Genomic DNA, 55127 nt, shown 5'->3' on the forward strand with positions numbered 1-55127 from the left:
AAGTACAGTGGGTCTAAATACGAAGGTAGTAGAAGAATATATCAGGAATCAAGAGAAGGAAGATATGATTTCAGATAGTTTATCGAAGAAAGAATATGTAGACCCCTTTAAGGGGTAATACATAGAGTTATTGTGCGGTTGTCAGTTTTTCACATGCCCTTTGAGGGGCATGTGAAGTCCTAGGCCCTTATAGGGTAGCCTAAAAACCGCACGTTTTACGTGCGGATTGTTATTTGCGGTAGTTAAACGTCCAAGCCCAGCACTTTTCGTCCGTTGATATTGGTGATGTTTACCATTGCGTCTAAATCAGGGAAACGGCTGCTTGTGGCGAATGTAGGTTAGCTAGAAAAATGGTTAAAAATCCCACCGCACTTTTGTTTATTATGGCTTTCAAATTCAGGGAGTTTGAGAAGGTGAAAAATCCTCCGTGTGTGGAGGATTTTTATTTGCGGTNGTTAAACGTCCAAGCCCAGCAGTTTTCGTCCGTTGATGCTGGCGATGTTTACCATTGCGTCTAAATCTGGGAAACGGCTGCTTGTAGCGAATGTAGGTTAGCTAGAAAAATTATCAAAAATCCCACCGCACTTTTGTTTATTATGGCTTTCAAATTCAGGGAGTTTGACAAGGTGAAAAATCCTCTGTGTGTGGAGGATTTTTATTTGCGGTAGTTAAACGTCCAAGCCCAGTACTTTTCGTCCGTTGATGCTGGCGATGTTTACCATTGCGTCTAAATCTGGGAAGCGGCAGCCTGCGGCGAGTAGGCTGAGTTCTTGCCACATATCCCCTTCACATAGTGGCACCATATAATCGCAGATGTTATCCGTGCCAATGGCAACGGTGATGCCTTCGGGGATCATTTCATCTACAGGGGTGAGTGCATTGTGGAACGGCATTAAATCTTCTTTACGATTACTGTCAATCCACGCCATTGGGCAGGCGATCATCATCATTTGCGCTTGGCGCATTTTTTCGTACAGTTTGTAGCGATATTCACGAGAATGTGCGCCGATGGAAATGCCGTGAATAGCCACTACGCGTCCTTCCATTCCGTGTTCAATGGTTTTATCGCACAGTTGTTCTGTTTCTTTTTCTTTTGGTGTGTTGAATTGATCAACGTGAACGTGGCACATAATGCCGAGGGATTTGGCTTTATCAAGCAGAATGTCCATCGCTTCCAAGCCACGTCCGTAATCCAGCTCATCACGATAAGGCAGCCCGCCGATCATATCCACCATTTCCGAGCCAATATCGAACCATTTTTTCGCAGTGGGTTCGATTACGCCTTTTAGGGTTTGATTGGCGAATTTAAGGGTGATGTCGTGTTTATACACGTCGCGGGCTTTGTGGGCGGCGATGATGGCGCGATCTTCACAAATGGGATCAATATCCACAAAAGTGCCAAAGGCGGTTACCCCTTGCGAGATCATCAATTCAATGGCTTGGCAAAAGCGTGCGTAATAGTCATCTACGGTGGAAGTGCGTTTGACTTCGTCCACTAAATCCCATTTTTGTTGTAAATTGCTGGTGTGATAGATGCCGATTTTCTCCGGCGTCATGGTGAACGCACGGTCAGCGTGAGCGTGTGAGTTTACCCAACCGCCTTTCTTGATAATTTCATCTCTGATATAGGTTTTAAAGCTACGAACGTGATTACGCATAATTTTCTCCGTAATAATGAAAGCGAGGCGGACAATAGGCTAGATATGAAAAAATCCCAATAAAGTGGGATCTTGTTATTAAGAGAAAATAGCTTTGCGCTCAAGCGGTGAGCGTCTTGATTGGTGTGTTGTGTAATGTTATGAAAAATTCGCAGATTTTTACTTAATAACATTCTATCTTGTCCAGATTGATTTGAATAATAAAACAGGCGAAATGCCTTTGCTGGGGCGATAGTATAAGCGGTTCAATAGTAAAAATATAATTGGTTTTAACTATTGGTTGCCTGATTTTTATTCGTTTTATTTTTCGAAAAAAGCACTATCTTGGTTAAACACTTCTAAGAACAAGCCAAGCGGTGGCGTGCGTGAAGAGGCTTTTTCATAAGTACGGTCATATTTTTGATAATTTCCGCGCCGATCAAGGTGATATTGCGTGCCGTTGGCGGTGATGATCACATTCCAGCGATAATTGCCTGCTTGCACCCAAGTGCGGCGTAAGGCAGGGTTAAATAAATCCACGCCTTGCGCATAATCAGAAGCGGGATTTTGCACGCCAAATAAATGTTTCATTAAGGCAGGCAAAATGTCTGTGTGGCTGGTGAGTTTTTCCACTTGACCTTGCGCTAGCCCTTGCCACGCAATAATCAGCGGAACCTGAATTTGTTCTGGCGCAAAATAGTTGCTTTGTTGTTTTTCACTTAATGGCTTGAAGTGATAGCCCTCTTCGGCGGTGATCAAAATTAACGTGTTTTGGCGATCCACTTGACTTAATACGCTATCTAGCAAACCGTCCAATTCATTCAGTTGAAGCGCATAGCCTGTTTCATTTAAGTCTTTTGGAATGGCTAAACTTAAATAGCTGAAATAAGGTTTTTCGCTATGGCGTTTCGCATACCAATTTTGCCATCGCTGCACGCTGGCTTGATTGCTGCGCACTTTGTGATCTAATTTTTGTTGATTAAACACATTCTGGCTTAATAAGCTGGCGTGAAATCCATCGCTGGCAAATAATCCCAGCTGATAAGCGGATTTCTCTTGTTTGAGTGCGTTAATGAGTACTGATGGCGTTTTGTTGCTTAATAGGCTATCCGTGTAGTTCGCCGTTAATCCGTAGAACAAGCCAGTTAAGGCGGTATTGTTGTTATTGCCTGTGCTGTAATGATTGAGATACTGCGTGGCTTGCTCGGCAAAGGCGCTGAGTTTTGGCATTTTGTCTGCACTGACAGCATCATAACGCAGCCCAGATACCGTAATCATCAGAATATTGCTCGGCTTAACTGGAGTAAAATGCAATGGCGATTTTGGATAATCAATCTTTAAGGCTTCAGGTCGCCCTTCTTGTTCTAGAGTTTGGCTATATTGATCCTTATCTAAGAAACCGTGCTTTTCCAAGAAAGAGCGCGCCGTCATTGGGTAAGACAGCGGAAAATTGGATTTTTGCATTGTGATCGGGCGATAGATAAAGGCATCTGCCCAAGCATAAATTAAATGAGTGGCAATAAAGGTGCAAACAAAGAAAATGCCCACGCCCTTGAGCCATTTTTGCCGTTCAAGGCTGCGCAATTTTTCCCACGACCAACGAGAAAACAGCATTTGAATGAGCAGAATAATCGGCATTGGCACGAAGAACAGTTGCCAGTTGCGCGAAAGTTCACCATTATCAGGATTCACCAATAAATTCCACACAAGGGAAGAAAGGTGAAAATTAAAGCGCGCGAAAACTTCGCTATCGACTAATAATAAGGTTGCACCAATGGTGGTGAGAATCACACTCAGCCCACGGAAAGTGCGGTTGTTTTTTACGATAAAACTGAGCGGAAAAATAATCAGTAAATATAGGGCAAAAACAATAAAACTAAAATGCCCGAGTAGGCTGATGAAAAAATAGAGCTTGCCAAACAGCGTGTCTGGCCAATCGATCAAAAAGGCGTAACGTGCGCCAATGACAATCGCCCAAAGGATATTAAAAAAAGCAAACCAATGTCCCCAAGCGATTTTTCGCGAGGTGTTTTCACGATATTGTTTGCTTGTTTTAATTCCAAACATTTGATTATTGTTTCTCTTTCAAAGAATTCATTAACGCATCGGAAAAGGCCTGAGCAAGGGCGATACGTTGCTGTTGGCCCATATTATTTTTGAGAACATTGGTAACCATATTGCCTAGCACCACTAAAGATAAATCCACCGGCGTTTGATGTTTTTCAAACACTGCGATCAGTTCATTTAATAAGGTATCGACTTGTTTATCTTGAAATTTTGATTGTTTCGCCATAATGAATATTGTTGTTAAATTTGAAGGCTGAGAATAATTTTGCGTATGCTAGCATATTTTCGCCTAAAGTGCGGTTATAATATCGCACAAATTTGTTTTTATAAATATGGATTAAAAAATGAGTATTACGGTTAAGCAAATTGTGTTACACCAATTGGTCAAACACCAGCAAGAAGAGGCCATTCAACTTGATGTACAGCTGCGCAATGAGCTGTTGCCCATTAGCCCTGAAGTCGAACAAATGATGTTGCACCTACACCAAGGTTATCAAAATAAAGCCAAAGCCTATGGTGTGTTTGAAGAAGCGTCAGAGTTTGCGCAAAATCTTAACCGTTTTCTCGAAAATGAATTAGATTTCCTGCCGTTTAGCCACCAATCAGCGCAAAAACTCGCCCAAGAGTTAGGTAAATATAGCTTCGCTGATAGCGGAACGTTCGTGCTGTGCCAATATAATTTTTTAGCCACCGATTATTTATTTATCGCCTTGCTTGATAGCCGAGCCAGTATGTTGGTGGACGAAAATTTAGAAATTCATCGTACGCAATATTTGGACCTCACCCAATTTGACATTGCCGCACGCATTAACCTGACCGATTTGCAAGTGGACGCCAATTCCAACCGCTATCTTACCTTTATTAAAGGAAAAGTGGGGCGTAAAATTGCCGACTTTTTTATGGATTTTCTACAAGCCGAAGAGGGCTTAAATCCGCAAGTACAAAACCAATGTTTATTGCAAGCGGTGAGCGATTATTGCGAACAAGGCGAATTAAACAATGAGCAATCGCAAGCGGTGAAAAAGCAAGTGTTTGAATATTGCAAAGGACAAATGAGCGCGGGGGAAGAAATTGAATTGCGGGAACTTTCCGATAGCTTGCCCACTCTAAACGAGCAGTCTTTTGCAGATTTTACCCAAACGCAAGATTATGGCTTGGAAGAACATATTCCGCCGGTGCGTTCAGCGTTGAAAGGCTTAACCAAGTTTTCGGGCTCTGGCAAAGGGGTAACCATCAGTTTTGATGCGGAGCTAATTAATCAACGTGTGATTTGGGACGAAATGGGCGATACGCTCACGATTAAAGGTTTACCACCAAATTTGCGTGATCAATTACAACGTTGGCTAAAAGGCTAGAATTAATTTGGCAATAGGGCGAAGTTTCGGTATTATCCCCTTCATTATTAAAGAATAAAAGGTAACCAATATGCAGTTAAAAACTCTTATTACAGCAGCAATGTTAGCGCTAAGTGTAACGGCTTGTTCAACCGTAAGCAAAGTGGTGTATCGTATTGATGTGCCGCAGGGTAACTATCTTGAAGCAGCCACGGTGGATCAAGTAAAAGTGGGAATGAATAAGCAGCAAGTGCAATATTTATTGGGGACACCTGTTTTAATTGACCCATTTAGCAATGACACTTGGTATTATGTTTTCCTTATCCAAAAGGCTTACCAAACGCCAGAACAACACACCTTTATCGTAAACTTTGATAAGCAAGGGGTGGTTACTCATCTTGATTTAGATAAGCCATTGCCAACAGCCGGTGAAAAAGAAATCAACAATGTGGTGATTGAGGCTTCAGAAAGTCAAAACAAACGTTGGTGGCAGTTCTGGAAATAAAAAATTCGGCAAAATTACACCGCACTTAATTATAAGGACCAATCATAATGGCTAAATTATTATTAGTGGACGATGATATTGAACTTGTGGAACTTCTGGCTGAATTACTTCAGTTAGAGGGCTTTGAGGTAGATACCGCAAACAATGGTAAAGAAGCCTTAGACAAATTGGATAACAGCTATCACCTCGTGTTATTGGATATAATGATGCCTGTATTAAATGGCATTGAAACCCTAAAACAAATTAGGCAACATTTCACCACACCGGTAATGATGCTCACGGCACGGGGCGATGAAATTGATCGCGTTATCGGCTTAGAATTGGGTGCGGACGATTATTTACCGAAGCCTTTCAATGATCGTGAATTGGTGGCAAGAATTAAAGCCATTTTACGCCGTACCGAACTAGCAAATTCAGTGAATGAAAACAAATCGGAAGAAAACCAGCAAATTGAATTTTGTGGCTTAACTCTCTATCCGGGGCGCCAGCAAGTGCTTTATGAAGATAAAAATCTCGAACTCACAGGCACTGAATTCGCCTTATTACAAATCCTTATTGCCAACCCGGGGCAAATTCTTTCTCGTGAGCACTTGAGTATGGAAATCCTTGGTAAACCGCTCACGCCTTTTGATCGTGCCATTGATATGCATATGTCAAATTTAAGGAAAAAACTTCCACCACGAAATGATGATTCCCCTTGGTTCAAAACATTACGAGGCAAAGGTTATCTGCTCGTTGCGTCTAAATAAACTCAATCAAAATGAAATTAACTTTTCTTAATACGCTCTCAATGCGAATTTTTGCCTTATTCTGGCTCGCCTTTGTTCTTCTCCTCGCATTAATTTTTTTACTACCTTATTTTGACGCACGTATTTACACCGAGCTAGGCAACGAAGAGGTTTCGGGGTATTACGGTGAAATATCCACCGCCATTCGTAATAAACAACTGGCACATATTATCTCGGGTGTGCCAGTTATCCCAGTTGATAAATTTGATGGCATTCACCCCGTTCTTGCCGATCAAAACGGCAATATTCTCGGCGCAAGAAAGGAAGAAATTGCCCCTATTCAGCAATTTATGTACCACACCAGCACCACATTAAAGCCGCTGAAAAAAAACTTTTATGATATTCAAATTGCAGGGCCTTTTACCGTACATCTCAATTTAGAAAATGATATGCCTTACACGCTCTATTTTGTCAGCCGTGTTAATCCACAAAAAGAAATTCTTTCCTACATTTTTGACCGCCCTTATATTCTCATATTATTTATTATGTTGATTTCCACTCCCTTACTGTGGTGGCTTTCACGCAGTATCGGACGACCATTACGGCATTTACAACAAGCCGCAAATGCCGTGGCGTTAGGAAATTTTAAAGTGGACAAATCCCTTGAAACCCAAGGGACTATTGAATTACGCCAAGTAGGACAAAGTTTCAACCGAATGACGATTGCCTTAGAAGATCTGCTTTCTAATCAGCAAACTTTGCTTTCCTCTATTTCACACGAGTTAAGAACACCGCTTACTCGCTTGCAATTGGCACTGGCATTATTACGCCGGCGTGTGAACAGCAGTTCAGAAATTGCACGCATCGAAAAAGAAGCGGTACGTCTTGATGAAATGATCAATGATCTGCTTTTGCTTTCGCGCCAGCAATTAAACAGCCACATTCTGCGAGAAATTTTCCCCATTACCGAAATTTGGCACGATATTATTAAAGATAGCCGCTTTGAGGCAGAACAGAAAAAATTATCCTTCAAAGTAAAACAGCTTATCCATAAACCAAGCCAATATTATCTCAATGGAAACAAAGGGCTAATTTGCAGTGCCATTGAAAATATTTTACGCAACGCGCTGAAATATACGCACTCTAAAATTGAAGTAACGATCTTCGTTGAAGATAATTCAATGGTCATTGCGATTGATGACAATGGGGCAGGCATTCCAACCAGTGAATATGAAAATATTTTCAAGCCTTTCTACCGTATTGACGAAGCAAGAACCCGCGAAACCGGCGGCACAGGGCTAGGGCTTGCGATTGTCGCCAATGTTATCCGTGAACATCAAGGAAAAGTTTGGGCAGCCTCAAGCCATCTTGGCGGGTTGCGTGTTGTGATCAAACTGCCGCTGTGGATTTCTGAGTAAAAATATTTTGAGCTTGTTGGATCATCTATTTTAGAAATAAAAACACCAAAATTTCCAACCGCACTTCTATTTTGCACGATTTTCCATTTATTGTAATAAAGTTAGTGCGGTGCTTTTTTGTTAAGTTTTTGTAGAGCGAGAAAGAAGTAGAGAGATAAGAAAAAAGAGCGGATTTTTCACCGCTCTTTTGTTTTGAAATGGTTAAGCACCTTTGTGTTGAAAATAAAGCACTGTGGCGGCAACACGAGAATGAACGTTTAGTTTACGCAGCAAATTGCGGATATGCACTTTTACCGTTTCTTCTGAAATGAAAAGCTGCGCTGCAATTTGTTTATTGGATAAACCTGTGGCGATAAGGCGTAATACGTCCATTTCGCGATCCGTTAAGGTGTAAATTGGATCTTGTTCTGGGCGCTGTTCTAATAGCAGATCTTTAATGGAATCACTTAAAATCACTTCGCCTTGTGCAATGCGTTTGATTTGCCCAAGTAGTAGATCTGGCTCGGTATCTTTTAATAGATAACCATCTGCGCCTGCGTCCACTAGGGTGAACACATCATTTTTCGCATCAGAAACGGTGAGAATAATAATGCGAGCGTCCACATTTTCTGCGCGCAATGCTTTAAGGGTGTCTAATCCTGATAACCCTTTCATATTCAAGTCAAGAATGATTAAATCTGGCGAAGTGCGTAACGCAAGATTAATGCCTTCCGTGCCGCTCCCTGCATCTCCAACGACTTCAAATGCTTCATCAAGTTCTAATAATTGTTTTATGCCACGACGCATCAATGGATGATCGTCAATGAGCAATATTTTCATTTTATCAAGCATAGTTTCCCCTATTATGATGACACCAAACGGCTATAAAACGGCACAATTTTGATCCCATTATCACTTGGTAATAATTGATAAAATTGTGGGTAGTTAAAATTTCGTTGCACAATTTTATACGGATTATTATCTCCCTCCAAGCCTGCCGACTGGTAAATATGATTTATCTCATAAATTTTCTGTTCTTTTTCGCCTTCACAGTTGCGATAAATCTCAATGCGGTTGGCTTCATCTAAAATATAGACGTTGAATGTGTGATCCAAGTTATTTTCAAAGAAAAATTGTAAAAAGCCTTCGCTAGCAAAGGCGTCAATTTCATAAGGATATTTTTTGCGTGCTTGTGGCTTTTCTTTATGTTCGATGAGCTCTTGCACTTCGACATTAAAATCATTATTATCAATCAATGGCGGATTGTGGATTTCTTGTAGGCTAATTCCACGCTCTTCAAAGAAAAATTGCCAGTTTTTCCCTGCCACACGCAATAAGTTATTTTGTGGTGCATCACTCACACCCACTTGAATGCTGATACATTTTTGAATTAAGGCGGTAACAATGTTGCGCAAGGTTTTTTGATAATATTTGCTGTAACAAAACACATTGACGCTTTGTGGCGAAGTTGCACCACGATAAATTTTGTTAGAAAGCACTTTTAATGCGAGCAAAATGGCATTTGGCCCTTCAAAGTGCAGGGTACGAATTTCATTCCATAAATTGCGGTAGGTAAGATCGATGCTGCCGACTAAACTTTCTTCATCAGGGCCAAAGCTAAATAAATCACTGGCGACAATGCTGGCTTTGGCTTCGGATAAGTGTGCAGTGGGATCTTTGGTAAGGTTGATCGACACCACTAAATTTTTGATTTCGCAGTTGTGGTTTAATTCTTCGTTACTTGCCACAGGCACGATGGCGGGCAAGGACAAGCGAAGATCCGCGACAAAGTGGCGTAATTTATGCAGATCAACATTGGGGCTGAAAATATGTAATTCGGTTTTTGGCGTAAGCAGGCGGTTAAAATATGCCCAAGCCACAAGTTTATTGAGGTTTTCGCTATATTCCACATAGCGCTGTTGTTGAAATCCGCGAATATCAGGCGTTTGATTAACCAAATACCAACCATCTTTGAAATTACGGTTATTTTTCACTTCAATAAAAGTGATGTTTTTTTCCGATAAATCAGAAGAAATCATCGCATTGAGCAAGGTGATTTTGCCCGGTAATTCTTCAAAAGCGGTGTAAAGTTTACGGGTTAAAATGCTAATATCTTGCGGCATTATGCTGGAATTTACCTTATATTTGCGGGCAAATTGCACCAAATGGCGATAGCTAAACATTAGGAATTTGATTAAATTATTATGACTTTCTCGCACCCGTTTGATTTTCCAGCACGCCCGTTGATTCAGCTCTTGCACTAATTCTTTCGGCCAGCCCCAAGTTCTGGCTAAATTCTGCAATTGAGAAAGTCGCCACGTATTTTTTTCTACATTGCTGTTATATTCATTGGCTTTAATGTAAAAACAACGGCGCACGAACTCTAAACGCTGCAAATCTTTTAAGCCAATCAAATAGTTAGTTACGCGATCAAGCATTGTGAGATAAGGATCAAAGTGATGTTTTTTGTCCCCATTAAGCAAGCGAGCTTTAAATTCTTGCGCGATAAGGTAAGTGTCGGGATAATCCGCCGAATAGGTTTCCAACAACAAAATTTTTAACACGGATTTATAAGGCGAATCGATCCCTTTGTAGAGTTGCCACAAACTGGCACCAAAATATTCATTAGCTGAAAATGCCCCTAAGCCGCCAAAATCCACCCAATCATCAGGATCGATCACCTTTTCTTCGATTAAACGAGCCACTTCATTTTCGTAATCTTTTTCGTTTTCTACTGCTAAATGTAGCCACAATAGGGGTTTACCCGCAAGGCGAATGGCGGAACGATAAAATTCATCAAGCAGCAACATATACTGTGCTGAACCGCAATTTTCCGCGGTTAAAGGATCGGCATAACGAAAGCAGCGGAAGCGATTTTGATCCATTGGGTAAAGATTAATTTCGATCCCTAAGGTTAAAGCCCATTGCTGCAAGGCGTCCATTTTTTTGTGCAATAAGTTGCGATCAGCTGCGCTGATATTTTCTAAATGACACACCCAAATATCCAAATCAGAAATGGACGTTTGGCTGATTGAGGCAATGCTTCCCATCACATACACACCTAAAATAGGCGCATAAGTGCGGTGCGAAAATAGCGAGTTTTTTATATCCTGTTCCGTGAAATCAAATTGTCTAATTAGGAAATTTTGTTGATAGTCTGACAATTTAAAATCAGCAATCCCTGCTGGCGCATTTTCAATATAACCTGGTAATTTTTCGTGATTGAGATGCAATAACAAGCTAATTGTTTGAAATACTTGCTTAAATTTCTGAGATGTCCCTGAAATTGCGCGTTCAAAACGCACTTTATCAAGATATTCCACTTGCTTTTTAGCACTATTAATATCGTAATTCAATTTATATCCTAGGAAAGAGGGATTGATAAATGAACAATTTCCTCGCATTTTTTGAAAAGAAATTGAAGTATTACTCTATCACTTGCCTCACAGGAAAGCAAAAAAATTAAATGGAAACTGACATTTTTCAGCAACAGTGATAGGATAAGGCAATTATTTCTAATCTTCTTTTTTGCACGATGACGACAAAAAAACTACTCAAAATCGCCACGCGCCGTAGCCCTTTGGCATTATGGCAAGCTAACTATATTAAAGATCGTTTAACTCAATTATATCCACAACTTACGGTGGAGCTTGTGCCAATGGTTACCAAAGGCGATGTGATTTTAGACACGCCTTTAGCCAAAATTGGCGGCAAAGGCTTATTCGTCAAAGAGTTAGAGAACGCCTTATTAAATGGCGAAGCGGATATTGCGGTGCATTCAATGAAAGATGTGCCAATGCAATTTCCTGCAGGATTAGGCTTGAACGTGATTTGTAAACGTGAAGATCCGCGCGATGCATTTGTGTCAAATTCTTACCGCACTTTAGATGAGCTACCTGAAGGCGCGGTGGTAGGAACATCAAGTTTACGCCGTCAATGTCAGCTGAAAGCCTTACGTCCAGATTTGAATATTCAATCCTTGCGCGGCAATGTGGGAACACGCTTGAGCAAATTAGATAACGGCGATTACGATGCCATTATTCTGGCTTCCGCAGGCTTAATTCGTTTGGGAATGGCCGATCGCATCGCTTCTTTCATTGATACGGAAACCTCTTTGCCAGCAGCAGGACAAGGTGCGGTGGGCATTGAATGTCGCACCGATGATCTAGAAACCCAACAATTATTAGCGCCATTGGCAGATGCCGAAACCACCGCCTGTGTGCTAGCAGAACGAGCAATGAATAACCACTTACAAGGTGGTTGCCAAGTACCCATCGCAGGCTATGCGGTAATTCGCGACAACCAGCTTTATCTCAAAGCCTTGGTAGGCAAAACAGACGGCAGCTTAATCATTCGTGCAGAAAATCAAAGTGCGGTGGAAAATTCGCAAGAATTAGGCGTGCAAGTGGCAGAAAGCCTGTTAAAACAAGGCGCTGATGAAATTTTGCAAGCCCTTGGCATTTAATCGTCTAGGCTTATAACAGCAAGGAAAAGAAAATGGCAGTGTTGGTTACGCGCCCTGATGAAAAGGGCAAACAACTGGTAGAAATGCTTGCAAAGGCAGGCATTGCGGCCATTCATTTTCCGCTCTTTTCCATTCAAGCGGGGCGTGAACTGAATGATTTACCCCGTCAGCTAAATCAACTCAACGCAGGTGATTATGTTTTTGTGGTATCGCAAAATGCGGTCTCTTACAGCGCAGAAAGCTTGAAGCAAGCCGGCTTTCAATGGCGAGCAGATTTACATTATTTTACGGTCGGACAGCGAACCGCGCTGCTCTTTTCCAGTCAAACAGAACAGAATATTCATTATCCTTTTCAACAAGAAACCAGTGAGGGCGTGCTTTCTTTATCGGCAATGAAAAATTTGCACGATAAAACCATTTTGATTTTACGCGGTAATGGTGGGAGAGCATTTTTTGCGGAACAAGCCAGTTTACGAGGGGCGACAATTCAAACCTTGGAATGCTACCGCCGTGAACCGTTAGTTTATGAGCCTGTTGAACAAACCAGTATGTTAAAGCGTGCGGGGATTACGACAATTCTTGCCACAAGCAAAGAAATTTTGTGTTTATTGCTAGATTTTGTGCCCAAAAATGAACATAATTGGCTGAAGTCTTGCCGTTTGATCACGGTTAGCGAACGAATTCAACGCTTTGCCTTCGCAATGGGCTGGGAAAAGGTGGACGTTTCACCACGAGCAGATAATGTAACATTGTGCGATACCTTATTACAATTTAACGAGTTTTAATAATCATAAGGAATAAATTATGGCTAAACATCACGCAAAAAAAACAGGTAAAAATCCTGCTGTGGAAAACACGGCACAATCTGTCGAACCTGTGGAAAATTCCCCCCAAACTGAAACTCCTGAACAAGAAACTGAAGTGGTGAAAAACGAGCAAGACACCCTTGAAACGACAAAGGAAGAACCGATGCAAACATCACAAGAGCAAGTTACAGCAAACAATGAACAACCTAAGCCTGAAACCGTCATCGTTAAAAAAGGCGGTACGGGTGTGGCGATTTTAGCCTTATTAGTGGCGTTAGGCCTAGGCGGCGCAGGGTATTATTTTGCAGAACAGCATTTAACCAAAGTGCAAGGCAGATTAACCGCCCTAGAACAACGCGCGGTGCCAACCAACGTACAGGGCTTAATGGATAGCGATTTAGCCGCATTAAAACAAGATCAAGCAAAAATTGCACAGCTTGCCCAAACCAGTCAATCCACCAACGACAAATTAACGGCGTTAGAAAAAATGGTGGAAATTAAGGATCAACAAATCACCTCATTACAAAATCAAGTTAAGAATCTAAGTAATGCACAGAAAACGGCGCAGCCAAATGATTGGTTGCTTTCTGAAGCAGATTTCTTATTAAACAATGCGTTACGCAAATTAGTGCTAGATAATGATGTGGATACCGCGGTTTCGCTATTAAAAGTGGCTGATGAAACCTTAAGTAAGGTGTCTGATCCGCGTGCGATGCAAGTGCGTAGTGCCATTAATGCAGATTTAAAACAGCTATTGTCGGTGAACAATATCGATCAAAATGCCATTATGCAACGCCTTTCTCAGCTGGCAAATAACGTGGACGAACTCACCGTGCTAAACATGAATTTTGATGATCCAAATTCCGCTAACGAAAAATTAAGTGGCTCTTGGGAAGATTGGAAAGAAAATGCTGAGAAAAGTGCGACCTCTTTCTTAAATCATTTTATTCGCGTTACACCAAAAAATGCTGAAAGCAAAGCCTTGCTTGCGCCAAACCAAGATATTTATTTGCGTGAAAACATTCGTTTACGCTTACAGTTAGCGATTATGGCGGTGCCACGTCAGCAAAATGATTTGTATAAACAGTCCTTGGAAACAGTGGCGTCTTGGGTGAGAAGTTATTTCGATACCAACACGGAAGTGGCAAAAACCTTCTTAGATGAAGTGGACGAACTGGCGGAACAATCTATTTATGTCGATGTGCCAACCCAACTGAGCAGCTTAAATATGCTAGATAAATTGCTTAATAAACCGTCACAAGAAGTGCAAAAAATTGAGATTTCCGTAGATAAAGATGTGGCTAAAGAAACAGCACAAGAAGCGAAAGCTGCACCCGTAGAACAAGCTGTAACAGACAAATCTGAAAACAACGCAGCGCAAAGTGATGCAAACCAAAGTGAAAAGCCGAGCGAAAATCAAGCTGATACAGAAAAACAAGCTGACGCAGAACATAAAAGTGCGGTAGAAAATTCTGACAAATCTGAGCAAACACAACAGTAGAGGAAATAGCAATGTTTAGAACCCTATTTTTAATGCTGGTGTTACTTGCCGGCTTAATCGCAGGCCCTTATTTATCGGGCAAACAAGGTTATGTGCTAATAGAAACCAGCACATACAGCATTGAAATGTCCATCACCACCCTTGTGATTTTCTTTGTAATCGCAATGGCGGTGGTATATGGTATTGAGTGGATCATTACCAAATTCTGCCGTTTAAGTAACAGCACTTACGGTTGGTTCTCCCGACGTAAACGTCTTAAAGCACAAAAACAGACCCTTGAAGGCTTAATGTTAATGGACGAAGGGCAATATTCTAAAGCCGAGAAATTGATTGGTAAAAACGCCAAACATTCTGATGAGCCAATCCTAAACTTTATTAAAGCGGCGGAAGCGGCACAACAGCGTGGTGATGAGTTTGGCGCAAATCACTATTTAATTAAAGCGACCGAATTGGCAGGCACGGATAATCTGCTTGTTGAGATTGCCCGCACGCGAATTTTGTTACAACAAAATAAATTACCTGCCGCACGCAGCGCCATTGATAGCTTGTTAGTAATGACCCACCGTAATAAAGAAGTGTTGAAACTCGCGGTTGAGATTTACTTAAAATCCCACGCCTTTGAAGCTTTGGACAAAATTCTTGATCAAGTGGAAAATTCAGGGCTATATTCCGATAAAGAATTTACCACCTTACAACATCGGGTTGAAGATGGCTTACTTGATGAGAAAATGAATGAAGAGGGTGTGGACGGCTTGCTTAAATGGTGGGACGATCAACCGCGTAAACGTCAAAATGATCTTTATGTGAAAGTGGGATTAATTCGCCGTTTAATTGACAGTGATGATCACGAAACCGCTTATAAATTGATCTTAGAAGCCTTGAAAAAAGTGGACGACAACAGCCCACTGGCACAACAACTTTGCACACAAATTACCCGTGTTCAACCAGTAGATAACAGCAAATTGCTGAAAATTATGGAAAAACGGGCGAAACAAAGTAAAGATCAAGGCTGTTGTTGCACAAACCGTGCTTTAGGTTACTTGTATGTGCGTAATGGTGAATTTGCCAAAGCAAGTGAAGCTTTCAAGAAAGTCATTGAAAATAAAGCACAGCTTGAGCCAAATGATATTACAATGGCGATCTATGTGTTTGAGCAAAACGGTGAAAATGAATTGGCTAAACAACTTCAGCAAGAAAGTTTGAAATCTGCTATGTCGGTGCAAAACTTAGCTCCTGAAGAAAAGGAAAAAACGCCAGAAAATTCCACCGCACTTGCACAAACCACAGAAGCCAAAAATCCTTAAGGTAAACCCAATGCCCTGTCTTTCGGGGCATTTTTCTTTATGATAAAACTTCCAGATAATATCCAACAATTTTTGCAACAACAAACCGTGATGAGCATTGCCGTACATAGCGTACAAGGCTTTTGGGCAGCCAACTGCTTTTATGTGCTTGATGACAGCAATGTCAGCCTGATTTTCTTTTCTTCCCTTTCCACCCAACACGCACAAATTATGCAACAAAGTGATCTAGTTGTTGGCACGATCGCCACCCAAACGGATAAAGTGAGTGAGATTGAAGGCGTGCAATTTAAAGGACGTGCCATTTTGCTTAATGAAGATACCCGAAAATCCGCCCTTAAACGCTATTATGAGCGTTACCCCTTTGCACGTTTAATGAACACGGATTTATGGAAAATTGAGCTTGATGAAATCAAACATACCAGCAATAAATTCGTTTTTGCCCAGAAAACTTACTGGAAAAGAGCAAGTGCGGTGTAATTTTTGATTATTTTCCCCAAACTCACAAAAATTGCTTTTCTTTCTAGCAAAAAAGGGTACTATATGCCGTCTTTTGTAGGGCTTCGGCTTTACGAAATCTCTGTTTTCCAAATTGGAAAAAATATGGAAAAAATAAAAAAGCTGAAACGCTTTTTTTAATAAGTAGCGAGTCAAATGCCCCATGGCATCTTATTTGGAAGAATAAGAAAGCTTAGGCTTATAACGCATATGACGTTATCCCGCAAGGCACCCGACTTATTTTTTTAACCTCTTATCGAAGGTATAGATTAAAAATGACAAACACTCCTGTAAATCCAATCAACAACGCAACCAACGAATACTACCTTACTCGTCAAAATGAAATGGAATCCAATGTGCGTAGTTATCCACGCAAATTGCCATTGGCGATCGCAAAAGCACAAGGCTGCTGGGTAACGGACGTAGAAGGTAATGAATATCTTGATTGCTTAGCTGGTGCAGGTACATTAGCCCTTGGACATAATCACCCAGCGGTGATCCAAGCTATTCAAGACGTATTAAGCAGTGGTTTACCACTTCATACATTAGATTTAACCACGCCATTAAAAGACGCATTTACCGAAGAACTGCTTTCTTTCTTCCCGAAAGATCAGTATCGCTTGCAATTCTGTGGCCCTTCTGGTGCTGATGGCACAGAAGCAGCGGTAAAACTTGCTAAAACCTACACGGGGCGTGGTAATGTTATCGCATTCTCTGGTGGTTACCACGGAATGACTCACGGTTCATTGGCGATGACAGGCAACTTAAACGCGAAAAACGCGGTACAAAACTTAATGGCAGGCGTGCAATTTATGCCTTATCCGCACGAATATCGTTGTCCATTAGGCTTAGGTGGTGAAGCAGGTGTTGATGCTTTAACCTATTATTTTGAAAACTTTATTGAAGATGTTGAAAGCGGTGTGGTAAAACCTGCAGCCGTGATCCTTGAAGCCATTCAAGGAGAAGGCGGTGTGGTTACTGCGCCAGTGAAATGGTTACAAAAAATCCGTGAAGTGACCCAAAAACACGGTATCGTGTTAATCCTTGATGAAGTACAAGCAGGCTTCTGCCGTTCAGGAAAAATGTTTGCCTTTGAATATGCAGGCATCGAGCCAGACATCGTTGTCATGTCAAAAGCGGTAGGCGGAAGTTTACCATTAGCGGTGCTAGCCATTCGCAAAGAATTTGATGCGTGGCAACCAGCAGGACACACAGGCACATTCCGCGGCAACCAAATGGCAATGGCGACAGGTTATGCGTCATTAAAAGTAATGCGTGAGCAAAACTTGGCACAAAATGCCTTAGAACGCGGTGATTTCTTACAAACTGAATTAAAGAAATTAGCCCAGCAGTATCCTTGTATCGGTAACGTGCGTGGACGTGGTTTAATGATCGGTATTGAGATTGTTGATGAGCGTAAACCACAAGATCGCATCGGTGCTTATCCAGCAGATGGTGAACTTGCCGCGGCAATTCAAAAAGCCTGCTTTAACAATAAGTTATTGTTAGAACGTGGCGGACGTGGTGGTAACGTGGTGCGTATTCTTTGCCCACTCATCATCACGCAAGCGGAAAGCGAAGAGTTAATCAAACGCTTTGCTCAATCTGTCGCAGACGCATTAAAAGCCGTGCGTGGCTAATTATTAATCTAGCTAAATGGGGTGTGTAACGCCCCTTTTAGCTATTTTTATCTCAATCATCTTTCAGGAAATTCTCAATGGTCGATTTCGCAAAACACAAACAATCCCTTCTTTGCAATGATCCACAATCTATCGCTGATTATGAAAAAAATATGGCAACAGCAATAAGTGCGGTAGGAAATTGGCTCAAAAATAACAAAATGTACACTGGCGGCAGCATTAAACAGCTACGCGAAGAAATTGCTTTTCAACCCTCTCAAGCTGGTTTTGGCTTAGAAAAATCCTTAGATCGCTTAACGGAATTATTCTTAAATAAAAGCCTAAAAGTGCATCACCCTCATTCTTTAGCACACTTACATTGCCCAACCATGGTGGCAAGCCAAGTGGCAGAAGTGTTTATTAACGCCACCAACCAATCAATGGATTCTTGGGATCAAAGCCCAGCAGGTTCATTAATGGAAGTGCAACTGATCGAATGGTTGCGTGAAAAAGTGGGTTATGCGGCAGGTGATGCGGGCGTGTTTACCTCTGGCGGTACGCAATCTAACTTAATGGGCGTGCTATTGGCGCGTGATGCTTGTGTAGCAAAACACTGGAAAAATGCGGAAGGCAAAGAATGGTCTGTGCAGCAAGATGGCTTGCCAGCAGAAGCCTTGCAACGTGTAAAAGTGCTATGTTCAGAAAATGCGCACTTTTCCGTGCAAAAAAATATGGCAATGATGGGAATGGGATTCCAATCCGTGGTGAGCGTGCCTTGTAATGAAAATGCACAAATGGACGTTAATGCCTTGGCAGAAATTTTGGCAAATCTTAAAGCGGAAGGAAAATTGGTGGCGTGCATTGTGGCAACCGCAGGCACAACTGACGCAGGGGCAATCGATCCACTCAAAGACATTCGTAAATTGGCTGATCAATATGATGCGTGGTTACACGTTGATGCCGCGTGGGGTGGAGCATTGTTGCTTTCCAATGAATATCGCCATTGGTTAGACGGCTTAGAGCTGGCGGATTCCGTTACCCTTGATTTCCACAAACACTTTTTCCAAAGCATTTCTTGCGGTGCATTTTTGCTTAAAGATCCGCAAAATTACCGTTTTATCGATTACAAAGCGGACTACCTAAATTCAGAATATGACGAAGAACACGGTGTGCCAAACTTGGTGGCAAAATCGCTACAAACCACACGCCGTTTTGACGCGTTAAAATTATGGTTCACTGTAGAAGCCCTTGGCGAAGAACTTTACGGCTCAATGATTGACCACGGGGTGAAACTCACACGTGAAGTGGCGGATTACATCAAAGCCACAGAAGGCCTTGAATTATTAGTTGAACCGCAGTTCGCTTCGGTGTTATTCCGTGTCAATCCTGCGAATTACCCTGCGGAATTTATTGATAATCTCAACCAAAATATCGCAGACGAATTGTTCGCCCGTGGTGAAGCCAATATTGGGGTAACGAAAGTCAATGGCGTACAAGCCTTAAAAATGACCACCCTTAGTCCAATCGCTACCCTTGAAAACGTGCAAGCCTTGCTTGGTCAAGTGCTGGAAACCGCTGATAACATCAAAGATGCGATCGTTGCCGGCAATTATGTGCCAGCGATTGATTAATCTTTCTAGACGATAAGAAAAAAGTGCGGTAAAAAATACCGCACTTTTTGTTTCTTTACGTTTATTTATTGCATTATCCTTTCCGATTACACATCAGCAACCCTAGCACAATCAATGCGCCACTGGCGAAATGATACCAATAGAGCGCTTCGCCCAACACACTAATGCCAAGCAACGCGGCGAATAACGGCGTTACATTGGTAAACACCGCACCTTTCGCGCCGCCCACAAGGCTTATGCCGTAATTCCAAAAGGCGTAAGACAAAATAGATGGCCCGATAACCAAATAACCAATCATTGCCCAATGGCTCGTAGAAATTTGGCTGATAATCGGTTCGCTGGCAGTTAAGGCTTTCCAGAGAAAAACTGGGCTAAAGCACAACATCGCAATAGCAACAAGCAAGGTGAGCATCACTGCGTTGGGTAAATCTGTTGGACGTAGGCGGATAATGCAGCAGTACAGCGCCCAGCTCAAGGCCGAGCCAATCGCCCATAAATCCCCTTTATTCACATTAAAGTTCAGTAAGGTTTGTGCATCGCCTTGGCTTAATAAACATAATACACCGAAGAAACTCACCACTGCCCCTGCGAGCATTAAAGGGCGAATTTTATCCCCGAAAACAAGACGATTTAGCAATAATACCGCAATCGGGACAACCGCAAGATAAATACTGGCATTAAGTGCGGTGGTGGTTTGTAAGCCCTGATAAAGAAATAACGGGAAAATGACAATGCCGAGTAAAGAAAGTGCGGTCAAAATTTTCCACGTTTTTTGAATAGTGGGGTAGAAAGCGAGGGTACGTTTAGCAAACAGCAATAACAAAATCACCGCAGCGGGAAACCAACGAAGATAAGTTAGCACAATGGGATCCACTTCATGGCTTAGCATTTTGCCGAAAATATAATTGCCGCCCCAAAATAAGGTGGCTAAAATCAGGCAAAGATAGCCATAATGCTGTCTATTCATCTTGTGCCGCGTTCCACAATAATCCCCACATTGCGGGCTTGTGCTACGGCTTTGGGCTTTCTTAATTTGATTTTTAACCAGCTCAGCCCATATTTTTGTTCAAGCTGCGCTGCCACTTCATAAGCCACGCGCTCAATTAAGAAAAAGGGCTTAGATTGCACATAATCAATGATAAATTCGCTGACTTCTGCGTAATTTAGGCAATATGCCACATCATCACTTTCTGCTGCTTGACGGCAATCCCACGCCATTTCCACATCAAAAATAAGCTTTTGTTTGATTTGTTGTTCCCAGTCATACACGCCAATTTGAGCGAAAATGACCAATTCTTCAATAAAAATGCGATCTATCATAAAATCCTTCAATATCCTGAAATACTATTAGGCGTATGCTACCAAGTTTATGTACAATAGACGAACAAATTTTTCACTTGACGAATCAGGTAGGTAAAAATGAGCCTTTTCGCCCTTTTTTATATGTTTTGTGCGTATTTGCTCGGTTCAATTTCGAGCGCCATTTTATTTTGTCGCCTAGCAGGCCTACCTGATCCGCGCACCACAGGCTCACATAACCCCGGTGCAACTAACGTATTACGCATCGGCGGGCGTTGGGCCGCCTTAGCAGTACTGATTTTTGACATTCTAAAAGGAATGCTTCCCGTATGGGCGGGCTATTATCTTGGCTTAACCCAATTTCAGTTAGGCATGGTTGCACTGGCCGCCTGTTTAGGGCATATCTTTCCCATCTTCTTTAAATTTAAAGGCGGAAAAGGTGTTGCCACCGCATTTGGCGCAATCGCCCCTATCGGCTGGGGCGTGGATCTGTGGATGCTCGGCACTTGGCTTGCGGTATTTTTGCTCACAGGCTATTCATCTTTAAGCGCAGTTATCGCCGCCATCACCATTCCTTTTTATGTATGGTGGTACAAACCTGAATTCACCTTTCCAGTGGCGCTCGTCTGCTGTCTGCTCGTTTACCGCCACCACGACAATATCCAACGCCTATGGCGCGGGCAAGAAGATAAGGTTTGGAATAAATTTAAGAAAAAGTTGTAAAAAACGACCGCACTTATTTTTCTTTAGGGTGTTGTGCTTTCAATAACGCAATAATTTCTTTTAAGGATTCAATTTCTTTGTCTTTTTGTTCTAATAGTTGATCTTTATAACTTAACGCTAATTTGAGTTTTTCATTTTCAATGGTAACCGCTTCATTTGTCGCATAATAATTAGAGCTAAGGTGGCTATTTTCATTAATTAAAAAGCAAATATTACGATCATCTTTGACCAATTCAGAAATGTCCATATCAAAAATTTGTGCAATTTTCTTTAATTTTTCGTAATGTAATTGCGTTTCGCCACGCTCAATTTTTGCATAACCACTTGGTGATAAATTCATTTTTTCTGCCATTTCTTCTTGCGACCAATGATTCATTTCTCGTATTAATCTGATTTTCTCGTGTATCGCCATTGTCTGCTCCATTTGTTCAATTCTAGCTCAAAATGAGTAGAAAACAGTCTTTTTGATATATGGTTTTTTACTATATGAGTTTTGTAGAATTTCATCGTTCTAAAAACAGACATTTTACATCTTTAATGAGGTTTATCTATGAAAAATTTATTAAAAGTGGCGTTATTAGCCACAACATTAGGCTTGACAGGGTGTGCTACGATTGTGAGTAAAAGCACTTATCCTGTTTCTATCCAATCTGTCCCTGAGGGCGCAAATTTTACGATTACAAATAGAGAAGGGAAAATCGTCAGCCAAGGAATTACCCCACAAGTGGTTAAATTGAAATCTGGCTCTGGTTATTTTAAACCTGAAAAATACCTCATTACTTTTGATAAAAAAGGTTTTACAAAAGAAACAATCGAAATTCAAGCGACGTTAGATGGTTGGTATTGGGGCAATTTTGTCATAGGTGGACCATTAGGACACCTTGTTATTGATCCTTTAACAGGAGCTATGTATCGTTTACCTGCAAATGTTGTGGCGACTTTAAATAAAGGTAAAGAGAGAGCATTGACAGTTATTGATATTCGTACGCTCTCGGAAGAACAGCGTAATAAACTTCAAAAAATTAATTTATAAATATGAGTAGAGGAAATGTTATGAAAAAATATTTAGTGGCAGCATTATTTTCTAGTACAGCATTATTTGCCCAAGCTGATGGCTTTTCAGGCTTCTACGTAGGTGCAGAGGTTGATTTTAATAAACAGTCTTTTTCTATTCCAGTAAAAGAACTTGGTTATAGCTATTATGATGGTAATTATACGGGTTCTAGCTCTCGCTCTGTTGGTGTGGGCGTTGTTGGTGGATATATGTTTGATTATGGTAATAATTTTGTTGGGGTCGTTGAGGGTAAAATCAGCCTTCCTAATAACAAAGTTAAAGATGAACTAGGAAATGAAATTGCTAAAGAAAACCTACGTTTAGGCGTACATTATTTGCAAGGATACCAAATTGATCGCTTCTTACCTTATGTAAAAATTGGGGCTGAATATGGTAACTTTGATATGAATGACAGCAACCCTGCATTTAATCGTGTGACATTTGAGAACAGCGGTGCAGTGGGTTTTAGCTATGGTGCTGGTGTGAAAGCAAAAATTACTGATAATTTTGTTGCAGGGTTTGATTACAGTCGCGTAACCTTAGAGGGTAAAAACAGTATTGAATTTAAGAGCAATACCATCGGTGTAAACTTTAGCTATTTATTCTAATTAAAGTTAAATGGTGAATAAAATAAAAAAATTCTTTCAGTTTTAATGTTGGTAGGTACCTTGATTTTAACCGGCTGTGCGAAAGTAGCTGTTGCTCCAGAGTCTGAAAATGTGCAAGCCAAACAGTTCAATGCACCAACAAAGGATAAATCAGGGATATATATTTATCGTGATGGCTCTATTTTAGGTGCAGGATTGAAGAAAAACCTCTATATTGATGATAAATTTATTGGTGAATCCGCACGAAATATTTATTTCTATAAAACAGTTAAGCCAGGAAAACATAAAATTTCCACTGAATCAGAATTTGGTAATAATGATTTGTATATTACAACTCAAGGCGGAAAGAACTATTTTATTCGCCAGTATATAAGAATGGTTTTTTTTGTTGGTGGTGCAAACCTTGAATCGGTTGATGAAGAAAAAGCAAAAGCGGCTATTAAAAAGTTAAAACTTGCTCGTTCGCTACAGTAATTCATATCTAAAAGGCTATTCCATTCTATCTGCCTTCAAAAGTTGGATTAAACAGCCAACTTATTAAGAGGGCAGATTTTTTATGTCCAAATGTAATCGATTTTTAGATGGCAAGTCATTGCGTGTTATTTTTGTCATAACAAACTCATTGTTGGTTCATCAGCATTTTCAACTGCTCTTATACGCTGGATGGCGCACTATAATCTCTATGCCTCTAAAAGAAGTAGCTGTATGTGGTTAAGAAAAGATACTATTTCCCCAAATTCAAATTAAACGTGATGAGGGCATAAAATGTGGCAAACACTAGTTCTAGTGGCAGTACCAAGTCTATTTTATTAAGTCATGCCTCTAAATCACAGTATAAATATCAAAGCGATGATTTTTCGTTTCACGACTAAAGTGCGGGGCTTTTTCGGCGAGAAATTGGGCGTAGTCGGGGCGTTTTACTACCACACGTTTTTGTGCAATTTGTAAGGCGGGGGCAAGCAGTTGGTCAGCGTCTTCATCTGCGCCAACTAAATGCTGAAAAACGCGCATTTCCTTTTTGACTAAGGCACTTTTGGCTTTGTGGGGATACATTGGGTCGAGATACACCACATCTGCTTTCGTGCCTTGTTGAGCAAGTTCATCAATCTGTTTTACCGGCAATAACTGCATATTTTGTTGCATCATTGCACCGATTTCAGCATCTTGATAAGCCCGTTGCAAGCCGTCTTGTAGTAATAAATAGACCACAGGGTGGCGTTCTACTAAGCGCACTTGGCAGCCAATGGCAGCAAGGACAAAGGCATCACGCCCTAGCCCTGCGGTGGCGTCAATGACGCTAGGCAGATAATCTTTTTTGATGCCAACGGCTTTAGCGATGGCTTCGCCACGTCCGCCGCCGAATTTGCGCCGATGCGCCATTGCACCGCTGACAAAATCTACATAGACCGCGCCTAATTTGGGTTCGTCTAATTTGCGTAATTCTAAACGCGCAATGCCGTTTTGTTCCGTTTGTACTAAGGCCAACGGGCTGTCTGGCTGGTGAATTAAACCTTGTTGTTCACAAAGTGCGGTGAAATTTTGCGAATTTTTTGTTTCGCAAATCAGTTGCACGGCTATTTTCGGATCAACCATACACCAGATTCCATATGTTCAGTATAAGGGAACTGATCAAACAGCGCCGCACGCTCAATGCGGTGAGTTTGGCACAGGGTTTGCAAGTTGTCGCATAGAGTGTACGGATTGCAGGAAATATACAAAATGCGATCATATTGTTGCACCAATTTTACCGTGTCAGGATCAAGCCCTGCTCGTGGCGGATCAACAAAAATGGTATTGCAATCATAAGCTTGCAAATCAATGCCTTTTAAACGATTAAAGGCACGCACGCCGTTCATTGCTTGGGTGAATTCTTCTGCCGACATTCTGATAATCTGCAAATTATCAATATGGTTTGCGGCGATATTAAATTGCGCGGCAGCAACCGATGGCTTGGCGATTTCTGTTGCCAGCACCTTACGAAAGTTTTGCGCCAACGCGATAGAAAAATTGCCGTTGCCACAATAAAGCTCGAGCAAATCCCCTTGGCTGTTTTGGGTGCAATCAATCGCCCATTGCAACATTTTGCTATTTACCACCGCATTGGGCTGCGTGAAACTGTTTTCCACTTGGCGATAAATATATTCTTTGCTGTTTACAGGCAGAATTTCGTCCACATAATCCTGATCTAAACAAATTTTTTGTTTAGAGGCACGCCCGATGATCTGCAGGTCAAAACCTTGTTGTTGCAGGGTTTGGCGTAATGCTACCGCCGCCTGTTGCCATTGTTCATCAAGCACTTTGTGATAAAGCAGGCTGACGATAATTTTATTGCTCAGGGTGCTGAGATAATCAATTTGGAATAAACGATGCTTGAGAATGGTTTGCTGTTTGAGCAACGGCAAAAGCGCTTGCATCATCTGATTGATAAGCTGGCTGGCAATCGGAAAATGATCAATGCGATAAGGCTTACGCGTTTGGCGGTCAAACATAATATGATAAAAATCATCATCTTGATGCCAAACACGAAATTCAGCACGCATACGATAATGTTGTTTTGGCGAATCAAATGCTGCTAATTCTGGTGCATTAAAGGGCGCTAAAAGTGCGGTCAATTTTTGGCGTTTTTCTGCCAATAATTCATCATATTTTTCGATAGGTAAGGCTTGCATTGATAGTTCTCATTATTCGTTGCCAACAAAAAGAAAAGGCTTGATTGCTCAAGCCTTATGATCTTGCTAGGCAGATTAATCCGCGTTGCTCATCTCTTCTAGGTTATCCGCTACCACGCCAGATAAAGTATAAACACGTTTTGTGGTGCTGGTTAAAGTGCGGTATTTATTCCACGTTTTTTCAAAGAACGTTTCTGGCTGACGCTCGCCTTTACAAAATGCCACAAAGGCTTTTTCTTCTTCTGTTGCAGGCGCACGCTCACCACTATCTAAGGCTTTAAATGCTTGACCATATTGCTCTAAAGCTTGAGATTCTTTGATTGTATAATCACCGTGGCGAGCAAAACCGCGGGGATAGTTTTTATCGTCAAAAAAACGACGCGTTACGCTAAAACTTTCTGCCATAATATCCTCAATATTGCGAATTCAAAATCGGCACGCATTAAACCAATTTTTGCTTATTTTTGCAATTTATTTGTTACTTTTGTAGCAAGGCTTTCACGGTTTCTACATAATCTTGAATGAAACCTTCTTCACTGTGCGATAGCCCTTCAGGGTTCACACGATATTTACCATTCACATAGAAATCTGGCACACCGTGTACATTAAAACGCTCAGCCGCTTGCACTTGCTGATTGTACAAACCCGTTACCGCAAAGCTGTTAATCCCGCCATCAAATTGTTCTGCACTTACCCCGCTATCAATAAAAATTTGACGAATAGCATCTAAACTTGGCGCACTTTGATCACGATTTTTCACCGCAGTTTGCGCCGCTTCAAATAATGGTGCTTTGACTTTCTCTTCCACGCCTAAGGCCATTGCTAATGCCCAAGCGCGAGTGAGATTTTCTGATTGAAAACCTAAGAAATTCACGTGATATTGCTTAAATTTTGTTCCTTCAGGCAGGGCTGCTTTCACTTTCTCAGGAATGTGATAATCCATTTCAAAGGCATAACAATGTGGGCAATAAAAAGAGAAAAACTCAATTACTTCAGGCTGAACTGCGCGTTCAGTGTTTAACGCAATGTATTGTTTTCCTTCTGTTAAATCCGCAGCTTGTACATTCGCCACAAAAAATAATGATGCTAAGGCAACAAGAAATTTTTTCATTACAACTTTCCTTATTCAATAATGCCACGCGCTTTTAGCAACGCGGTTTTAAAATCTTCTTCATAATCTTTTTTAATCCCAGGGATCGGCTCGTGCTTATCTGTGCCATACATTTTCAAATGATAGATAATCACTTCGTCCGTTAATTCTGCCACAGGTTTATCAAACCCCGCTTCATCAGCGATTTTCTGCAAAATCTGGGTTAAGCTTAAATCAGGATCTTGCGACCAATAAGGTTGCAACAATTCCAACACTTCATTTAGACGATGACATTTCATAACAGTTCCTTACCTTGGATAATGAAGGGCTAAATAATACTGTAATTGCGGGGAGAAAGGAATAAGCTGGCGGAAAAAAGCGCTTTAATAAGTGCGGTAGAAAAACATACAATTTTTCCACCGCACTTTTTTATTTGCGGATTTATCAAGTAGAATGAAGCCATTTGATAGGCTGAAAAGCAAAGCGAGGGCAGATGAAAATCAGTGCAGTGATTCTTGCTGGTGGTCGGGCAAGGCGTATGGGTGGGGTGGATAAAGGATTGCAGCTTTTCCGTGGGCAGCCGTTGGTGTGGCATTGTTATCAGCGCTTGAAAGATCAGGTGGCACAGGTGGCGGTGAATGCCAATCGCAATCAAGAACGCTATGCGCAGCTTGGCTTGCCAGTGTTTGCCGATGAATTGGCGGATTTTCAAGGGCCGCTGAGCGGTATTTTAACAGGGCTAAAACGGGCGGAGAGTGATTTTGTGCTGTTTGTACCTTGTGATTGCCCCTTTTTACCGTTGAATTTATTGGAAAAATTGCAACAGCCCATTTTGCAATCTTTGCTAGATCGCAAAAGTGCGGGGGAAAATTCGCCAGTTTTACTCACTTATGCCACCGATGGTGAGCGTGAACACCCCACATTCTGTTTGGTTTCCACCTTGCTAGCGGAAAAGCTCGCCACTTATTTACACAGCGGTGAGCGGCGAATGTTGCAGTTTATGCGAGAAAATGGTGCGATTGCGGTAGATGTTCACGATCAGAAAGAGGCGTTCCAAAATTTTAATACGCTAGCGGATTTAGAAAGCGAAGTGCGGTGAAAAAATCACGGAAATTTGGCTTTTTATTCAAATTATAATCAGTATAATAAGAAAAATCTGATTAACAAAAAACGGATAAGTTATGTTCAAAATTATTTCAATTTCAGTGTTAAGTGCCTTTTTAGTGGCGTGTTCTTCTTTGACTTCTTATGTGCCGTTTATGGACAACGAGAAAAAAGTGATCGATTTAGATAAAGAGAAAATCGATAAAAAATCCTATGCCTCTGCGTATGCGGCAACGGTGCAAACCTATTCAGGGCGTGTAAATGAAGATTATGATGTGAATTCTTTTGCCAGTGGCGTGAATGATTGGTATCTCAACCGTATTTTAGTGCCGATTGAAGAAGTGAAAGCGAAATTATACCAAGGTGGTGGCGTGGATAGCCAAGTTTATGCTTATTATAGTGGCGTAGTGTTCGCGTCTGAATTACAGAATAATTTCAATCGCTTAAGTGCAAATTGTTGGTCGCAAATCAGCCAGCCAAGTGCAACGCAAGGGATTTATGATGCAATGCGAGATCTACAAAAAGGGCAGCCGCGTTCCTTAGATGAAGGTTATATCGCAGAAGGTAGCGATCAAGTGTTGAAAGTCTGTACAGGAAAATAATGTGTAAGGTTACTGATGTTTAATCAGTAACCTTTTCTTTTTTTATCTAAGCTGAAAGGTTTTTGCTTAATGTTCAGCAAGCGTTTAACAACGTGTTAAGCAAATCATCAGTAAAATTTATCGCCAAATTGGTTTTGCGAAGAAGTGAGCCAGTATCACAACGCCATTTGGTATTCAAACCAATATTCTGGAGGGAAAATGCTTAACTTATCAGAAAAAAATATTCACTTATCGGCACAAGCCGAAAATAAACAGCAAGCCATTGAATTGGTGGCGCAAGCGCTTGAACAAGCGGGCAATGTGGAAGCAGGATATTTAGCAGGAATGTTGGCGCGCGAAACGCAAACGTCCACCTTTTTAGGCAACGGCATTGCCATTCCGCACGGCACGTTGGAAACACGTCCAATGGTGAAAGAAACGGGCGTGCAAGTGTTTCAATTTCCACAAGGGATTGAATGGGGCGACGGCAACAAAGCCTATGTGGTGATCGGCATTGCCGCCCGTTCAGATGAGCATTTAACCTTGTTGCGTCAGCTTACTCAAGTGCTAGGCGATGAAGAAAAAGCGGCGAAATTGGCGACATTACAAGACATCGCGAAATTCCGCGCCATTTTAATGGGCGAAGAAACACTGGAAGTGAAAAGCGAAGATCTGAGCCTTGATGTGGATACGGAAAGTCTGCTTACTTTAATTGCGATTAATGCCGGCAAATTGCAAAACCAAGGCGCGGTGAATAATCAATTTGTGGCAGAGGTGATCGCCTCTCCTGCATTGCCACTGGGCGGCGGCTTATGGCTTACCGATTCGGTGCAAGGCAACGAGAAAAATGCCCTTGCGTTCAGCCGTGCAAAACAAGCTTTCCAGCATAATCATAAAGAAGTGAAAGGCGTGTTGACGGTGGCTTGTGTGAATGAGCAAATTGATGAATTACTCGCACGATTACTAGAAAATTCCGTGCAACAAGCCTTATTAAATGGAAATTCTCAGCAAATTTTGACCGCACTTAATGGTGGTGAAGTGAGCGTTGAAAACCCAGCACCAGCCAATACCAGTAGCGAAAATGCAGGCACGGTTATCGGCACATTCACCGTGCGTAATGAACACGGCTTGCACGCGCGTCCTTCAGCGGTATTAGTAAATGAAGTGAAAAAATTCGCCTCGAAAATTACGGTGGAAAATCTCACCCGTGGCGGTGAAGCCATCAGCGCTAAAAGCCTGATGAAAATCGTGGCATTGGGCGCAACCCTTGGACATCGTTTACGTTTTAGCGCGGTGGGTGAAGATGCCAAACAAGCCATTGAAGCCATTGGTAAAGCCATTGCGGACGGTTTAGGGGAAGAAGTGTCCTCTTTATCGCCGAAAGAACCGGATCACATTGAAGTGATTGGCGAAAGCAGCGCAGCTAGCGAAAAAACTGCAGAAAAAACCACCGCACTTGATAATCAAGATCCAAGCGAAAGTGTTGAGGCGGTGTTTGTGGTGCGTAACGAACACGGTTTGCACGCACGCCCTGCCGCCGTGTTAGTTAATGAAGTGAAGAAATATAACGCTTCCGTAGCGGTGCAAAATGTGGATCGCGATAGTCAATTAGTGAGTGCTAAAAGTTTGATGAAAGTGGTGGCGCTTGGCGTGGTGAAAGGACATCGTTTACGTTTCGTGGCAACTGGTGAAGAAGCACAAAAAGCCCTTGATGGCATTGGTGCGGCAATTGAAGCTGGCTTAGGTGAGTAGGAGTTGATAATGGCAAAAGTGGCAACCATCACGTTAAATACCGCCTATGATTTAGTGGGGCGGTTAAAACGTATTGAGCTGGGTGAAGTGAATACGGTGGAAACCTTAGGCTTATTCCCTGCGGGCAAAGGCATCAACGTGGCAAAAGTGTTGAAAGATTTAGGCGTTGATGTGGCGGTGAGTGGCTTCCTTGGGCGTGATAATCAAGGGGACTTCAACACAATGTTTGCGGAGCTTGGCTTAGAAGACCGCTTTCAGCGTGTGGCGGGTAAAACTCGCATAAACGTGAAAATCACCGAAACCGAGGCCGATGTAACGGATCTCAATTTCCTAGGCTATGAAATTTCACCACAAGATTGGCAAGATTTTGTGCAGCAATCCTTGTTGTTATGCAAAGATTTTGACATTGTCGCAGTGTGTGGCAGTTTGCCGCGCGGTGTCAGTCCAACAGATTTCGCTGATTGGCTCAAACAGCTACAACAAGCAGGCGTAAAAGTGGTGTTAGACAGCAGTAATGCAGCGCTTAGCGCGGGGTTATCCGCCAATCCTTGGCTAGTGAAACCCAATCATCGTGAGCTTGAGGCTTGGGCAGGGCATTCCTTACCAACCCTTGAAGAGATTATTGCGGCCGCAGAAAAATTGCGCGCACAAGGCATTGCTAATGTGATTATTTCAATGGGCGCGGACGGTTCTCTGTGGTTAAGCGAACAAGGCGTGCTCCAAGCGAAACCACCAAAATGCGAGCAAGTGGTTAGCACCGTGGGCGCGGGCGATTCAATGGTGGCAGGGCTAATTTATGGCTTGAGCAAATCGCTTTCACAGCAAGACACCTTGGCGTTTGCCAGTGCGGTGTCTGCCTTTGCCGTGTCGCAAAGCAATGTGGGCGTGAGCGATCCTGCGTTATTAACACCAATCTTAGAAAAAGTAGAAATTTCAGTGATTAAAGGGTAGAACAATGAAGATTTTTTTGACAAACACACAACAATTAGGCAATGCCAAAGCCTTTTTGATTAAACAGGTGCTGGCTGCGGCAGCAAAACAGCAAGGCGATGACGTGGTGGCAGAAGCCAGCCAAGCGGATTTAGTGATCGCCTTAGGCAGTGCGCCAAATAACGGCGCATTACAAGGTAAAAAACTGTTTGTGGCAGAGGTGGAAAACGCCTTTAATGCACCAGAGGCGACCTTAAAACAAGCGCAGGCGGAAGCAGTGGAATATCAGCCAGCGGAAAATTCAAATGGGGCGGAAAATAAAAGTGCGGTGCAAAATGCGCCGGATTTTTCTAATCAAACGAAAAATATTGTGGCAGTTACGGCTTGTCCAACAGGCGTAGCGCACACTTTTATGTCAGCGGAGGCTATTGCTGAATATGCCAAAAAGCAAGGCTGGAATGTGAAAGTGGAAACCCGTGGGCAAGTGGGTTCGAGCAATATCATTTCCCCTGAAGATGTAGCGAATGCGGATCTTGTCTTTATTGCAGCAGATATTGATGTGGATTTAAGCAAGTTTGAAGGCAAGCCGATGTATCGCACCTCCACTGGGCTTGCGCTGAAGAAAACGGCACAAGAATTTGAAAAAGCCTTTAAAGAAGCGAAGATTTACACAGGGGCAAATGTCGCCAAAGCACAAGCCAGCGAAGAAAGCACAGGTGAGCGTAAAGGCTTGTATAAACACTTGATGACAGGGGTTTCCCATATGTTGCCATTGGTGGTCGCAGGGGGCTTGCTGATCGCTATTTCCTTTATGTTTGGCATTGAAGCCTTTAAAGATCCGAATATTGCAGGTGGTTTACCAAAAGCCTTGATGGATATTGGTGGCGGTGCAGCGTTCCACTTAATGATTGCCGTGTTCGCAGGTTATGTGGCGTTTTCTATTGCGGATCGTCCTGGATTAGCCGTGGGTTTAATTGGCGGTATGCTTGCCACCACCGCAGGTGCAGGGATTTTAGGTGGGATTATTGCCGGCTTGCTTGCAGGTTATGTGGTGAAATTCTTAAACCAAGCTATTCAATTACCAGCCAGCTTAAGTTCATTAAAACCGATTTTAATTTTGCCATTGATCGGTTCTGCGATTGTTGGCTTGGTGATGATTTATCTGATCAATCCACCGGTAAAAGGCTTAATGGACGCATTGGTGGAATGGCTCAACACAATGGGACAAAGCAATGCGTTGTTATTAGGCGCGGTGCTTGGGGCGATGATGTGTGTGGATATGGGCGGTCCAGTAAACAAAGCAGCTTATACTTTCGGCACAGGCTTGATCGCTTCTGGCGTTTATACCCCAATGGCTGCAGTAATGGCAGCGGGTATGGTGCCACCAATTGGAATGGCAATTGCTACATTATTGGCACGCAAAAAATTCACCGCCAATCAACGTGATGCGGGTAAAGCGTCTTTCGTATTAGGTTTATGTTTTATTTCTGAAGGTGCATTGCCATTTGTGGCGGCTGATCCTGTGCGCGTGATTGCATCAAGCATTATTGGTGGAGCAGTGGCTGGCGCGATTTCTTTAGGCTTATCTATCGGCTTACAAGCACCACACGGTGGTTTATTCGTGATTCCATTTGTAACTCAGCCATTAATGTATTTAGCGGCAATTGCCATTGGTGCGGCGCTAACAGGCGTGATTTATGCAGTTATTAAGCCAAAACTTACGGAAAAATAACCGCACTTTGTTATCCTCAAAACCCGACTTAGATGTCGGGTTTTTTGCGTTTTTTTCTCTGAAATTATTCGTACAAGAAAAAGCAAATTCCGCTATAATCCCCCCATTATTCAGTTCAACAGGGAACAGAAATGGAAAAATATAATAAATTTCGCCTTGAATGGGATTGTCGGCGTGGAATGTTGGAGTTAGATAAAGTGATTATGCCTTTCTTTCAGCAGCATTTTGATGAGCTAGATGAGCAACAAAAAGCTACATTTGTGCGTCTATTGGCGGCAACGGATTTACAGTTATTTTCGTGGTTTTTTAACCGAAAACCTGCGCCAGATCTTGAATTACAGCAAATGGTTTCCTATATACAAGAAAAATTATCGAGCTAATTTGATAAAAAGATTGAACTTTTACGATTTTCACCCCTCTAAGAGAACACGAGCTTGCTGTCTTGTGTATCAAGGCTTGTTAGAGGTGTATAAGAGGTTATATGACTGAACAGCTAACAGATCAGGCTTTGGTAGAAAGGGTACAGCAGGGAGATAAGAAAGCATTCAATTTGTTGGTATCGCGTTATCAAAATAAGGTGGCAGGGCTATTAACCCGTTATGTTTCACCGAATGATATTCCCGATGTTGTACAAGAATCATTCATTAAAGCGTATCGCTCTATTGAATCATTCCGCGGTGACAGTGCTTTCTACACTTGGCTATATCGTATCGCCGTGAATACGGCAAAGAATTATTTAACCGCACAGGGACGCCGCCCGCCGAATGAAGATATTCTGGCAGATGAGGCAGAATCCTATGATGTGGGAACAAATTTGCGGGACGTAGATACGCCCGAAAATCAGATGTTATCTGGTGAATTGAAGAAGATCATTTTTGATACCATTCATAATATGCAAGAAGACTTAAAAACCGCCATCACCTTGCGTGAGTTAGAAGGATTAAGTTATGAAGAAATTGCCGATATTATGAATTGCCCTGTCGGAACGGTACGTTCGCGTATTTTCCGAGCAAGGGAGATTATCGAAAATAAAATTCAACCCCTTCTTCAAGGCTAATACAACATTAATAACATTAAAAAAGAGAAAACCCTGGAGTTTACAATGCAAAAAGAGCAACTTTCCGCTTACATTGATGGCGAACAAATCAGCGAGGCAATGACAGAAAAACTTTGCCAAGATGCTGATTTACAAAAATCCTGGGCAAATTTTCATACTATTCGTGCAGTAATGCGTCAGGAAAGTGAAGTATTATTGGGGGCGGATTTCACTGCAAAAATGGCAGATTTAATTGAGCAAGAAGAAATTGTGGTGGCACAACCGATGGTTTCTCAACCAATGCCAGAAGAAACTGCGCAATCTCCATTTATGCAAACACTGAAAGCGTGGTTTATGCCAATGACTCAATTTGCGGTGGCAGCGGGCGTGTGCTTAGTTGCGGTGATGGGCGTGCAAAGTTTTATGGCGCACAATGGCAAAGAAAACCAAGACGCGCCTGTGTTGCAAACCTTGCCATTTAACAATTCCGTGCAAGAGGTGAGCTATAATGCGCCAACCCAATCGGTGATTACGCCTGAGCAAATTGAGCAAAAAAATAAACGCATTGATTCAATGCTACAAAGCTACGAATTGCAAAAACGCATTTATGCGGATAGATTAAATTTGCAAAATCAGAAATAACAATGAATGAAGTTTAGGTTATTCACCACCATTTTTGGTGGTGAATTTGTTTATATCCTATATGTGAATAACGATGTTAAAAACGGTCAAAAAAATCACCGCACTTTCCTTAGTGCTATTTTCTGTAAATCCCTTATGGGCGGCAGAACCTGATGCAGTCCAGCCACGCCAATTGCTAGACGAAATGCAACAGGCAGGTTCTCATCTGAACTATGAAATTGCTTTCGTGCAAACCACGCCGAATATGGCCTCATTACGTTATAGCCATATTTATCATAATGGCAAAACCTACGCCCAACTGCTCACCCTTGACGGAATGCCGCAGCAAATTGTGCAACGTGATAATGTGGTGAGTTATTTCCAACCGAATTATTCTCCATTCTCGATTAACGCCAATCATATTGTGGACAGCTTGCCTGCGATTATGTGGAGCAATCTTGATGCGCTGAAACAAAATTATGATTTCACCTATATTGGACGCAACCGCGTGGCAGATCGCGTGGTGCAAACCATTCGCATTTTGCCGAAAGATGATTTTCGCTATCAATATGTGCTCTTTATTGATGAGCAAAGCCATTTGTTGCTACGCAGTGATGTGTTAGATCGAGAAAATAATCTGCTAGAACAATTCCGCGTAGTGAATTTATATCAAAGTGAACAATTTGATGATTTGCTCAATGCCATTAATCATATGGGTTTTCCTGCACTGATTAATGACAAAACCACTTTCCAACCAAGCAAAGAAGCCTTTAACTGGCAGCCAAGCTGGTTACCAAACGGCTTTAAGTTGATTAATCGTAGTGTGGAAACCAATGGTGAAGAACGCATTGAAGCGCAGCTTTACAGCGATGGATTATTTTCCTTCACCCTTTACCGCTCAAGCTCAATTTTGCCAAATGAAGAAAAAAACGGCTGGTGGAATGGCACCAGAACCTTTTATAGCGAAACCTTTGGCGATAACGAATTTACCCTTGTAGGGCAGCTACCGATTTCTACCGCAAAACGCATCGTGCAAGATATTAAGGTGAAGTAAATGCTGAAAGAAAGTGCGGTGGTTATTTCTTATCAATCTGGCATTGCGCAAGTGAAATGCCAATCGCAAAGTGCCTGCGGGAGCTGCGCGGCAAAGTCTGCCTGTGGCTCAGCTGCACTGGCGGAACTGAACGGCACAGGCACGGCGCATTTTTTTGAGGTGGAAACCATCACCCCCGTCAAAGCAGGGCAAATTATCGAAATTGGTTTAATGGAACGTTCGCTGATTTTTTCTAGTTTGCTGGTGTATTTTTTCCCTTTACTCACCTTATTGCTTTCCACGCTGATCGCCGATCAGGTTTTCCAAACCGAACTGTGGCAAGGCATTTTTATCGTTTTTTGCACCGCACTTGCCTTTGTGGTCGTCCATTTTGTATCGAAATCTTGGCAGAAAAAAGCAAGTTATCGCCCGATTTTTTTGCGGGTTATTCAATAATCTATTCATTTATGTGAAAGATCACAAGCTGCCAATAATGCGGTATCATAGGGCTACATTTTACTTAATATAAAGGACATAAAATGCGCCCAATGCTTGGCATTACAGGATACAGTGGAAGTGGCAAAACCACTTTGCTGGAAAAACTTTTACCTCAGCTTGCCGATTTAGGTTTGCGTGTGGCGGTGATTAAGCACAGCCATCATAACGCGCAGGTGGATAAAGAGGGCAAGGATAGCTGGCGAATGAAAGAAGCGGGTGCGAGCCAAGTGGTAATGGCTTGTGATAACCGTTGGGCATTGATGACGGAAACCGCGCAGCCCGTGAGCTTAGACTATTTGGCAGCGCAATTTGATCCGCAGCTGACGGATTTGATTTTGGTGGAAGGCTTCAAACACGAACCTATTGCAAAGATTTTATTGCATCGCAAGACAATAGAGAAAGCCTTGCCAGAGCTTGATGAAAAAGTGATTGCGCTCGCCACAGATTACCCTTTAAGCTGCACCGTGCCACATTTGGATATTAATCAGGTTGAGCAAATTGCCGCATTTATTTTTCATTGGTATCAACAACAAATGAAATAAAGTGCGGGGCAAAATCGCAGAATTTTTATGACAGAAACGAAAAATTATACAGGCTTGGCGTGGATTGCCGCCGTTGCCTTTTTTATGCAAACTTTAGACGCGACCATTTTGAATACGGCGTTGCCGACTATTTCGCGCAGTCTAAATGAATCGCCGCTGAATATGCAGTTGGCGATCATTAGCTACGCTTTGACGGTGGCGTTGTTTATTCCGTTAAGCGGTTGGGCGGCGGATAAATTTGGTACGCGTAAGGTTTTTCGTGCTGCCATTGGCGTTTTTGTGTTGGGATCGGTGGCGTGCGCCTTATCGCAATCTTTGCCACAATTGATCTTTGCTCGCATTTTACAAGGGCTTGGTGGTGCGTTAATGATGCCTGTTGCACGCCTTGCGATAATCCGTAGCGTGCCGAAAAATCAGCTGTTAAATGCGTGGAATATTATGGCGATGGCAGGTCTTATTGGGCCAATTCTTGGGCCTGTGTTGGGGGGCTTAATCGTAACTTATATGACCTGGCATTGGATTTTTTTAATTAATATTCCCATTGGGCTGGCAGGGATTTTCCTTGCAGGCATTTATATGCCAAATATGAAAGGGCAGGTGAGCCGTTTAGATAAATGGGGTTTTGTACTGTTTGCAGGCGGGCTTGTGGGCTTGACCTTGGGGCTGGATCTGGTGGCTGAGCATTTCACCGCAACTTGGATTGCGTTAGTGGTGCTGGCGGTAGGAATGGCATTTCTGGCTTGCTATTATCTTTATGCCAAACGCGTTCACAATCCGCTAATGCCCTTTTCTTTGTTTCATATTCGCACTTTTCGTTTAGGCTTTATTGCCAATTTATTTATTCGCCTGTGTGGTTCGGGCGTACCGTTTTTGCTACCGTTAATGCTCCAAGTGGTATTTCATTACAGCGCAGAAGTGGCAGGCTGGCTAATGGTGCCAATTGCCGTAAGTTCAATGGCGTTTAAACTGCTGATCCGCGGCATTCTTTCTCGTTTTGGTTATAAGAAAACGCTGATCAGCACCGCCATTGCGATGACTTTCGTAATTGCCACAATGAGCTTATTGCAACGCCATACGCCAATTTGGCAGATGGTGCTGATTTTATTGGCATACGGCGGTTGTATGTCGGTCAGTTTCACCGCGATCAACACCTTAACTGTCGGCGATTTATCCGATAACAACGCCAGCGCAGGTTCAACAATGCTGAGCGTGATTCAGCAAGTGGGAATTGGCATTGGCATTGCGGTTTCTTCAGTGATTTTGGGCTTGTATCGCAACGCCCTTGGAGAAAGTGTCGAACAGTTACAACAAGCCTTTAGCTATACATTCCTCACCTCTAGCCTGTTTGGCTTAATCCTCGTCTTGATTTTGACAAGACTTCAGCAAAACGATGGGGAAAATTTACAAATAAAGAAAAATTAAGGAGGCGTGATGAATTTACAAGATATTCGCCAAGAATATAGCCAACAGAATTTATCGAAAGCCCATTGCCCTGATGAGCCAATGACGTTGTTTGAACAATGGCTGCAAGAAGCAATACAAGCACAGGTAAATGAACCCACTGCAATGAATTTAGCAACAGTGGAAAAAAATGGCAAACCAAGCAGCAGAATGGTGTTATTAAAGCAAACCACCGAGCAAGGTTTTATTTTCTTTACTAACTACCTCAGCCGTAAAGGGCAAGCGCTCACTCATCAGCCCTTTGCCGCCCTTACTTTCTTCTGGCCAGAATTAGAGCGCCAAATCCGCATTGAAGGTACAGTTGAACAACTTCCTACCAGCGATTCTGATGCATATTTTGCCAGCCGCCCCTATCAAAGCCAGCTTGGCGCTTGGGCGAGCGAACAAAGTGCAGTGCTTTCAAGTAAAGCTGTTTTACTGAGTAAAGCCGTAATGTTTGCGATTAAATATCCGCTCACTGTGCCGCGCCCACCTCATTGGGGCGGCTATATCCTATTGCCAGAAATGGTCGAGTTTTGGCAAGGTCGCCCAAGCCGTTTACACGATAGGATTCGCTATTTACGCACTGATGAACAGCACTGGCAAAAAGATCGCCTATCGCCTTAATCTGATAAATTTCCTATATCTAACCCAAATTGCAAATAATGCTCAGCAGGGAGCTGCGCAGATATAGAGGAAAAAGAAAGTGCAGTAGAAAAATTTGGCGAATTTTGCACCGCACTTGTTGTTAGCGTATTTTCTTCTGCGGCATTGCTGAGCAACCACCAGCAGCTTCCTTCCCATTCCGTATCAGTGTGAGATTCAAATCCCCAGCCTAACAATACTTGCTCTGTTGTACCATTTTTCAATTCTGTTTGTGCCAGTTGTAATGGCTGTGCGTTATCTTCTGGTGAAGTGATCAAGAAAATACTATTGCCTGTGGTTTGCAACAGCTGCGCCAGCTGAAAAACTGTGGCGTTATTGAGATTTGCCATAAAATCCAACGGACTAGGCAAATCTTGCGTCATCAGTTGGTGGAATAATTTGTTGAATTTGCTTGGGGAATTAAAGGGGGAAGCCAAGTAAATGGCTGTATTTGGCGTAATATAGGGCTTCAGCGGTAATGCTCCAAGCAAGCAGAGCTGGGTAAATTTGCTTAAACGGCGAGCGTCCACGCCAAAGGCTTTAAGCTGTTGGCGTAGTTCAGCCTCACTTTGCCCTTGTGTGATAAATTGGCTTTGCTGTTGGAAATAAATGTTTGATTTCATTTTAATTACGCTTTCCCTTGCCAGTGAAGAATCCAAGCGATATTGCTGCCACCAAAACCTAAAAAGTAATTCAAATAATAGCCAGTGGAAAGTGGTTGCGCTTGCTGCTCTACCGCACCTTGTGGCGTGATGAACAGGCAATCTGCGTTCTCTTGTTGTAATTGCTGCCAAAGCCACGCGGTTTCCATTGCCCCACTTGCACCTAAACTATGTCCAAGGTAAGGCTTTGCTAACAAGCAAGGAATAGTCGAAAATTGCTGTTGTAAAAATGCGATTTCCATTTCATCGCTGTTTCCACCCACAGCGTGAACTTTAATGCCAGCCAGTTGATGAGCTTGCAATCCTGCCTTATGCAAACAATTTCCGATCAGTTGAGCAAATGCGTCTGCGGAGCTATTGGTGAGATTATGGTGATCCGTAATGGTGGTGATGGCAGCAATTTCTAGTTTTTTCTCTGGATTTGGTTGATTTTCCAATGCCACACAAGCAATGCCCTCCCCTAAAATAATACCGTTACTTTGTACAAAAGGCTGATAGGGCAAATCTTCTGCCAGCAAGTGCATTGCGTTGAAATGCTCAAAGGTTAAACGGTTAAACATTTCAAATCCAACCACCAACGCGCGCTCACATTGTCCTTGTGCAATCATTTGATAGGCATAGCCCATTGCCTGTGCAGATGAAGTGCAAGACGTAGCAAAGCTGAAAACCTGTGTTTGATAGCGTGCTTTTAGTCGTTCCGCGATCACCGCTAGGCTGTATTCTTGCGGTAAAGGTTGATTGTTTTGCCAACGAAATTCGCAATCACTCATTAAATACGCCGTTGATCCTAAAAGAATGGGGGTATTGTGCAATCTATCAGCTTGCCAACCCCGTTGTATTAATAGGTTGTCAATGTGCTGTTCTAAATAAGTGCAGAGTTGCTCGAAATTCAGCAGCGGTTGCTCAAAAGCACGAAAATAAGGCAAATTCTGCGTTTGCCCTAACATTGAGGATTGTCGCCAAGGATTAAGTTGAGCGGTTTGTGCATTTTGCTGGCTGACGGCGGTAATATAAACTTTTTGCATAGTTAAGAATGTTGGTTACGAATAAAGCTCGCTAAATCACGAATATTCATCATATGCTTACGCACCATTCGATCGCCATTTAATCTCACTTTAAAATGGGCTTGCAGTGCCACCGCAATTTGTAGCGCATCTAAAGAATCTAACTGAATACGACTTTGTTCACCAAATAACGGCTCATCATCGCTAATTGTGCTGGGATCGATGTCTATTTTATCGCTTTCTTGCACGATTAAGTTTTTCAGTTGTTGTTCTAACTCTGGTTGGCTGAGAGTAAAAATATAGCTCATTAAAATCTCGCTTGTGTTTTGAGTTGATGGGCGTAAACCAGCACAGCAATCAATAGCATTGCTGCACCAAACCCCGTTAAAAGCCAAAGTTCAGGCTGAATTTGCATTAAGGTAGCCTGATTTAATAATAGCTGCTGAAATGCCGTTAATGCCCACCCCATTGGTGAAAATTGGGCGATTTTTTGCATAATCTCAGGCATTACATAAGTTGGCACCATAATGCCACCAATGGCCGCCATAATGATAATGCCACCACCACCTAGCACCACGGCTTGTTCTGTGGTGCGTGCAATCACACTAATTAATAAGCCGTAACCTAACGCAGAAAGACTTACCGCAGCTGACAGCACCGCGTAATGCCACCATTCACCATTTAAGCTAAACGCTGGCATAGCAAGCATAGGTAGCACCCAATAGCCTAGGGCGATCATTCCAATAAATTGACATTGATTGATAAAAAAATACGGCACTAATTTTGCCAAAATCAGTTGCAAACTTGAGGCTCTTGCCAAACGCAGACGAGTAAGCGTGTTGGTTTGTCGCTCCATCGCCATTACGTTAGAAAGGGGGATCATAATAAAAAACATACCAAAAATTAACCACGCAGGCACACTATGTTGCACCGCATTAGGCTGACTAACCGTTTCCCCTTGACGGTTAAGATAAATTTCCTGCCAGCGTTCTTGTGCCAAATAGGTATTGATTTCATTGAATTTTTTATCCAACGCTTGATTAACTTCTTGCTGAATTTGTTTCATCGGATTGCGTTGATTATTTTTCAACATAATGTGATTATCTTTCGAATAACGCTCAAGCCGTTGCTGGCTATAATGTTTTTGCAAGATACCTTTCACCCCAAGCAACCACGCACGATCCACACTAGGGTTAAGCCAAAGTTGCAAAGGCTGTTCTTCTTTTAGGGCATTTTTATCTTGATTTGGATTAACCACAATCAAAGCAAATTTTTCTTGCTGCAAATCTTGCTGATAAGCCTCTAATTGCGCAATATCCCCTTGTTTTACGAGCAATTCCTCTTGTTGTAGTGCAGTAAAAAATCCGTCATTGAGGAGATCATTTGGCGTGCCTAGTAGCAAAATTTCGCCACGATTACCTAATTCCTTTTCACTGCTTAACGCTGCCGACATAATCAACATAAATAAAATCGGCATAATAAATAATACTGCCACACCGTGCAGATCACGGCTTAATAGGCGTAATTCTTTAAACATCGCAGCAATTAGCATTATTTTCCCGCCTGTTGTAAAAAATCTAAATAAAAATGCTCAAGGCTTTGCCCTTTTGCAAGAATACCTTTTATTTCACCTTGATAAATCAATTTTCCTTCATTTAATAAAACTAATTTATCGCATAATTGTTCAATTTCTTGTAGATAATGTGAGGTGTAAATCACCGTGATACCTTGCTGAGTTAATTCCGCCACGGAATTTAAAATAAATTGGCGAGATTGGGGATCAATGCCAACCGTAATTTCATCTAAAAAAATGACTTTAGGGCGATTAATTAAACCAATGGCGAAATTTAAACGGCGTTTTAATCCGCCTGATAAATGTTTTGCCAATCTCGATTTATAAGAAGTTAGCCCCACTTTTTCTAATAATTCAGTGAGCCAGTTTTTATCGTTGATATGATAAAGTGCGGCGAAAAATTTTAAATTTTCCCATACCGTTAATAAAGGATAAAACGCAAAATCCTGTGGCACTAAAGAAATTTGATGACGCTGCTTTTTGCTTAATTCGTGAAACGGCACGCCTTCAAAATAAACCTGCCCCTGCTGCACCGCTTGCAACCCGCAAAGCAAAGACATCAGTGTCGTCTTCCCAGCGCCGTTAGGGCCAAGTAAACCGATGGCAGAGCCTTGTTTGACGTGCAGATTTATACCGCTTAAAGCTAAGTTTGAACCATTAGGGTATTGATGGCTGAGTTTATCAATATCAATCATACTTTTCTTACTTTCTTTTTCGGTATTTTTGGTTACGATGTTTTGGGTTATCTGGGTATTTCATTTCGATTAAACCAAGGCATAGTGCCGGATTTAGATAGCGTTTTCCAAAGTTAACTCTGTGGGAGATACCAAGTATCTCCATCAATTCTTTCGCGCTTTGATATTCACTCCCTAAAGCAGCAAGTAATTGTTTTACTTTATCACTTTCTTTATCACTTTCTTTATCACTTTCTTTATCACTTTCTATTGGCGATGCTACTTTTATATTTCCTAAATCCTTATTTAATAAGGCCTCTGGACTTTCTTTCTCAGATGAAATAATAGTGTAATCAGATTTTGATTTAGTTTTGATTTCATGAAAACTAACAAGTCGGTAGATTAGCTCATTGCGTTTTACACCTTGCACAACCAAGAAACCCTTCTTTTTAAGCTGAGATAACGCAAGGGTAATTTCACGTCCTGTGTACTGAGGAATGGCCTCAACAATTTGTTTATGATTTGCTTGCTGCCCGTTGATAGCAATATATAACAAACAATCTTTCACTCTTTGCTTTAATTGTGTAAAGCGAGTACCAAAGTGATCTGCTAACTTTTCTTCCCATTTTATAATTTCACCATCTTGAAATGTTAATGTTAATCTTGTGTAATCAATCTGGCTTTCTAATTTAGGGGTTGTGAAATAGTAATTTTGCCAATTTTGAAAAATATCTTTTACCCCTTGTCCTTGTCGCTCACATAATCCCACACGGCGTAAAATATTATGAATAGTACCATTCCTACATTCTGAACGATTTCCCACAATAGCCTGTTGAATATCAACTAGCATAGTTCCTGCATTTTCAAAACAAATTTGATTTTGTGTTTTTACAATCTTCAAATGCCGACTATCATTAAAATAATCTGCATGAGCAATAGCATTGACTAAGGCTTCTCGTAATGATTTCGTAATTTCATTTTCTTCTGTCCGAGTGAGGTTATCAAGTTTAAAGTGGGTATCTTTTCCTAAAGAGGTCAATAGAGGAGCAATCTTCCAATAGAATTCAAGTAGATTTCCTTCCTCTATATCAAAGTCTGTAATACGTAAATCATAGCGACTGTTTTGTTCACTAGTTTCGTAATATTCAAAGAAAAAGTGTTTAAGGAAATTTTTGATAATATACCCCTTACCAAACAGAAGTAAGCCAGCAAAAGTAACTCCTTTTTGTCCTGTTTCAATATCCATTGCGATTGCGCCAATACGCTCCAATAGTTCCTCATCAGATAATAAAAGTAATGGTTCAGAAGCTTTTTGTGCTTTAAGCAAATTACGATATTTATTTAAGGTATCTAAATTTAGATAATTTAAGTCACTCTGAGGCAGAATTTTTCCGTCACGATTTTTACTCGTGGCATTTGAAATCATTGAACGTAGTTCCCCGTCATTTAATTTATGATCACCTGTTTTCAGACGAATGTAAGAACGACGAAGATCTTGATTCAAGTGAACTGGGCGATCGGTTTCTTCTGCTTTGGGTACATAAACCACAATAACTTGTTTATCTTTGATCGTAAAACAACGGACATTCCCATCAGATAATAAAGCAGCACTGACTTTTTCTTTACTGCGAGATTGAGTAAAAATAAGTTCTTGGATTTTTTCAGCATTATTGACACCTAGAATATGCAGCCCTTCTTTTTCTGATACACCAAGTATAATAAAACCGCCCGATTGGTTTGCAAAAGCAGAATAGGTTTCCCACATTGATTTAGGAATATCATTTTTAGCCTCTTTATACTCCAGCCACTCTTGCTCAGTATGTAGATTGCCAGAGACTAGCATTTGTTCAATATCAGCCCAACTTAGCATATTTTCCCTGCTATTTATTTCTTAATATACGCCATAATACTTCTTCTTTTTCAGCAATAACTTTTAAAAACTTGGCGATCTTTTGATAACCCTCAGCACTTGGCTCTCGACATTGCTTCACACAAAGGCTGGCAAATTGTCGCCATTGATCACCGATTTCGGTCATTTGTTGTGAGGCTTGTTTGAATTTTGGCTCTTGGCAGATTTCTGCCGCTTGCTCTAGGAAATAGGCATAAATATAACGAAAGCCTGCACCACCTGTGCCAATTTCTTCTTGCATTCGCACGATATGACCGAGAAATAATTTCTTGTATTTTTCACTTTGTTTGCTATGAGCAAATTTTTCAATTTGCTTTGCAAGAGAGCACATTCCACGCACGCCAACAAACCAAAGTGGTGCGAGCATTTGTTTGGCGTTTTTGCGAATGGCTTTGCGTAAAATTGTGGGTAAATCAAGTGCGGTCAAATTTGGCGAAGTTTTCCAATAATACATCAACCCTTTCGCTGCTAACGCCCCTTTGGCAAAACGCGCACGTTCTAAATCCTGTACAGAACAGCGTTGCACCTGCTCAAACACAGGATCGCTAATTAAATATTCGTTCTCCTGTTTGCCATAAACTAATAAGTTATGTGCATTAAAATGAAAACGCATTTCGGGCGGAAAATAAGGCAACCAAAACACCGAAGTTTGTAACCCCACCAGCTTTCCTTGCACCAAGGCGTTATCTAAAGCCTGTTGCCCTTGTTGCGCCGAACGAAAACGTTTTAACGCAAGTTTCCCTTTTAATATTTTTGACACTTTTTTAAGAATTGACCCCGGCGGCATTCGATAAGAAATTAACGGCATTCCGCCAATTTTAATTTGTGGAATATAAACAAAGGTCAATGCGGAAGCCAAGCCAAATACCATTGCTTCGTTGAAATCAACGCCTTGCGATTTGAGTAAAGTGGACATCACCCCACTTTCGCAATGGGCGGTGTGTTGGTGTTCAAAATTATGGTTCATTTGTAAAATTGATTTATAACACGGATTTTTTACTATTTAAAATGTATAATAATTTCTCCTATTTATATTACATCATCTTTAAGGAGTTTTCTCGTTATGAAAAAATTATTTATGTCAGGAATGTTATTTTTATCAACATTAATTTTAACTGGCTGTATGACTTTGCAAGCAGACCCTTCATTATTAAATAAAACAGAGCCTAATGCTCAACCTTTGGTAAAACAAGATTATACGGTTGAAGTTGATATGAATGATCGGCTTGCACGACAAGCTACAGCTGTTGGTATTGATAAATTAGTTTATGGCAGCTTAAAGACTGCATTAAAAAATGCAAATATTTTCACACCAAACGGAAAAGGTTATTATAAAATCCACGCACATATATTACAGGCAAATCAAGCAGCTTGGAGTATGAGAAGATTTCCTGGAACAATGGAAATTGAATATACTGTAACCGATCAAAATTCTAACCAAATTTTCACGAAGAAAATCTTTAACAAAGGGGAAAGTGATAAATTTTTCTTCTCTGGCTCTCAACGTCATACTCGTTCTCGTATCGTTACCGCATCAGATAACGTAAATCAATTTGTTGAAGCATTTAACGAAATGATGAAAAAACGTTCTAAGAAATAATTAATCATATTTGGGTGTTATCAGATTTCCTCTGGTAATGCCCAAATGTTATTTATGCTAATCCCAAATATTTCTGCATACTTTGCTAATTTTTTAATTGGTAGATTATTCCACACCTCTGGCCTAAAATGCCGTTTTATTTGCCATTGCCAAAAGCCGGTGGCTTGGGCGAGGGATTGTTCATCAAAACGGTATTTATACATTAAATAATACAGCACGGACTTTTCCCCTTTTTTAACCGCCTGCAATGCCTGTTCAGTCAGTTCATTTAAGGCATCAACGGCTTGGTGGGTAGCAAATTCTTCCGTTTGCCAGCCTGTGCTAGTGCTAGGCTGGTAATGCCCATTTTGCGTGGCATAGATGATCTTTTTTTGTCCGCGAAAAATGCGGCTATCATCTTGGGGAATTTCATTCAGCTCCATTCACCACCTCAAGCAGCATAAAACACGAAGAAAAACGACCGCTCTCTGGAATATAGCACAGCACTTTCTGCCCATTTTTGAGTGGGAAGGTGCGCATAAACTCTTCTAAAATAATGTAAATGGAAGCGGAGCCTGTGTTTCCTTTTTCGGCAAGGTTGGTAAACCATTTTTCTTTCGGAATATCAAACTGAATGCGCTGTAAGCCTTCTGATAATTTATTACGGAAAAAGCCTGAAGAATAGTGCGGTAGAAAATAATCAATGTTTTCAGCGCTGAGTTGATATTTGGCGATTAAGCGCGATAAGGCTTTTTCCACTGTATAGCTAACGATATTTTCATTGAGCAATTTTACATCTTGTTTAATTGCCATTAGGCTGTGTTTGTCGCGGTATTCGTTATCCATCGCTTTCCAGCTAACAAACTTACCATTGTCGATTTCTGCGCCTGCGTACATACAAATAGGCATTTCATTGGCGTAAGAGATGAGATCGATCCAATGAATTTTAAAGCTAATGCCTGCTGGATTAGGACGGTGGCTTAGTTGTGCAGCCCCAGCACCGTCTGAAAGCATCCAGCGTAAAAAATCTTTTTCAAAGCCAATTTCTGGTTTTGCACTATCCAATTGTTTTTGATTTATTTCAGGGCGAAAATTTTCGCTACGCATCACGGCTGAAGCAGCTTCTGAAGCCACTGCGATGGCATTTTGATGCTCCCCTGTGCGAATGGCATTATAAGCGTGTTTCATCGCCGCCATTCCTGCCACGCAAACCCCTGCGGTGGTTAGCACTTCACAAGCTGGGGTATTAGGGATTAAGCCGTGTACCATCACCCCTTGCCCCGGCATAATTTGATCAGGGTAAGAGGTGCCGCAGGCTAAACAGTCAAGCTGCTGTATATCAAAGCCCTGTTCCACTAATTTTTCAATGGCACAGACTGCAAGTTCTGTACTGCTGTGCGTGGCTTGGCGTGTTTTCGGATCAAGGGCGTAATAGCGCGTGCGAATAGCATTAGAACGTAAAATCATATTACGGACACGGGAAGGCACATCGCCGACCATTCCCAACACGGCTTCCATTTGATCATTGCTAACGGGATCATTTGGCAAAAAACTTGCCACAGAATTAATATAAACCTCAGAAAGTTGCGACATCATTATTCTCCAGATGGTGCAGCAAAATAGCGTTTTTGGCGTTCAAGTTTTTCTTTTAATAAAGGTTTTAGCAAACGCTTAATTAGGGCAGAAATTGGCACAACGGTAATAATTAATAAGACTAAAAAAGCAATATAAACATACAGCACCGCTTGGCGTAAACGTGGCGAAATTTGACCGCACTTGAGTAATAACTTCCCCCATAAATAAAAACTGCGGTGTCCCACTTTTTCACTCATCATTAGTTTCTCATCAATTTGCACTGCGCCCATATGTTGAAATAGCGGTTGATCGAGTGAGGCATTTTTTGCTAATTTGTCTGCAAGTTCTCGACCAAATCGCTGCATATCGACAATATTTTCTTCACTAATGCCGGCGCTAGGTAACCATTCATAAGGACGCTTTTTGCCTGTAAACAGCCATAATGGCGTGGTGATAAAACTTGCCCACGCATTAGATTGATCGGTTTTAACAATATTGCCCACCAGCGTTGCGCCCGCTTGATGTAATAAGGCTTTGACTTTTTCTTGTGCCATTAACCACATATTACGACAGCCGATTAAGGTGATCACAGGCGTGTTGTGCAAGACTTGTTTACCTTGCTCACTTTGCAAAAACGCAGTAATGGGTTGAGAGGGGGAAAGAAACCAAACGCTATAGGCGATAATCACCAAATCATAGCGATCACGCTGTAATTGCGGTGGCTGAATTGGCGCAGGTTGTAAGTGAACACTTTCAGGAAAGGTATTAAAAAACGGGGTAAATTTCCACGGAAACGCATAATCTTGCTGCGGTTTCACCTGAAATTCTTCAATAATGATCTCTTGCTGTGTGCGTAATGGTTGTAGAAAATTTTCTACTAAACGAGAAAGTTGCCCTGTTTGTGAATAAGAAACCACAAGGATATGTTTAGGTGAATGCGTGTCCATAAAGTTAAATGCTAAAAAATGTGTGCCAATAAAATTCGGCGCGAAATTATAAATTTGATAATCTGATTGTCAAGCCAGCTAAAATGTTAAGTGCGGTGTAAAATTTCCAAATTTTCGACCGCACTTAAAGAAATGAATTAGCGAACAATATCGCCTTTTAAGGCAACACCACTCATTAAATTACCTGCGTGGCATTCGTATTGTGTTGTGCTGCGATAAGGGTGTTTCTTATAGAAACTGATGATATTACCCACTTTGGTTGCACCGCGTTTTTTCGCTGTATCTTGGAATTGTTTCACTACAGTTAGGAACGCCCATTGACAAGATTTTTCATCGCTCTTATTTGCCGCATTGGTTTTACGATTACTCACTAACCCCGCTTTGACAACTTTACCTGGCGCAGGTTTGCCAAAATAAAGTTTAATTTTTGGATCTAACACTTCTTTTGCTTCAGGAGAATTTAATGCTTCTTGAATAGAGTAATAATGGGTGGTATCTCTAGGGGCGCAAGCAGCAAGTAATACAGTGGCGAATGCAAGCATAACTTTTACTGAATTTTTCATAGTCTTTCCTTATTTTACAAAAGTTAAATAAATGAGATGAAAACTCCTTTCCATATCATTTTTTCCATTTGATAATTTAGCTTAAATTAAGGTAAACTTCCACCATATTTTTATCCAAATAAATAGCAGGGAGTTTTACAATGAAAAAATTATTAGCTATTAGTTTATTAGTAAGCACATTAGGTGGTTGTGCAGCTGGGATTGATGATGCTAGTCCAGTACAATTAGCTCACCTTAAACAACCATTATGTGTGACAGGAAATTTACAAAGAGCGCCTGAAGATTTTTCTGATTCTATTTTGGCTAGTCTAAAAAAACGTGGTATTCAAGCACATTTTGCAAAATCTAATGAGCTTGCAGGCTGTGCCTCTACTTTAAAAGTAAATGTTCGTGGTAACCGCGCTATTATTGCTCGCGCACGTTTCACCGTTGTACAGGATAAACAAGTGATTGGAGCAGTTACATACAAAAGACGTGGCGATGAAGTGGATCGTGTAAAACAAGTTGGCCTACAAGGCCAAACCGATCTGATGATTAATGAATTATTCCAATAATTTCAATGAATACTGCAATTTGTCAGTTTAATTTTTCCTTGCGTGGCTGGAAAGTGATTACTAACCGTGAACTTTCTCGCCAAGATTGGCAATTAGGCGAAGCTCATTGGGCGAAGAATAGCCATTTATGGCAGCCTTTTGCACCTAAGTTAGCCTTTCTTCCTCCTTTAAAACGGCGACGTTTAAGTGAGTTGGCTCGCTTATTTTTTGAGGCTGCTTGGGATCTTATGGAAGAACAGCCTAATATCCCTGTGGTTTATGCCTCTGCCAATAGCGAAATCAATCGAAACTTTGCCCTTTGGCATAGTCTTTTAACAGAGGGTGATGTTTCGCCGACTTCATTCAATTTATCTGTGCATAATGCACTGGTGGGGCAATGGTCGGAAATGCGCCAAGTCAAAGCAGAAACCACGGCAATTATGGCACAACAAGATAATTTGGAATTGGCATTGCTTGAGGCTTATTTATTGTTGCAAGAAGGGCAAGAACGCGTACTTGTGGTGGTAGCAGAATCCCCATTGGCAGAACAATATAATGCCGAACCTGTGGTGCGTCAGTCTTTTGGTTATGCGTTAGCCTTAGTAGTAGAAAAAGGCAACCAATATCAACTTAGCTTACATTGTGCTGAAGAAAGTGGCGATCTTGCCGAAAAATGTAGCGATAATGCGTTATTTTGGGTGCAGCAACAATATGTAGACCAATCTCAGTGGCAAACCCCAAGTTCGCGTGGAGATATTTGGTTATGGCAGAAAAATTAGATTGGCTACGCCGTTTTCTTGCCACTGCCATAGGATTCGCTTTTTGGGGCGTGGCAGGAACGTTATTGCAACTAGTGTTATACCCTTATGCACGCCACCCACAAAACTTAGCTACGCAATTAAAAGTACGCCGCTTTGTTGGAAAAATTTGGCATTATTTTGTGCGTTTTACTGTTTGGAGTGGCGTGCTAGAAGTCAAATATCAAGGTTTTGAAAAATTAGGGCGCGCCGGGCAATTAGTTATCGCCAATCACCCTTCTTTGCTTGATGTTGTATTAATCTTAGCGAAAACGCCAGAGCTAAATTGCATTGTGAAACAAGATTTATTGCATAATCCGACAATGCGAAACCAAATTTTGGCTTGTGGATTTTTGCCGAATACGGAATCCCTTGAACTGTTAGAACAATGCGATAACGTGCTGAAAGAACAGGCAATTTTGCTTTTTCCTGAGGGAACAAGAACAGGTTGGGACGGTGTGGTGAAACTTAACCGTGGTGCGGTATCTATTGGTTTGCGTAGCGCAAAAGTGATTACTCCCGTGGTGATCAAAATGCATCCGCTGAATTTCAAAAAGGGGCAACCTTGGTATCAATTACCTAAAAGCCGCATTACTTATGAGCTCTCTGTGGGAGAGGACATTGATCCACAAGCTTGGCTTGCTGAAAAACCCTTACCGTTGGCAGCACGCCGCTTAACACAATATTTAAACGATTATTTTAATTCTCAAACTCAACAAAAAGGATAAATAAAATGGAATTAGAACAACAACTTAAAAATATCATTATCGAAAGTTTAGCATTGGAAGACATCAGCCCAGAAGATATTGAAAATGATACATTGCTGTTTAGCGATGAGGGCTTAGGGCTAGATTCTGTTGATGCGCTAGAACTCGGCTTAGCAGTACAAAAAGCCTTTAATTTACAATTAGATAGTGAACAGCACGCATTGCGTGATCACTTTACTAATGTCAATACTTTAGCCGCCTTTATTCGCTCACAACAAGGTTAATGACGATGATGACAGAACAACAAATCCAAGATTTGCTTTCTGAAGCCTTGGTATCTTTATTTGAAATTGATCCCAATAAAATTACACCAGAAACGAATCTTTATGAAGATCTAGAAATTGATAGCATTGACGCCATTGATTTAATTGACTACATCAAACGCAACACAGGATACAAAGTGAAACCTGAAGATTTCCGCAATGTGCGTACGGTAAATGATGTGGTGCAAGCGGTGTTAAAAATGAGCCAAGAAGCCCAACAAGCCACAGACGACTCTTAGAATGCCTAATTACACGGAACATAGTCTTATCGCCACTCAGCCCGATTGGCGCTATGGCGATTTTGCTTACAAAGCCCTACAAATGGCGCAAGCGTTTAAGCAGCAAAAGGTGAAATCCATTGCGGTTTGGTTAGAAGACGGCGCAAATCTTGCCTGCACCTTGCTTGCTGCTTGGCAGGCTGATGTACGCGTGCTTTTTCCACCCAATTTAACCCAAGAAAGCCGTGAATGGGTTGCACAGCACGCTCAGTTCTGGCTGTGTGATAATGACGCTGAACTTTCACCTTGTATGGCGTTTAAGGATTTTGGTGGCGATCAGCAGGTACAAAAACAAGAAAATTTTGCACCGCACTTTGATCGTAACGCACAAACAGAAATTTGGCTGAAAACCTCTGGTAGCACAGGGGAAGCAAAAACCATTGTGAAAACTGCTCAACAAATGTGGCGAAGTGCGCAAGTGTTAGCAGAGGCTCTGCCTTTCCCAGCGGATAATCACTGGCATGCCATTAGCACGGTGAGCATTCAGCACGTTTATGGCTTAACCGTGCATATTATGATGTCGTTAGCACTTGGGTGGCAAATTGGGCGTAAGCAATTGTTTTATCCTGAGTGTATCAAGTCAGCACTTAACCAATCAGAAAATGCCGTGTTGGTGAGTAGCCCTGCGATGTTATCAAGTATTGCTTGGGACACAATGGCAATGCAAAAAAATCTGCGTGGTATTGTTTCTTCAGGTGGCGCATTGGCTGAAGATGTTTCAACTCAAATCCGTGCAGCAACTCACGCCCCTGTGGTAGAAATTTACGGCAGTACGGAAACAGGCCCAATTGCAATCCGTGATGATATTCATCTTTGGCAAAGATTGCCAAATAGCCAGCTTGGGCAAGATGAACAAGATGCCTTATGGATTGAAGCAGACTGGATTTCAGGACGCGAGCAAACCGCAGATGTAGTGGAATTTGAAGGCTCAGGCTTTCGTTTACTTGGACGTTGTGATCGCATTGTGAAAATTGGTGATAAACGTACATCTTTAGTGAGCATTGAACGCCAGTTATTACAACATCCTTTTGTGGAAGATTGTTATATCGCACGCCACCCCGAGCAAAATCGCTTAGCTGCGTGGGTGGGATTAACGGAAGCAGGCATTAATGCTTTCCGTGAACAAGGTCGCCGTGCATTAATTGCTGAGCTGAAACAAGCTGTTGCTGCAAATCAAGATAAATCCGCCATTCCACGTTTTTGGCGTTTTACTGATAAATTGCCGCGCAATAGTCAATCGAAAATTAATAAATTAGCCTTTAATCAGGTTTGTGTGGAAAGCGTGCTTGATCCTATTTGGTATAGGCCTGAGCATGATGGCAATCAATATGTGATCAAAGGCAAAGTGCCGTTGGAATTGCGTTTCTTAAAAGATCATTTTGCTGAATTTCCCTTAGTGCCGGGCGTGATTGAGTTACAATGGATCAGCGAAAAAATGCAGGATTTTTTAGGTAGAGATCTTAATTTTTCGAGCATTGATCGTTTGAAGTTCCAGCATTTTTTACGTCCAAATGATGAATTTGAACTCACGCTTAGTTGGCAGCCTGAAAAGCGGCGGATCGCATTCCAGCTTAAAGTCGCCGAAGAAACCTGCTGTAGCGGTGCGGCACTTTTAACGGAATAACATAATGAAAGCCTTAACTTCCGTTCTTATCACCTTATTCCTTGCAGTAAGTGCGGTGGCTTTTCCCATTGTTTTTTGGTGGCAAGGGGCAAATAGCCCCATTTTGTTTTATCTACCGTGGATAATGGCGGCATTATGGGCGGTGAAAGGGCTGCTACAAAAGCCCTCACCGCAGCGTTATTTCTCTTTTTGCCTAGCATTAATTTTAGTGGTAATCGCAGGCACTCGCACCTTAGTAGGAATGTTTTGGTATCCCGTGATTATCAATGGATTAATGCTCACCTTATTTGCAAGCAGCCTATGGCAATCGCAAACTTTTGTAGAGCGTTTAGCCCGCTTGCAAGAACCGAATTTAACGGCAGAAGGTGTGCGTTACACCCGAACCGTAACCCAAGTATGGTGCGTTGTGTTTATTATCAATATCGTGATTACAAGCGCACTAATACTCGGGCAATATTATGATTATTGGGCATTATATTCAGGGGTGATTTCCTATGTGTTCATTGGTTTAGTGATGGGCATTGAATGGATCATTCGACAACAAGTAAAAAAACATCATGCAAATTAATTTTTCAGCAATGAAGGACATCACCTTAAATCCTTCTTGGTCAAAACAAGATTTTACCTCTCGTGCGTGGCAAATTAGTCAGCAATTACAGCAGCAACAGATACATAGCCTAGGTTTATGGCTTGATGATGCGGCACAAATGGCGTGTATGTTGCTGGCGTGTTTTCAGGCAAAAGTGCGCGTGTTATTGCCGCCAAATTTATTGGCGGAAAACCAACAATGGCTAGCACAAGAAAATGCGATGTTGATGGATAATGAATGCTTTGCCACCTTTGGTTTAGCACAACAAATTAACGATGAAACTTTAGCCCAGCCTTTAATCGATCCCCATTGTCAAAGTGAAATTTGGCTTAAAACCTCAGGTAGCAGTGGTGAGCCAAAAATTTTAGTTAAAACCGCAGAAAAAATGTGGCAAGAGGCTCAAGCTATTGCGCAAAGTGTCGCATTTTCAGAGAATACACCGCTATATGTGGTATCAAGTGTATCAGCCCAACATCATTACGGTTTATCTTACCGAATTTTCTTACCGCTCTATTTAGGCTGGCCGTTGGCACGCTTGCAATATCATTATCCCGAATATTTGATGAGCGAAAGTTTACACGCAGAAAATGTATTATGGGTAAGCAGCCCTGCCTTGCTGACTCACCTTAATTTAAAAGATCCCAAACTTGCGCGTTGTGGCATTCGTGCTGTTGTTTCCGCAGGTTCGCCTTTACCTTTGGATACGGCACAACGTATTCGTGACACTTTATCTTGCCGAATGATCGAATGCTACGGTAGCACTGAAACAGGGGCAATAGCGTTTCGTGAGCAAGAAACATTATGGACGCCGACCATATTTACCACAGTAGGATTAACAGAAAATGGCACGCTTTGGGTGAAATCCCCTTGGCTTGATCTGCCAGAAATTATGGCAGACGCAGCGGAAATGCACGGCGAGCGTTTTTTACTGCTTGGGCGTGTAG

The 55127-nt window shown here is 41.8% G+C and carries 61 protein-coding genes and 1 pseudogene (1 of these 62 running past the window's edge); 38 read left to right on the top strand and 24 right to left on the bottom strand.

All coding sequences use genetic code 11. The features are described from left to right. A pseudogene (locus tag ACNAV8_RS05215) lies at positions 1-118 on the top strand (IS200/IS605 family transposase); the annotation flags it as partial. A gap of 550 nt (positions 119-668) precedes the next feature. Here ACNAV8_RS05215 and ACNAV8_RS05220 read toward each other — a convergent pair. From ACNAV8_RS05220 to ACNAV8_RS05230, 3 genes are all read right to left on the bottom strand, one after another. Next, positions 669-1658 (bottom strand): amidohydrolase family protein, encoded by a 990-nt coding sequence (locus tag ACNAV8_RS05220; RefSeq protein WP_103854751.1) that lies wholly within the window; start codon positions 1656-1658, stop codon positions 669-671. A 300-nt stretch (positions 1659-1958) separates the two neighbouring features. Continuing rightward, positions 1959-3704: a DUF3413 domain-containing protein gene (locus tag ACNAV8_RS05225; RefSeq protein ID WP_103854750.1), complete on the bottom strand. Its 1746-nt coding sequence runs from the start codon at positions 3702-3704 to the stop codon at positions 1959-1961. 4 nt (positions 3705-3708) lie between these two features. After that, on the bottom strand, positions 3709-3930 hold the full coding sequence (locus ACNAV8_RS05230) for a YejL family protein (protein ID WP_103853599.1): 222 nt from the start codon (positions 3928-3930) through the stop codon (positions 3709-3711). A 118-nt stretch (positions 3931-4048) separates the two neighbouring features. Between ACNAV8_RS05230 and yejK the strand changes: the two genes are divergently transcribed. The 4 genes from yejK to cpxA all read left to right on the top strand — a co-directional run bounded on the left by yejK (position 4049) and on the right by cpxA (position 7689). After that, complete coding sequence (gene yejK / locus ACNAV8_RS05235) at positions 4049-5059, top strand: nucleoid-associated protein YejK (protein WP_103853600.1); 1011 nt, start codon at positions 4049-4051, stop codon at positions 5057-5059. Between the two features lie 70 nt (positions 5060-5129). Then, entirely contained in the window at positions 5130-5543 is a 414-nt protein-coding gene (bamE, locus tag ACNAV8_RS05240; protein ID WP_103853601.1) for an outer membrane protein assembly factor BamE, read from the top strand. A gap of 47 nt (positions 5544-5590) precedes the next feature. Further along, positions 5591-6292: an envelope stress response regulator transcription factor CpxR gene (gene cpxR / locus ACNAV8_RS05245; protein ID WP_103854749.1), complete on the top strand. Its 702-nt coding sequence runs from the start codon at positions 5591-5593 to the stop codon at positions 6290-6292. Positions 6293-6297: 5 nt separating this feature from the next. Beyond that, the gene (gene cpxA, locus ACNAV8_RS05250) at positions 6298-7689 is read left to right on the top strand and encodes an envelope stress sensor histidine kinase CpxA (RefSeq protein WP_415777379.1); all 1392 of its coding nucleotides are present in this window, start codon (positions 6298-6300) and stop codon (positions 7687-7689) included. Positions 7690-7890: 201 nt separating this feature from the next. Here cpxA and ACNAV8_RS05255 read toward each other — a convergent pair whose 3' ends face one another. Continuing rightward, complete coding sequence (locus tag ACNAV8_RS05255) at positions 7891-8520, bottom strand: response regulator (RefSeq protein WP_103853604.1); 630 nt, start codon at positions 8518-8520, stop codon at positions 7891-7893. Between the two features lie 11 nt (positions 8521-8531). Next, positions 8532-11024 (bottom strand): class I adenylate cyclase, encoded by a 2493-nt coding sequence (locus ACNAV8_RS05260; protein ID WP_103854748.1) that lies wholly within the window; start codon positions 11022-11024, stop codon positions 8532-8534. Positions 11025-11203: 179 nt separating this feature from the next. On the opposite strand from ACNAV8_RS05260, the gene hemC reads away from it, so the two are divergent. The 7 genes from hemC to ACNAV8_RS05295 all read left to right on the top strand — a co-directional run bounded on the left by hemC (position 11204) and on the right by ACNAV8_RS05295 (position 19489). After that, on the top strand, positions 11204-12133 hold the full coding sequence (hemC, locus tag ACNAV8_RS05265; RefSeq protein WP_103854747.1) for a hydroxymethylbilane synthase: 930 nt from the start codon (positions 11204-11206) through the stop codon (positions 12131-12133). A gap of 32 nt (positions 12134-12165) precedes the next feature. Then, positions 12166-12918 (top strand): uroporphyrinogen-III synthase, encoded by a 753-nt coding sequence (locus ACNAV8_RS05270; protein WP_103854746.1) that lies wholly within the window; start codon positions 12166-12168, stop codon positions 12916-12918. A 19-nt stretch (positions 12919-12937) separates the two neighbouring features. Next, on the top strand, positions 12938-14440 hold the full coding sequence (locus ACNAV8_RS05275; RefSeq protein WP_103854745.1) for a uroporphyrinogen-III C-methyltransferase: 1503 nt from the start codon (positions 12938-12940) through the stop codon (positions 14438-14440). 11 nt (positions 14441-14451) lie between these two features. Beyond that, on the top strand, positions 14452-15744 hold the full coding sequence (locus tag ACNAV8_RS05280; RefSeq protein ID WP_415777341.1) for a heme biosynthesis protein HemY: 1293 nt from the start codon (positions 14452-14454) through the stop codon (positions 15742-15744). Between the two features lie 39 nt (positions 15745-15783). Beyond that, a complete protein-coding gene (locus ACNAV8_RS05285; protein WP_103854743.1) occupies positions 15784-16221 on the top strand; it encodes a PNPOx family protein in 438 nt (145 codons plus the stop codon). Positions 16222-16514: 293 nt separating this feature from the next. Next, entirely contained in the window at positions 16515-17879 is a 1365-nt protein-coding gene (locus ACNAV8_RS05290) for a diaminobutyrate--2-oxoglutarate transaminase (protein WP_103854742.1), read from the top strand. 77 nt (positions 17880-17956) lie between these two features. Beyond that, positions 17957-19489, top strand: a complete 1533-nt coding sequence (locus tag ACNAV8_RS05295; RefSeq protein ID WP_103854741.1) for a pyridoxal phosphate-dependent decarboxylase family protein — start codon at positions 17957-17959, stop codon at positions 19487-19489. 73 nt (positions 19490-19562) lie between these two features. On the opposite strand, the gene ACNAV8_RS05300 is transcribed toward ACNAV8_RS05295, so the two are convergent. Together ACNAV8_RS05300 and folB are read right to left on the bottom strand one after the other, a co-directional pair. Beyond that, positions 19563-20456 carry a DMT family transporter gene (locus tag ACNAV8_RS05300; protein WP_415777342.1) on the bottom strand — a complete coding sequence of 298 codons (894 nt, stop codon included), beginning with the start codon at positions 20454-20456 and terminating at the stop codon, positions 19563-19565. Further along, positions 20453-20809: a dihydroneopterin aldolase gene (gene folB, locus ACNAV8_RS05305; RefSeq protein ID WP_103854739.1), complete on the bottom strand. Its 357-nt coding sequence runs from the start codon at positions 20807-20809 to the stop codon at positions 20453-20455. The genes ACNAV8_RS05300 and folB overlap by 4 nt, the downstream gene beginning before the upstream one ends. A 99-nt stretch (positions 20810-20908) precedes the next feature. Here folB and plsY point away from each other — a divergent pair, with 99 nt between their 5' ends. After that, positions 20909-21511, top strand: a complete 603-nt coding sequence (plsY, locus tag ACNAV8_RS05310; RefSeq protein ID WP_103853613.1) for a glycerol-3-phosphate 1-O-acyltransferase PlsY — start codon at positions 20909-20911, stop codon at positions 21509-21511. Positions 21512-21524: 13 nt separating this feature from the next. Here plsY and ACNAV8_RS05315 read toward each other — a convergent pair whose 3' ends face one another. Continuing rightward, positions 21525-21923 (bottom strand): helix-turn-helix domain-containing protein, encoded by a 399-nt coding sequence (locus ACNAV8_RS05315; protein WP_103854738.1) that lies wholly within the window; start codon positions 21921-21923, stop codon positions 21525-21527. Positions 21924-22061: 138 nt separating this feature from the next. On the opposite strand from ACNAV8_RS05315, the gene ACNAV8_RS05320 reads away from it, so the two are divergent. The 3 genes from ACNAV8_RS05320 to ACNAV8_RS05330 are packed head-to-tail and all read left to right on the top strand — an operon-like array spanning position 22062 to position 23647. Continuing rightward, entirely contained in the window at positions 22062-22544 is a 483-nt protein-coding gene (locus ACNAV8_RS05320) for a hypothetical protein (RefSeq protein WP_103854737.1), read from the top strand. Between the two features lie 20 nt (positions 22545-22564). Continuing rightward, the gene (locus ACNAV8_RS05325) at positions 22565-23173 is read left to right on the top strand and encodes an outer membrane protein (RefSeq protein WP_181021990.1); all 609 of its coding nucleotides are present in this window, start codon (positions 22565-22567) and stop codon (positions 23171-23173) included. Positions 23174-23218: 45 nt separating this feature from the next. Then, a complete protein-coding gene (locus ACNAV8_RS05330; protein ID WP_415777343.1) occupies positions 23219-23647 on the top strand; it encodes a DUF2846 domain-containing protein in 429 nt (142 codons plus the stop codon). A gap of 348 nt (positions 23648-23995) precedes the next feature. Here the strand turns inward: ACNAV8_RS05330 and ACNAV8_RS05335 are convergent, their stop codons facing one another. The 5 genes from ACNAV8_RS05335 to ACNAV8_RS05355 all read right to left on the bottom strand — a co-directional run bounded on the left by ACNAV8_RS05335 (position 23996) and on the right by ACNAV8_RS05355 (position 27231). Next, on the bottom strand, positions 23996-24766 hold the full coding sequence (locus ACNAV8_RS05335; protein WP_103854752.1) for a class I SAM-dependent methyltransferase: 771 nt from the start codon (positions 24764-24766) through the stop codon (positions 23996-23998). Beyond that, positions 24748-25842: a tRNA (uridine(54)-C5)-methyltransferase TrmA gene (gene trmA / locus ACNAV8_RS05340; RefSeq protein WP_415777344.1), complete on the bottom strand. Its 1095-nt coding sequence runs from the start codon at positions 25840-25842 to the stop codon at positions 24748-24750. Before trmA ends, ACNAV8_RS05335 begins: the two co-directional genes overlap by 19 nt. A 75-nt stretch (positions 25843-25917) precedes the next feature. Next, on the bottom strand, positions 25918-26247 hold the full coding sequence (locus ACNAV8_RS05345) for a MaoP family protein (protein ID WP_103853619.1): 330 nt from the start codon (positions 26245-26247) through the stop codon (positions 25918-25920). A 73-nt stretch (positions 26248-26320) separates the two neighbouring features. Beyond that, on the bottom strand, positions 26321-26953 hold the full coding sequence (dsbA, locus tag ACNAV8_RS05350; RefSeq protein WP_103854735.1) for a thiol:disulfide interchange protein DsbA: 633 nt from the start codon (positions 26951-26953) through the stop codon (positions 26321-26323). Between the two features lie 11 nt (positions 26954-26964). Continuing rightward, a complete protein-coding gene (locus tag ACNAV8_RS05355; protein ID WP_103853621.1) occupies positions 26965-27231 on the bottom strand; it encodes a YihD family protein in 267 nt (88 codons plus the stop codon). Between the two features lie 194 nt (positions 27232-27425). On the opposite strand from ACNAV8_RS05355, the gene mobA reads away from it, so the two are divergent. From mobA to pdxH, 13 genes are all read left to right on the top strand, one after another. Then, a complete protein-coding gene (gene mobA / locus ACNAV8_RS05360) occupies positions 27426-28031 on the top strand; it encodes a molybdenum cofactor guanylyltransferase MobA (protein ID WP_415777345.1) in 606 nt (201 codons plus the stop codon). An 82-nt stretch (positions 28032-28113) separates the two neighbouring features. Continuing rightward, entirely contained in the window at positions 28114-28638 is a 525-nt protein-coding gene (locus tag ACNAV8_RS05365; RefSeq protein ID WP_103855911.1) for a hypothetical protein, read from the top strand. Between the two features lie 198 nt (positions 28639-28836). Then, positions 28837-30369 carry a fused PTS fructose transporter subunit IIA/HPr protein gene (fruB, locus tag ACNAV8_RS05370; RefSeq protein ID WP_415777346.1) on the top strand — a complete coding sequence of 511 codons (1533 nt, stop codon included), beginning with the start codon at positions 28837-28839 and terminating at the stop codon, positions 30367-30369. Positions 30370-30378: 9 nt separating this feature from the next. Continuing rightward, a complete protein-coding gene (gene fruK, locus ACNAV8_RS05375) occupies positions 30379-31320 on the top strand; it encodes a 1-phosphofructokinase (protein WP_103855909.1) in 942 nt (313 codons plus the stop codon). 4 nt (positions 31321-31324) lie between these two features. Next, on the top strand, positions 31325-33031 hold the full coding sequence (locus tag ACNAV8_RS05380) for a fructose-specific PTS transporter subunit EIIC (RefSeq protein ID WP_415777347.1): 1707 nt from the start codon (positions 31325-31327) through the stop codon (positions 33029-33031). A 131-nt stretch (positions 33032-33162) separates the two neighbouring features. After that, the gene (locus ACNAV8_RS05385) at positions 33163-33411 is read left to right on the top strand and encodes an FAD assembly factor SdhE (RefSeq protein WP_103853634.1); all 249 of its coding nucleotides are present in this window, start codon (positions 33163-33165) and stop codon (positions 33409-33411) included. 101 nt (positions 33412-33512) lie between these two features. Next, positions 33513-34088, top strand: coding sequence for an RNA polymerase sigma factor RpoE (gene rpoE / locus ACNAV8_RS05390; RefSeq protein WP_103855907.1), 576 nt, complete (start codon positions 33513-33515; stop codon positions 34086-34088). A 45-nt stretch (positions 34089-34133) separates the two neighbouring features. Beyond that, on the top strand, positions 34134-34709 hold the full coding sequence (locus tag ACNAV8_RS05395) for a sigma-E factor negative regulatory protein (RefSeq protein WP_103855906.1): 576 nt from the start codon (positions 34134-34136) through the stop codon (positions 34707-34709). A 73-nt stretch (positions 34710-34782) separates the two neighbouring features. Then, on the top strand, positions 34783-35742 hold the full coding sequence (gene rseB, locus ACNAV8_RS05400) for a sigma-E factor regulatory protein RseB (RefSeq protein ID WP_415777348.1): 960 nt from the start codon (positions 34783-34785) through the stop codon (positions 35740-35742). After that, complete coding sequence (locus tag ACNAV8_RS05405; RefSeq protein WP_415777349.1) at positions 35743-36177, top strand: SoxR reducing system RseC family protein; 435 nt, start codon at positions 35743-35745, stop codon at positions 36175-36177. 83 nt (positions 36178-36260) lie between these two features. Then, positions 36261-36761 carry a molybdopterin-guanine dinucleotide biosynthesis protein MobB gene (gene mobB / locus ACNAV8_RS05410; protein WP_103855904.1) on the top strand — a complete coding sequence of 167 codons (501 nt, stop codon included), beginning with the start codon at positions 36261-36263 and terminating at the stop codon, positions 36759-36761. Positions 36762-36788: 27 nt separating this feature from the next. After that, on the top strand, positions 36789-38183 hold the full coding sequence (locus ACNAV8_RS05415) for a DHA2 family efflux MFS transporter permease subunit (protein ID WP_415777350.1): 1395 nt from the start codon (positions 36789-36791) through the stop codon (positions 38181-38183). A gap of 9 nt (positions 38184-38192) precedes the next feature. Then, complete coding sequence (pdxH, locus tag ACNAV8_RS05420; protein ID WP_103855903.1) at positions 38193-38828, top strand: pyridoxamine 5'-phosphate oxidase; 636 nt, start codon at positions 38193-38195, stop codon at positions 38826-38828. Here pdxH and ACNAV8_RS05425 read toward each other — a convergent pair. From ACNAV8_RS05425 to darH, 7 genes are read right to left on the bottom strand one after another with little or no spacing between them, the layout of a single operon-like run. After that, positions 38825-39469, bottom strand: a complete 645-nt coding sequence (locus ACNAV8_RS05425; protein ID WP_415777351.1) for a hypothetical protein — start codon at positions 39467-39469, stop codon at positions 38825-38827. The genes pdxH and ACNAV8_RS05425 overlap by 4 nt on opposite strands. Before the next feature lie 5 nt (positions 39470-39474). Next, the gene (locus tag ACNAV8_RS05430; RefSeq protein WP_103855900.1) at positions 39475-40533 is read right to left on the bottom strand and encodes a beta-ketoacyl synthase N-terminal-like domain-containing protein; all 1059 of its coding nucleotides are present in this window, start codon (positions 40531-40533) and stop codon (positions 39475-39477) included. 2 nt (positions 40534-40535) lie between these two features. Then, positions 40536-40820, bottom strand: coding sequence for an acyl carrier protein (locus tag ACNAV8_RS05435; RefSeq protein WP_103855899.1), 285 nt, complete (start codon positions 40818-40820; stop codon positions 40536-40538). After that, a complete protein-coding gene (locus ACNAV8_RS05440; RefSeq protein WP_415777352.1) occupies positions 40820-42064 on the bottom strand; it encodes an ABC transporter permease in 1245 nt (414 codons plus the stop codon). The genes ACNAV8_RS05435 and ACNAV8_RS05440 overlap by 1 nt, the downstream gene beginning before the upstream one ends. Then, positions 42064-42780 (bottom strand): ABC transporter ATP-binding protein, encoded by a 717-nt coding sequence (locus ACNAV8_RS05445; protein ID WP_103855898.1) that lies wholly within the window; start codon positions 42778-42780, stop codon positions 42064-42066. The genes ACNAV8_RS05440 and ACNAV8_RS05445 overlap by 1 nt, the downstream gene beginning before the upstream one ends. A gap of 7 nt (positions 42781-42787) precedes the next feature. Then, a complete protein-coding gene (locus tag ACNAV8_RS05450; RefSeq protein ID WP_103855897.1) occupies positions 42788-44629 on the bottom strand; it encodes a Fic family protein in 1842 nt (613 codons plus the stop codon). 10 nt (positions 44630-44639) lie between these two features. Next, on the bottom strand, positions 44640-45635 hold the full coding sequence (gene darH / locus ACNAV8_RS05455) for a BtrH-related acyltransferase DarH (RefSeq protein ID WP_103855896.1): 996 nt from the start codon (positions 45633-45635) through the stop codon (positions 44640-44642). 96 nt (positions 45636-45731) lie between these two features. Here darH and ACNAV8_RS05460 point away from each other — a divergent pair, with 96 nt between their 5' ends. Continuing rightward, positions 45732-46268, top strand: coding sequence for a hypothetical protein (locus ACNAV8_RS05460; protein WP_103855895.1), 537 nt, complete (start codon positions 45732-45734; stop codon positions 46266-46268). 20 nt (positions 46269-46288) lie between these two features. On the opposite strand, the gene ACNAV8_RS05465 is transcribed toward ACNAV8_RS05460, so the two are convergent. The 4 genes from ACNAV8_RS05465 to ACNAV8_RS05480 all read right to left on the bottom strand — a co-directional run bounded on the left by ACNAV8_RS05465 (position 46289) and on the right by ACNAV8_RS05480 (position 49332). Continuing rightward, positions 46289-46690: a DarG family dialkylresorcinol biosynthesis protein gene (locus ACNAV8_RS05465; RefSeq protein WP_103855894.1), complete on the bottom strand. Its 402-nt coding sequence runs from the start codon at positions 46688-46690 to the stop codon at positions 46289-46291. Beyond that, positions 46677-47840, bottom strand: a complete 1164-nt coding sequence (locus ACNAV8_RS05470; protein ID WP_415777380.1) for a beta-ketoacyl-ACP synthase III — start codon at positions 47838-47840, stop codon at positions 46677-46679. Before ACNAV8_RS05470 ends, ACNAV8_RS05465 begins: the two co-directional genes overlap by 14 nt. Before the next feature lie 2 nt (positions 47841-47842). Next, positions 47843-48769, bottom strand: coding sequence for a hypothetical protein (locus ACNAV8_RS05475; RefSeq protein WP_103855893.1), 927 nt, complete (start codon positions 48767-48769; stop codon positions 47843-47845). Between the two features lie 137 nt (positions 48770-48906). After that, complete coding sequence (locus ACNAV8_RS05480; protein WP_103855892.1) at positions 48907-49332, bottom strand: excinuclease ABC subunit A; 426 nt, start codon at positions 49330-49332, stop codon at positions 48907-48909. A gap of 140 nt (positions 49333-49472) precedes the next feature. On the opposite strand from ACNAV8_RS05480, the gene ACNAV8_RS05485 reads away from it, so the two are divergent. The 8 genes in view from ACNAV8_RS05485 to ACNAV8_RS05520 are tightly spaced (at most 8 nt apart) and all read left to right on the top strand, a layout consistent with a single transcriptional unit that may run on beyond the window. After that, on the top strand, positions 49473-49886 hold the full coding sequence (locus ACNAV8_RS05485; RefSeq protein ID WP_415777353.1) for a hypothetical protein: 414 nt from the start codon (positions 49473-49475) through the stop codon (positions 49884-49886). Positions 49887-49891: 5 nt separating this feature from the next. Then, the gene (locus ACNAV8_RS05490) at positions 49892-50644 is read left to right on the top strand and encodes a beta-ketoacyl synthase chain length factor (RefSeq protein ID WP_415777354.1); all 753 of its coding nucleotides are present in this window, start codon (positions 49892-49894) and stop codon (positions 50642-50644) included. After that, positions 50629-51390 (top strand): lysophospholipid acyltransferase family protein, encoded by a 762-nt coding sequence (locus tag ACNAV8_RS05495; RefSeq protein ID WP_415777355.1) that lies wholly within the window; start codon positions 50629-50631, stop codon positions 51388-51390. The genes ACNAV8_RS05490 and ACNAV8_RS05495 overlap by 16 nt, the downstream gene beginning before the upstream one ends. Before the next feature lie 5 nt (positions 51391-51395). Continuing rightward, entirely contained in the window at positions 51396-51653 is a 258-nt protein-coding gene (locus tag ACNAV8_RS05500; protein WP_103853659.1) for a phosphopantetheine-binding protein, read from the top strand. Between the two features lie 8 nt (positions 51654-51661). Beyond that, entirely contained in the window at positions 51662-51931 is a 270-nt protein-coding gene (locus ACNAV8_RS05505; RefSeq protein ID WP_103855912.1) for an acyl carrier protein, read from the top strand. A gap of 1 nt (position 51932) precedes the next feature. Next, positions 51933-53594, top strand: coding sequence for an AMP-binding protein (locus tag ACNAV8_RS05510; protein WP_415777356.1), 1662 nt, complete (start codon positions 51933-51935; stop codon positions 53592-53594). A gap of 4 nt (positions 53595-53598) precedes the next feature. Next, a complete protein-coding gene (locus tag ACNAV8_RS05515) occupies positions 53599-54162 on the top strand; it encodes a COG4648 family protein (protein ID WP_415777357.1) in 564 nt (187 codons plus the stop codon). Continuing rightward, a protein-coding gene (locus ACNAV8_RS05520) for an AMP-binding protein (RefSeq protein ID WP_415777358.1) crosses the window boundary here: on the top strand, positions 54152-55127 show its 5' portion. The gene runs 350 nt beyond the window's last position; only the first 976 of its 1326 coding nucleotides appear in the window; the start codon lies at positions 54152-54154; the stop codon falls past the right edge of the window. The genes ACNAV8_RS05515 and ACNAV8_RS05520 overlap by 11 nt, the downstream gene beginning before the upstream one ends.

Origin of the sequence: Avibacterium endocarditidis (assembly GCF_965138825.1) — a bacterium.
Classification (GTDB): domain Bacteria; phylum Pseudomonadota; class Gammaproteobacteria; order Enterobacterales; family Pasteurellaceae; genus Avibacterium; species Avibacterium endocarditidis.

What these genes read in the sequence shown, in the direction of transcription:
- ACNAV8_RS05220 (WP_103854751.1), bottom strand. Translation starts at nt 1,658, where the DNA reads ATGCGTAATCACGTTCGTAGCTTTAAAACCTATATCAGAGATGAAATT.
- ACNAV8_RS05225 (WP_103854750.1), bottom strand. Translation starts at nt 3,704, where the DNA reads ATGTTTGGAATTAAAACAAGCAAACAATATCGTGAAAACACCTCGCGA.
- ACNAV8_RS05230 (WP_103853599.1), bottom strand. Translation starts at nt 3,930, where the DNA reads ATGGCGAAACAATCAAAATTTCAAGATAAACAAGTCGATACCTTATTA.
- yejK (WP_103853600.1), top strand. Translation starts at nt 4,049, where the DNA reads ATGAGTATTACGGTTAAGCAAATTGTGTTACACCAATTGGTCAAACAC.
- bamE (WP_103853601.1), top strand. Translation starts at nt 5,130, where the DNA reads ATGCAGTTAAAAACTCTTATTACAGCAGCAATGTTAGCGCTAAGTGTA.
- cpxR (WP_103854749.1), top strand. Translation starts at nt 5,591, where the DNA reads ATGGCTAAATTATTATTAGTGGACGATGATATTGAACTTGTGGAACTT.
- ACNAV8_RS05255 (WP_103853604.1), bottom strand. Translation starts at nt 8,520, where the DNA reads ATGCTTGATAAAATGAAAATATTGCTCATTGACGATCATCCATTGATG.
- hemC (WP_103854747.1), top strand. Translation starts at nt 11,204, where the DNA reads ATGACGACAAAAAAACTACTCAAAATCGCCACGCGCCGTAGCCCTTTG.
- ACNAV8_RS05270 (WP_103854746.1), top strand. Translation starts at nt 12,166, where the DNA reads ATGGCAGTGTTGGTTACGCGCCCTGATGAAAAGGGCAAACAACTGGTA.
- ACNAV8_RS05275 (WP_103854745.1), top strand. Translation starts at nt 12,938, where the DNA reads ATGGCTAAACATCACGCAAAAAAAACAGGTAAAAATCCTGCTGTGGAA.
- ACNAV8_RS05280 (WP_415777341.1), top strand. Translation starts at nt 14,452, where the DNA reads ATGTTTAGAACCCTATTTTTAATGCTGGTGTTACTTGCCGGCTTAATC.
- ACNAV8_RS05285 (WP_103854743.1), top strand. Translation starts at nt 15,784, where the DNA reads ATGATAAAACTTCCAGATAATATCCAACAATTTTTGCAACAACAAACC.
- ACNAV8_RS05290 (WP_103854742.1), top strand. Translation starts at nt 16,515, where the DNA reads ATGACAAACACTCCTGTAAATCCAATCAACAACGCAACCAACGAATAC.
- ACNAV8_RS05295 (WP_103854741.1), top strand. Translation starts at nt 17,957, where the DNA reads ATGGTCGATTTCGCAAAACACAAACAATCCCTTCTTTGCAATGATCCA.
- ACNAV8_RS05300 (WP_415777342.1), bottom strand. Translation starts at nt 20,456, where the DNA reads ATGAATAGACAGCATTATGGCTATCTTTGCCTGATTTTAGCCACCTTA.
- folB (WP_103854739.1), bottom strand. Translation starts at nt 20,809, where the DNA reads ATGATAGATCGCATTTTTATTGAAGAATTGGTCATTTTCGCTCAAATT.
- plsY (WP_103853613.1), top strand. Translation starts at nt 20,909, where the DNA reads ATGAGCCTTTTCGCCCTTTTTTATATGTTTTGTGCGTATTTGCTCGGT.
- ACNAV8_RS05315 (WP_103854738.1), bottom strand. Translation starts at nt 21,923, where the DNA reads ATGGCGATACACGAGAAAATCAGATTAATACGAGAAATGAATCATTGG.
- ACNAV8_RS05320 (WP_103854737.1), top strand. Translation starts at nt 22,062, where the DNA reads ATGAAAAATTTATTAAAAGTGGCGTTATTAGCCACAACATTAGGCTTG.
- ACNAV8_RS05325 (WP_181021990.1), top strand. Translation starts at nt 22,565, where the DNA reads ATGAAAAAATATTTAGTGGCAGCATTATTTTCTAGTACAGCATTATTT.
- ACNAV8_RS05330 (WP_415777343.1), top strand. Translation starts at nt 23,219, where the DNA reads ATGTTGGTAGGTACCTTGATTTTAACCGGCTGTGCGAAAGTAGCTGTT.
- ACNAV8_RS05335 (WP_103854752.1), bottom strand. Translation starts at nt 24,766, where the DNA reads ATGGTTGATCCGAAAATAGCCGTGCAACTGATTTGCGAAACAAAAAAT.
- trmA (WP_415777344.1), bottom strand. Translation starts at nt 25,842, where the DNA reads ATGCAAGCCTTACCTATCGAAAAATATGATGAATTATTGGCAGAAAAA.
- ACNAV8_RS05345 (WP_103853619.1), bottom strand. Translation starts at nt 26,247, where the DNA reads ATGGCAGAAAGTTTTAGCGTAACGCGTCGTTTTTTTGACGATAAAAAC.
- dsbA (WP_103854735.1), bottom strand. Translation starts at nt 26,953, where the DNA reads ATGAAAAAATTTCTTGTTGCCTTAGCATCATTATTTTTTGTGGCGAAT.
- ACNAV8_RS05355 (WP_103853621.1), bottom strand. Translation starts at nt 27,231, where the DNA reads ATGAAATGTCATCGTCTAAATGAAGTGTTGGAATTGTTGCAACCTTAT.
- mobA (WP_415777345.1), top strand. Translation starts at nt 27,426, where the DNA reads ATGAAAATCAGTGCAGTGATTCTTGCTGGTGGTCGGGCAAGGCGTATG.
- ACNAV8_RS05365 (WP_103855911.1), top strand. Translation starts at nt 28,114, where the DNA reads ATGTTCAAAATTATTTCAATTTCAGTGTTAAGTGCCTTTTTAGTGGCG.
- fruB (WP_415777346.1), top strand. Translation starts at nt 28,837, where the DNA reads ATGCTTAACTTATCAGAAAAAAATATTCACTTATCGGCACAAGCCGAA.
- fruK (WP_103855909.1), top strand. Translation starts at nt 30,379, where the DNA reads ATGGCAAAAGTGGCAACCATCACGTTAAATACCGCCTATGATTTAGTG.
- ACNAV8_RS05380 (WP_415777347.1), top strand. Translation starts at nt 31,325, where the DNA reads ATGAAGATTTTTTTGACAAACACACAACAATTAGGCAATGCCAAAGCC.
- ACNAV8_RS05385 (WP_103853634.1), top strand. Translation starts at nt 33,163, where the DNA reads ATGGAAAAATATAATAAATTTCGCCTTGAATGGGATTGTCGGCGTGGA.
- rpoE (WP_103855907.1), top strand. Translation starts at nt 33,513, where the DNA reads ATGACTGAACAGCTAACAGATCAGGCTTTGGTAGAAAGGGTACAGCAG.
- ACNAV8_RS05395 (WP_103855906.1), top strand. Translation starts at nt 34,134, where the DNA reads ATGCAAAAAGAGCAACTTTCCGCTTACATTGATGGCGAACAAATCAGC.
- rseB (WP_415777348.1), top strand. Translation starts at nt 34,783, where the DNA reads ATGTTAAAAACGGTCAAAAAAATCACCGCACTTTCCTTAGTGCTATTT.
- ACNAV8_RS05405 (WP_415777349.1), top strand. Translation starts at nt 35,743, where the DNA reads ATGCTGAAAGAAAGTGCGGTGGTTATTTCTTATCAATCTGGCATTGCG.
- mobB (WP_103855904.1), top strand. Translation starts at nt 36,261, where the DNA reads ATGCGCCCAATGCTTGGCATTACAGGATACAGTGGAAGTGGCAAAACC.
- ACNAV8_RS05415 (WP_415777350.1), top strand. Translation starts at nt 36,789, where the DNA reads ATGACAGAAACGAAAAATTATACAGGCTTGGCGTGGATTGCCGCCGTT.
- pdxH (WP_103855903.1), top strand. Translation starts at nt 38,193, where the DNA reads ATGAATTTACAAGATATTCGCCAAGAATATAGCCAACAGAATTTATCG.
- ACNAV8_RS05425 (WP_415777351.1), bottom strand. Translation starts at nt 39,469, where the DNA reads ATGAAATCAAACATTTATTTCCAACAGCAAAGCCAATTTATCACACAA.
- ACNAV8_RS05430 (WP_103855900.1), bottom strand. Translation starts at nt 40,533, where the DNA reads ATGCAAAAAGTTTATATTACCGCCGTCAGCCAGCAAAATGCACAAACC.
- ACNAV8_RS05435 (WP_103855899.1), bottom strand. Translation starts at nt 40,820, where the DNA reads ATGAGCTATATTTTTACTCTCAGCCAACCAGAGTTAGAACAACAACTG.
- ACNAV8_RS05440 (WP_415777352.1), bottom strand. Translation starts at nt 42,064, where the DNA reads ATGCTAATTGCTGCGATGTTTAAAGAATTACGCCTATTAAGCCGTGAT.
- ACNAV8_RS05445 (WP_103855898.1), bottom strand. Translation starts at nt 42,780, where the DNA reads ATGATTGATATTGATAAACTCAGCCATCAATACCCTAATGGTTCAAAC.
- ACNAV8_RS05450 (WP_103855897.1), bottom strand. Translation starts at nt 44,629, where the DNA reads ATGCTAAGTTGGGCTGATATTGAACAAATGCTAGTCTCTGGCAATCTA.
- darH (WP_103855896.1), bottom strand. Translation starts at nt 45,635, where the DNA reads ATGAACCATAATTTTGAACACCAACACACCGCCCATTGCGAAAGTGGG.
- ACNAV8_RS05460 (WP_103855895.1), top strand. Translation starts at nt 45,732, where the DNA reads ATGAAAAAATTATTTATGTCAGGAATGTTATTTTTATCAACATTAATT.
- ACNAV8_RS05465 (WP_103855894.1), bottom strand. Translation starts at nt 46,690, where the DNA reads ATGGAGCTGAATGAAATTCCCCAAGATGATAGCCGCATTTTTCGCGGA.
- ACNAV8_RS05470 (WP_415777380.1), bottom strand. Translation starts at nt 47,840, where the DNA reads ATGTCGCAACTTTCTGAGGTTTATATTAATTCTGTGGCAAGTTTTTTG.
- ACNAV8_RS05475 (WP_103855893.1), bottom strand. Translation starts at nt 48,769, where the DNA reads ATGGACACGCATTCACCTAAACATATCCTTGTGGTTTCTTATTCACAA.
- ACNAV8_RS05480 (WP_103855892.1), bottom strand. Translation starts at nt 49,332, where the DNA reads ATGAAAAATTCAGTAAAAGTTATGCTTGCATTCGCCACTGTATTACTT.
- ACNAV8_RS05485 (WP_415777353.1), top strand. Translation starts at nt 49,473, where the DNA reads ATGAAAAAATTATTAGCTATTAGTTTATTAGTAAGCACATTAGGTGGT.
- ACNAV8_RS05490 (WP_415777354.1), top strand. Translation starts at nt 49,892, where the DNA reads ATGAATACTGCAATTTGTCAGTTTAATTTTTCCTTGCGTGGCTGGAAA.
- ACNAV8_RS05495 (WP_415777355.1), top strand. Translation starts at nt 50,629, where the DNA reads ATGGCAGAAAAATTAGATTGGCTACGCCGTTTTCTTGCCACTGCCATA.
- ACNAV8_RS05500 (WP_103853659.1), top strand. Translation starts at nt 51,396, where the DNA reads ATGGAATTAGAACAACAACTTAAAAATATCATTATCGAAAGTTTAGCA.
- ACNAV8_RS05505 (WP_103855912.1), top strand. Translation starts at nt 51,662, where the DNA reads ATGACAGAACAACAAATCCAAGATTTGCTTTCTGAAGCCTTGGTATCT.
- ACNAV8_RS05510 (WP_415777356.1), top strand. Translation starts at nt 51,933, where the DNA reads ATGCCTAATTACACGGAACATAGTCTTATCGCCACTCAGCCCGATTGG.
- ACNAV8_RS05515 (WP_415777357.1), top strand. Translation starts at nt 53,599, where the DNA reads ATGAAAGCCTTAACTTCCGTTCTTATCACCTTATTCCTTGCAGTAAGT.